The following is a 54,931-nucleotide window of genomic DNA, read 5'->3' as shown; positions in this document are numbered from 1 at the left end:
CGCCCCCGCGGCGCGCGTGAAAATTCCGCCGCAGGTCTGGGCCATCGGCATCCTCGGCCTGTTCGGCTATCACTTCTTCTACTTCACCGCGCTGCGCAACGCGCCGGCCGTCGAGGCGAGCCTGATCGCCTATCTGTGGCCGCTGCTGATCGTGCTGGGCTCGGCGCTGATGCCGGGCGAGCGGCTGGCCTGGTACCATGTCGCCGGCGCCCTGCTCGGCCTTGCCGGCACCTTCCTGATCGTCACGCGCGGCGGCGCGCTGGCCTTCGACCCGCGCTACGGCTTCGGCTACGCCATGGCAGCCGTCTGCGCCGTGCTGTGGTCGTCCTATTCGCTGCTGTCGCGGCGCTTTCCGTCCGTGCCGACCACGGTGGTGACATGGTTCTGCGCCGCCACCTCCGCGCTCTCGCTGGTCTGCCACCTGCTGCTCGAACACACCGTCTGGCCTGAAAACGCCGGCCAGTGGCTGGCGGTGCTCGGCCTCGGCCTGATGCCTGTGGGCGCGGCCTTCTATGCCTGGGACATCGGCGTGAAGCGCGGCAACATCCAGGTCCTGGGCGCGGCCAGCTATGCCGCGCCGCTGCTTTCGACGCTGGTGCTGATCGTCTTCGGCTTTGCCGAGCCCTCCTGGCGCATTCTCGCCGCCTGCGTGCTGATCACCGGCGGGGCGGTGCTGGCCGCCAAGTCGCTGCTGTTCGGCAGGCGCGCGCCGCTGCGCGACGGGGCCGGCGCATGATCCCGCTGCCCTTTGCCGGCGGCATCGAGGCGACGCCCAACGCCACCCTGCTGTTCTCGCTGGCGGCCGCGATCATCTATGCCTGCGCGCCGCCGACACCGCCGCGCCTGTCACGCACGGCGGCCAAGGCCGGTTCGGTCGCGTTGCTCGCCCTGCTGGCCTTCCTGCAGGGCGGCCCCTGGCTGCTGGTCGCCGCTCTGGCGCTCAGCGCCATCGGCGACGCCTTCCTGTCGCGCGAAGGCGAAGCCGCCTTTCTCGGCGGGCTCGCCAGCTTTCTTGCCGCGCACCTCGTCTATATCGCGCTGTTCCTGAAGACCGGCAGCGGGCTCGAAGCCTTCCGCGCCGCGCCCTGGCATCTGGCGCTGGCGCTCGCCATGGCGGGGTTCGCGCTTCTCATGCTCCGGCTGCTGTGGCCGCGGGTGGGCGCGTTGCGGATGCCGGTCGCGGCCTATGTCGCGGCGATCCTCGCCATGGGATTGGCGGCGTTGACCACCCCTGCGCTGGCGCTCATCGGCGGCGCGGTGCTGTTCATGGCCTCGGACGCCGTGCTGGCCACGGAAAAGTTCCTCATGGCGCAGGACTCGCCGCACCGCGCCTGGATGCACCGCGCGGTCTGGTTGCTCTATTATCCCGCGCAGGCCGTCATCACGCTGGGCTTGCTGCTCGCTTGACGCCGGCGTCAGAAAGTGTCCTTGCGGCGGCGGATCTCGGCAAACACCTCGGCGTCGGAGGCGTTCTCCATGCCGAGATTGCTGCGAATGGCCGGGTCGCCCCAGCGCAGGAACGGGTTGGTCGCCAGTTCCTCGCCGATCGTGGTCGGCAGCGTCGGCTTGTCCCGCGCCCTCAGCGCCTCGATCTTCTTCACCCGTGCCTGCAAGGCCGCGTTGCCCGGATCGATGGTCAGCGCGAAACGCGCATTGGCCAGCGTATATTCATGGCCGCAATAGACGACCGTTTCATGCGGCAGCGCCGCCAGCTTCTTGAGCGACGCATGCATCACCGGCGCCGGCTTCTCGAACAGGCGCCCGCAGCCCAGCGCGAACAGCGTGTCGGCGGTGAACACCACTTTCGATTTCGGGAAGTGATAGGAGACATGGCCGGCCGTGTGGCCGGGCGTCTCGATCACCTCGATCGCCTCGCCGCCCAGGCGCAGGGTCGAGCCTTCGCCGACACCATGGTCGATGCCGGGAATCTTCGCCCTTTCCGCCTCGGGCCCGACGATGCGCAGGCCGAAACGCTTCTTCAGCGCCTCGTTGGCGCCGACATGGTCGGCATGGTGATGCGTGGTGAGGATCAGGCCCGGCGTCCAGCCGGTGCGCTTTACGGCGGCCAGGATCGGTGCCTCCTCCGGCGCATCGACCAGCGCGACCTCGCCGCTCGCCGGATCGCGCAGCAGCACGCCGAAATTGTCGGTCAGGCACATGAACTGTTCGATCTCGATGGCCATATGTCCGTCTCCCGGTTGCATCCAAAACGCCGCGGTCCGGGACCAGAGATAGGGCTTGCCGTGGCCGCTGTCACCCGGCGGGGCGGCCCGCGCCGACATGGGAGGGTTTGTTGAATTCGTCGTCCATCGCAGATAGCGTCGCGCCCATGCATTCCGACATCGTCGATCTCCGCTCCTTCTATGCGAGTCCGCTGGGCAGGCTGGTCGAGCAGTCGATCACCATGGCGCTGTCCTCGATCTGGGCGACGATCCCCAACGAGCGGCTGGTCGGCCTCGGCTACACCCTGCCCTGGCTGGAACGCTTCGGCGCCGACGCCGAGCGCGTCTTCGCCTTCATGCCGGCCACGCAGGGCGCCGTGGTGTGGCCGGCGACCGGGCCCACCGCTACGGCCCTGGTGTTCGACGAGGAATTGCCGCTGGTCGATTCCTCTATAGACCGCATGCTCCTGGTCCACTCGCTCGAACATGCGGAAAACCCGCGCGAGACGCTGAACGAGATCTGGCGCGTGCTGTCGCCGGCCGGACGCGCCCTCATCGTGGTGCCGAACCGGCGCGGCGTCTGGGCGCGCTTCGAACACACGCCCTTCGGCACGGGCCGCCCCTATTCGCGCTCGCAGCTTGCCGAATTGCTGCGCGAAGCGAACTTCACCCCGGCCGCATGGTCGGACGCGCTCTATTTCCCTCCCTCGCAAAGCAGTTTCCTGATGCACTTCCACAACATCCTCGAGCGCGGCGGCAGGCGGCTTTGGCCGATCTTTTCCGGCGCCATCGTGGTGGAAGCGCAGAAGCGGCTCTACCAGGGCATACCGGCGGTGCAGCGCGCCTCGCGCCGCGTCTTCGTGCCGGTACTTACGCCGCAGGGAGCAACCGGCCTGCGCAGGCAGGCCGGCGGCGGCCGCATCGGAACGCCGCCATGAGCGACAGCCGCGACGCAGAGTACCAGTCCAGCAGCTTCAGGGACCAGTTGGCGACGATCCGCGAGGGTCTGAGCGGTTCGCCGGTGCGCCGGGCGTTGCTGTGGCTGGCCTTCGGCATCCTGGCCGTCGTCGTGGCGACCTCCTACGGGCAGATCCTGCTCAACCGCTGGAACCAGCCGTTCTATGACGCGCTGCAACGGCGCGACTTGCCGCAATTCCTGCAACAGCTCGTCGTCTTCGCCGCCATAGCCGGTGGCCTGCTCGCCCTCAACATCGGCCAGCAATGGCTGAACCAGCGCTTCCGGCTGCACCTGCGCGAGGCGCTGACGCTCGACCTGATCGACCAGTGGATGAAGCCCGGCCGCGCCTTCCGCGTGGCGCATGCCGGCGCCATCGGCGTCAATCCCGACCAGCGCATGCAGCAGGATGCGGGACATCTGTCGGACCTTTCGACGGACCTCGGCCAGGGATTGCTTCAATCGGTGATTCTGCTGGTCTCTTTCGTCGGCGTGCTGTGGGAGCTTTCGTCCGGCTTCGTGTTCCACATCGGTGGCCACGCCGTCGCCATACCCGGCTACATGGTGTGGGCGGCGTTCCTTTATGCCGGCACCGCCTCCTGGCTGAGCTGGCTGGTCGGACGGCCGCTGATCCGGCTGAACAGCGAACGCTATGCGCGCGAGGCGAATTTGCGCTCCTCCATGGTGCGCGTCAACGAACATGTCGACGCCGTCGCGCTCGCGCGAGGCGAGGCTGGAGAACGGCGCAGGCTGGAGACCGATCTGGGCTCGCTGCTTTCGGCCATGCTGCGCATCTATACCGCCCAGATCAACCTCGCCTGGGTTACCGACACCTATGGCTGGATCACCGTTGTGGCGCCGATCCTGGTGGCCGCGCCGGTCTATTTCGCCGGCGACATCTCCTTCGGCGGCCTGATGATGGCCGTCGGCGCCTTCAACCAGGTGCATTCCTCGCTGCGCTGGTTCGTCAACAATATCGGCTCCATCGCCGACTGGCGCGCCACGCTGATGCGCGTCGCCGATTTCCGGCTGGCGCTCGGCGAGGCCGAACAGCTCCACGGCCAGGAACGGCGCATCGAGTTCACCGAAAACGCCGACGGCCGCATGACCTTCGACAGCCTTGAGATCGTCTCGCCGGGCGGCTGCACCCGCCTGCGCGACGAGCACGCCGCGATCAGGCCGGGAGAGCATGTGCTGGTCACCGGCGACCCCAGCGCCGGAAAGACCCTGTTCTTCCGCGCGGTGGCCGGGTTGTGGCCCTGGGGCACGGGGCGCATCGGCATGCCGGCGGGGCAGTCGCCGGTCTTCGTGCCGCGTACTCCCTATTTCGCGCCCGGTACGCTGCGCGAAGTGCTGGACGGTTCCGACGGCGACAAGCCGCCACGCGACGACGACCTCAAGGCGCTGCTGGCGGAAGTCGGGCTGGAGCGCCTTTCAGGCTCGCTCGACCGCACCGCGCGCTGGGACCATGAGCTGAGCGAGGACGAGCAGCGGATCCTGGCCTTCGTCTCGGTCGCGCTCCGGCAGCCGGACTGGGTCGTCATAGACGAGGCTCTCGACACCTTCGACGGCGCCACGGCCAAGCGCGTGCTCGCCATGTTCGCCAAGCATCTGCCGAAGGCGGCGATCCTCAACATCGGCCGGGGCCAGCACAATTACGAATTCTTCCCGCGCACGCTGGACATCGTCAAGGACACCTCCGGCAAGGCGCTGGGACCGGCGCGCATCCGCGCCGGCGCCGTCGAGCCGCCTCCGCCGCAGGAACGGCGCCGGGCCTGAGCGACGACTTTCTGCCCTGGCTATGAGGCGGGCTGCGCGCTCCTGCCGACGGCTTCCAGGTCGTAGGACGTGGTTTGGTAGACCTGGTTGATCCAGTTGCCGAACAGCAGATGGGCGTGCGAGCGCCAGCGGTTGAGCGGTTTGCGCGTCGGATCGTCGTCGGGATAATATTCGTGCGGAACCTCAATGCGGACGCCGGCCGCCACGTCGCGGTCGTACTCTTCCTTCAGCGAGGTGGAATCATATTCGATGTGGTTGAACATGTAGAGCCGGTTGCCGGTCGCCTCCGCCAGCAGGCAGGGGCCGGTCACGTCCGATTCCATCAGCATGTCCAGTCCCGTGCCTGAGGAAATGTCGGCGCTGCGCACCTCGGTCCAGCGCGAGACGGGAATGGCGAAATCGTCCGAGAAGCCGGCGAGATAGGGCGATGCCGGCGCGTGGTTGCGGTGGCGGAACACGCCGAAGGCCTTCTTCTCCAGCGTGTATTTCGGCACGCGATGGAAATGCCAGGCGGCCGCCATCGCCCCCCAGCAGATGAAGAAGGAGGAATGGACGTGGCTGGTCGTCCAGTCGAGGATTTGCTTCAACTCGTCCCAATAGGTCACGTCCTCGAAGGGCAGCAGCTCGATCGGCGCGCCGGTGATGATGAAACCGTCGAACTTGCGCTCCTTCACCTCGTCCCATGTCTGGTAGAACGAGATCAGGTGCTCCTCGGGCGTGTTCTTGGCCTTGTGGTTGCCGATGCGCACCAGCGTCAGCTCCACCTGCAACGGCGAGGCGCCGATCAGCCGCGCGAACTGGGTCTCGGTGCGGATCTTGTTCGGCATCAGGTTCAGGAGCCCGATCTGCAGCGGACGGATGTCCTGCCGCAGCGCCGTGCCTTCGTCCATCACGGACACGCCCTCGCGCACCAGCACTTCGCGGGCGGGGAGTTGATCGGGGATCTTGATCGGCATGGCACAAGCTCCAAAAAAGGGCCGGCTCAAAACAAAAAGCCGGCGGCGAAATCGCGACCGGCCCGTACGGACTTGTTGTCTGCGGCCCTTTTTAGCGACTTCTTTTACGTGGCTGCAAGCCGACCGGCAAATCACCACGAACGCCGCCCGTATCTATGCCCGCCGGCGGTCTCCGTCAATGGCAATGCGGCACGCCGCGCCTAAGCGGACCGCGTCTCCCCTCGACAGAACCCGCCATGGCCTGTATTTCCCCAGCGGCCCCGCACTTCAGGCTTTGCGACGGATCCTTCGGCATGGAAAAGACAGCAGATCAGGCACGTCCCCGCCCCCGCGCGGGCATCATGGACATCGAGGCCTACGTGCCGGGCAAGAGCGCCGCTCCCGCGGGCGTGAAGCTGCATAAACTGTCCTCCAACGAGAACCCGCTGGGCGCCTCGCCCAAGGCGATCGAGGCAGCGCGCGAGGTCGCCGCTCGGCTGGAATTCTATCCCGACGGCACCGCCATGCGCCTGCGGCAGGCCATCGCCGAGGCGCATGGGCTGAACGCCGCCAACATCGTCTGCTTCAACGGCTCCGACGAGGCGCTCGCGCTCTTGTCGCGCATCTATCTGGAGCCGGGCGGCGAGGCCATCCACACCGAGCACGGCTTCCTCGCCTATCCGATCTACACGAAGGCGGCCGGCGCCACGCCCGTGGTGGCCGGGGAGAAGGACGAGCGCGTCGATGTCGACGCCATCCTCGCCGCCGTCACGCCGCGCACCAGGATGGTGTTCCTGGCCAACCCGAACAACCCGACCGGCACCTATATCCCGTTCGAGGAGGTGCGACGCCTGCACGCCGCCCTGCCCAGGCACGTGCTGCTGGTCCTCGACGCGGCCTATGCCGAATTCGTGCGGCGCAACGACTACGAGGCCGGCGTCGAGTTGGTCGCCGGCAACCAGAACGTCGTCATGACCCGCACTTTCTCCAAGGTGCACGGCCTCGGCGGCGCGCGCATCGGCTGGTGCTATGCGCCGGCCCATGTCGTGGAGGCGCTGGAGCGCGTGCGCGACCCCTTCAACGTCACCGCCACGGCCATCGAGGCCGGCGTGGCCGCGATCCGCGACCGTGCCCATGTCGACAAGAGCCTTGCCCACAACGACACCTGGCTGCCCTGGCTGACCGAGCGGCTGACCGCGCTCGGCCTGCGCGTCACGCCAAGCGTGTGCAACTTCATCCTTGTCCATTTCCCCGGCGACGGGAAGCATTCGGCATCTGCGGCCGACGACTATCTCACCGCGCGCGGCTATATCCTGCGGCGCGTTGCAGGCTACGGTTTTCCCAACGCGCTGCGGATGACGGTCGGAACCGAAGAAGCCAATCGCGGCGTAGTCGCCGCACTCACGGATTTCCTGAAAAGCTAGAACAATGTCCGAACCCATGTTTGAGAAAATCGCGCTGATCGGCATCGGCCTGATCGGCTCGTCGCTGGCGCGCGTCATTCGCCGCGAGAACCTTGCCCGCCACGTCGCCATCGCCACGCGCAGCACCTCAACGCTGAAGCGCGCCGAGGAGCTTGGCCTTGGCGACAGCTACACCACCGACCTGAAGCAGGCCGTGCGCGCCGCCGACCTCGTCATCGTTTCGGTGCCGGTCGGGGCTTCCGGCGAGGTCGCCGAGGAGATCGCGCCGGCGCTGAAGCAGGGCGCCATCCTCACCGATGTCGGCTCGACCAAGGCCTCCGTCATCGCGCAGATGTCGCCGCACGTGCCGCAGGGCGTGCACTTCATCCCTGGCCATCCGTTGGCCGGCACGGAGAAATCCGGCCCGGACGCCGGCTTCGCCGAGCTGTTCGAGAACCGCTGGTGCATCTTCACGCCGCTGGAGGGCACCGACCCGGCGGCGCTGGAGAAGCTGTCCGAATTCTGGCGGCGCTGCGGCGCCAACATCGACACGATGGACCCGGCCCATCACGACATGACGCTGGCGATCGTGTCGCACCTGCCGCACATCATCGCCTACAACATCGTCGGCACCGCCGACGATCTCGAGACGGTGACCAAGTCGGAGGTCATCAAATACTCGGCTTCCGGCTTCCGCGACTTCACCCGCCTCGCCGCCTCCGACCCCACCATGTGGCGCGACGTGTGCCTGCACAACAAGGACGCGATCCTGGAGATGCTGGCGCGGTTCTCGGAAGACCTCGCTTCCCTGCAAAGGGCGATCCGCTGGGGCGACGGCGAGAAGCTGTTCGACCTGTTCACCCGCACCCGCGCCGTGCGCCGCTCGATCATCGAGGCGGGACAGGACATCGACGCGCCCGACTTCGGCCGCCAGGCGGTGGAACACCCGCACAAGCCGAACTGAGGGCGGCCTGCGCCTTTTGAGCGGTCGGCGGCGCAGAGCCCGGCCGGCCGCTAGTCCCGGCTGCTCATGTCTTGGCGAAGCGGCGCAGCAGCTGGCGTTGCAGCTGTTCCAACGGCATCAGCATCGCTCCGCCATACCGATCGACGATCCACAGCGACAGCATCGCCACAGGAACCGCGATGATTGCGGCGCCGACCATGTCGAGCGGATAGTGGACCCCGAGATAGATGCGCGACCAGGCCACCAGGACGCCGAGCGCCGTTGCCAGCCAGGCCGCCGCCCAGCGCCGTGTCATGAACAGGACCGCCGCCCAGACGGCGAAAGCCAGGCCGTGATCGCTGGGAAAGGAGGCGTCGGGGCTGTGGCTGATCAGCAAGTGCCCCAGCCCGATCATGAATGGGCGCGGCCGGAAAGCGACTGCCCCGATCACGTAGCCGACGGCGCCGGCAAGGATCAGCGCGAGCACCAGCGCCAAGGCCGTCAATCGATTTCGCTGCCCGCCTGCGATCCACAGTTTGGCGAGGTAGAGCGGAATGGCGAGGATGACGAACTTGGCGGCGAAGATCGCCAGCCATTCGACGCCTGCATTGGGATTGACTCCGGCATTCAGAAGCAGGAACAGTTTGGTGTCGAACTGGAACATGAAAAGCCTGTCAGGGTCTGCGATGCTGCCGCGTGCACCACAATGATGGCGGTATCATGCCCGATAGTTCGATGGCCGGCTGCGGCAGTCACAGTCGACGGCATCGATGCGTCAATGCATGGGCGGTTGCCCGTGACGGGCAGGACGACGTAGCAGGGCAGGCAGGTCATGGACGTTGTTTCGTGGAGCGTCGCCGCACCGGCGCTCGGTTCGGCCTTCGCGGCTTCCCTGGTCGAGATGGTGGAAGCCTTCACCATCGTTCTGGCGGTCGCGACGTTGCGCGGCTGGAAGCCGGCCGTTCTCGGCGCTGCGGCCGGACTGGCTGTGCTCGGGCTTTTGACGCTCCTGCTCGGCCCGCTGCTCAACCGCGTTCCCCTTCATCTTCTGCAGCTGGTCATCGGCGTTCTCCTCCTGCTGTTCGGCATGGGATGGCTGCGCAAGGCCATATTGCGGTCCGCCGGCATCATCGCCCTGCATGACGAGGAAGCGATCTTCCAGTCCGAGCAGGCGCAGTTGCGGCAGGCCGGCGGCGGGGCCGCGCTCGGCTGGGTGGCCGGCCTGGCGGCGTTCAAGGCCGTGCTTCTGGAAGGGCTGGAAGTCGTCTTCATCGTCATCGCGGTGGGGGCTGGACGCGGCCTGCTCTGGCCTGCGTCCCTTGGCGCGCTGGCCGCCTTCGCGAGCGTCGGCGTAATCGGCATTCTCGTGCGCAAGCCGCTCGCGAGCGTGCCCGAGAACACGCTGAAGTTCGGCGTCGGCGTCATGCTCTCGAGCTTCGGCGTGTTCTGGACCGGTGAAGGCCTCGGCATCGACTGGCCGGGGCAGGACCTGGCCCTGTTGCTGTTCGCGGCCCTGTTCCTGATGGTCGGCCTCGGCGCCGCTTCGCAGTTGCGGCAGCCGCGGCGGGAGGCGTTGCATTGAGCGTCCTTGCCGAAGTCGTCCGGGAACTCCTCGGCATGTTTGTGGCCGACGCCAGGCTGACCCTCGCCACGCTCGCGCTGGTCGCGGTCGTGGCCGCGCTGCTGCTTGCCGTGCATGTCGCTCCGATGCTCGCCGGCGCGATCCTGCTGGTCGGCTGCTTCGCCGTTCTCATCGAGGCGACCGTCCGGGAAGCGCGGCGCCGACGCAGGTGAACCTTGCATGCGCGCGCGGCCTCGGGCAGTCGCTGCCGATCGTTGCGAAGGCGCACAGGACAAGCTGAACACCGGTCCGCCGAGAGCGCGGCGGGCTGCATTTTCGTCCTGGCGCGCCTCCGGATATCGTGTATCAACGACGCGCAACTGCGCTGATGGGATTGGCCTGCCAAGGGAGTTGCCTGACTGGTTGGCTGGCGTCCGGGCGGATGCAGCGAGCCGCGCCAGGCAGCCAGATTTCGGGAAGTGGTTTCGAGGTCGTCAATGGAAAAGGTTGACAGCGCGCCGGCCGCCGAGGCTCAGCCTGCGAAGACGCTCCCGCACGGTTCCGCCCTTTGGAAGCGTCTCGACGATTCCTGGCGGACGGCGAAATGGGCGGCCTTGCGGTGGCTGAACCGGCGCGAGATCGCGGCCGTCAAATCCGCCTTCGCCGAGCAGCCGCTCGCACGCATCCTTGCGAAATATCCCGACATTCCGCTCAAGCCGGTACGGCCCTACCTTCTGAGCGGCCTCAAGCGGCGCGACCGCCCGGCGGCCGTCATCAGGCATTATGCGGCGGCGGCCCGCATCCTCACCGCCGAGGCATTGGTGGAAAGCCACACGACCGGCGTGAGGCTCCTGTCGCTGCCTACGCAGGCAGGCGAGATCACCGTGGACCTGGCCGGACAGGGACCGTTGTATCGCGAGGCGGAATGGCGGCTGGTGCTGAATGTGGACAGGCGGCCGGTGGTCGAAATGGGCTTGGCCATCGTCGAACCGAGGCTTGTGCAATTTGGCGGAAGCGGCGAGGTTTTCTGGATCGGCGTGCTGAAGACGGTGCTTGCCGGGAAGCACGGGCTTGAGGATTCACGGGCGCTGACCAAGGCCCTGGAAGGCTTGAGACCAAAAGCCCTGCTGCTTCTGGTCGCCCAGGCGCTGGCCGGCGCGTTCAATCTCTCCGGAATATTCGCGGCATCGAACAAGGGCCACGTCTTCGCGGGCGACTACAGCCTGCGCCGACGCATCAAGGCGGATTACGACAGCTTCTGGACCGAATCCGGCGGCAACCGGGTCAGCCCGGCCGTGTTCGCGCTGCCGCTCGTCAAGACGCAGCGCGATCCGTGCGAATACAAGCCCAACAAGCGGGCCCAGATCCGTCGTCGCCAGATGCTGGAACAGGAGATCGAGAAGCAGGTCCGCGAAGCGGTCGCGCCGCTGCTGGCTTAAAGGGCCCTCGGCTCTAGAAGTCTCTTTCAGCCGCCGGCTTGACCAGGCGAGGCGCTCTTCGATTGCTGCCCGGAGTTTACCGCGCATACGGATATGCGCCCGGTTGGATCTCGTGGTTGCTCCGCCAACGGTACAGACTTTGTTGATCATGAAACGGCAGGGTTAACAAATTGCACTGCGAAACACCTTGCTAACCCTTCCCCTTAAAGAAAAGGTCCATTTTTAAACGCCTTTTAACCTTTACAATTGATTATCCCCCCGACAACGGGTGAAGTCCGGCTCACGAGCATCGAGGCCGGCCCCGCCACACAAGGGGTGACGCATGTTCAGTTTTGCAAGCAAAGCCGCCCTCGCCGGGCTGTTGGTCGGGATCGCATCGCCTGTGCTGGCGGCGGACCTGATCGAACCGCCGGTCGAGGCGGCGCCGGCCCAGCCCGTCTATCAGGAAGCGGACTACGGCGGCTGGTACATCCGCGGCGATCTCGACTACCACAAGTCGCAATGGCGCGGCGCCCGCTACACCGTCTACGGCACGCCCGGCGGCTTCAACGAATTCGATTCCGGCAAGCTGCGCGGCGCCTTCTCGCTGGGCGGCGGCGTCGGCTATCAGGTGACCCGGCATTTCCGCGCCGACCTGACCGGCGACTACTGGTTCAAGTCGGGCTTCGACGGCTCGACCGTCGGCACCTGCGGCGGCACCGGCCTGCCCTGCGTGTCGAGCGACACCAGCCGCATGTCGGCCTTCCTGCTCCTGGCCAACGCCTATGTCGATCTCGGCACCTGGAACGGCTTCACCCCCTATGTCGGCGCCGGTATCGGCGGTGCCCACATCAAGTGGGACACGCTGGTCAACACGGATGACGACGGCACCTTCCAGCACCAGGGCGGCAAGGGCTGGCGCTTCGCCTATGCGCTGATGGCAGGCACCTCCTACTGCCTGACCGATCGCGCCAAGCTCGACGTCGGCTACCGCTTCACCCACATCGACGGCGGCCGCATGTTCGACTACGCCAACGGCGCCGGCCCCGGCTTCGACAAGGGCTTCAACACCCATGAGGTGCGCGCCGGCCTGCGCTACCAGTTCGGCAATTCGGACTGCGCCCCGCCCCCGCCGGTGGTCGCCTACGAGCCCGAGCCGCTCTACACCAAATAGGCCGCGCCCGATCCAGTTAACCAGACGAACCGCCCGGTCAGCAGCCGGGCGGTTTTTCCTTGGCACCGCACCTGCAGCCCGCGCGCGGCGGGATCACGCCGCCGGTCATGACGTTCGCGGCTGCGGCGAACCGGAGCCGCCGGCAGCGGCCTGTCACCAATGAATCGCCGCCAACGGCGGCTCTGCGGGAATTGCCCGGCCGGATCGCCTTATTCCGCCGCGCCCTTGAAGGCGTCGGCGCCGGTCTCGAATTGCAGCCGCGCCAGTTCGGCATAGACGCCGCCTCTGGCGACGAGGCTCTGGTGGGTGCCTTCCTCGACGATGCGGCCTTCCTCCATCACCAGGATGCGGTCGGCCTTCAGCACCGTCGCCAGCCGGTGGGCGATGACCAGCGTGGTGCGGCCGCGCATCAGGTGCTCCAGCCCCTCCTGCACCAGCGTCTCGCTGGCGGCGTCGAGCGCCGAGGTCGCCTCGTCGAGCAGCAGGATCGGGGCGTCGCGCAATATGGCGCGGGCGATGGCCATGCGCTGGCGCTGGCCGCCCGACAGCATGACGCCGCGTTCGCCCACCTGCGTGTCGTAGCCCTTCTCCAGCTTGGTGATGAACTCGTCGGCCAGCGCCGCCTTCGCCGCGGCCTCAATATCGGCGTCGGAAGCGCCCGGCCGCCCGAAGGCGATGTTTTCCCGCGCGCTGGCGGCGAAGATCGTCACGTCCTGCGGCACGATGGCCATGCGTTCGCGGATCGCGACGGGATCGGCCTCGCGCACGTCGACGCCGTCGACGGTCACCGCGCCGGTCTCCGGATCGTAGAAGCGCAGGATCAGCGAGAACACGGTGCTCTTGCCCGCGCCCGAGGGCCCGACGATGGCCACCGTCTCGCCCGGCTTCACCGAAAAGGTCAGGCCGTGCACCGCCGCGCGATCCGGCCGCGCCGGATAGGAGAACGACACGTCCGAGAAGGTGATCGAGCCGCGCGCCGAGACTGGCAGGGGCTTCGGATGGGCAGGTGCGACGATGTCCGGCTTCTCGGCCAGGATCTCGGTCAGCCGCTCGGCCGCGCCGGCGGCCTGGGAAAGATCGCCCCACACTTCCGAAAGCGCGCCGAGCGCCCCGGCCGCGAACACGGCATAGAGCAGGAACTGGCCGAGCGTGCCGGGCGACAGCGCGCCCGACAGAACGTCGCGCGAGCCGAACCACAGCACCGCCACCACCGAGGAGAAGATCATGAAGATGGCGAAGAAGGTCAGCAGGGCGCGCGCGAAGATCGAGCTGCGCGCCGCCTCGAACGCCGCCTCGACCGCCGCGCCGAAGCGGCCGGTCACCAGCTTCTCGTTGGTGAAGGCCTGCAGGGTGCGCATGGCGCCGATCTGCTCGCTGGCATAGGCGGTGGCGTCCGCCAGCGTGTCCTGCGCCTGCCGGGATTTGCGCCGCACCGAGCGGCCGAAGGCGACCAGCGGCAGCACGATGATCGGGATCGCCGCGATCACCAGCCCCGACAGTTTCGGGCTGGTCACCACCATCATCGCCAGCGCGCCGAAGCCGAGGATGACGTTGCGCAGCGCCACCGAGGCCGTGGCCCCCACCGCCGACTTCACCTGCGTGGTGTCGGCGGCCAGCCGCGACACGATCTCGCCCGACTGGGCGGTGTCGAAGAAGGCGGGCGAAAGCTTCGTCACATGCGAGAACACGTCGCGGCGGATGTCGGAGACGACGCGCTCGCCCAGCGTGATGACGAAATAGTAGCGGCCGGCCGATGCCAGCGCCAGAAGCGCCGCCATCAGCACCAGCATGCCGAAATAATTGGCGATGAAGCCGGAATCGGAGGTGGAGAAGCCGTGGTCGATCATGCGCCGCACCGCGACCGGCAGCGCCAGGGTGGTCACCGCCGCCAGCGTCAGCGACACCAGCGCGCCGGCGACCAGCCTGCGGTAGCGGCCGATATAGGGAAACAGCCGGCCAAGCGGCCTTATGGAGCGCCTGCGCGCCTCCGTGCTGCTGGTTTCGGCCATGATCTGCCTTCCTGTCCGAATGGCTCCGGCGCGGCTCTTATTCCAACTTGTGATTCCAAATCGGCTGATGTATAGGCACGCCGACCGTTTCTGAAGCCGCGGCTCCTCATAGCTGCGGCTTCGAGTTTTAAAAAGGGGCGCATCGCCGCAGGGCCGTCCCCCAAGCCAGGACAAGAGCGATGAAGGCTGACATCCATCCCGACTACCACACCATCAAGATCGTCATGACCGACGGCACCGAGTACCTTACCCGTTCCACCTGGGGCAAGGAAGGCGACACGATGAACCTCGACATCGACCCGACCACGCACCCGGCCTGGACCGGCGGCCAGCAGACCCTGCTCGACCGCGGCGGCCGCCTGTCGAAGTTCAAGAACAAGTTCGCCAATCTCGGCATCTGAGCCGACACGGCCCGAACACGAAAACCCGCCTCACGGCGGGTTTTTTGTTGCCCCGCAGCGCGCAAGCGGACAGTACCGGATCTGCGAAGCTGTCGTTTCCCCCGCCAACTGCGGGTTGCAGCATGGGGCGAACTGGTCGATCCTGCGCCGCGCGGGGACGGGAGGACCAGTGACACACGGCCACATCGATTTGAACGACGCCCGCCGCCGGATAAAGGCGATCTTCATCGGCTCGATCGGCAATCTGGTCGAGTGGTACGATTTCTACGCCTACACCGCCTTCGCCCTCTATTTCGCCCATGCCTTCTTCCCCTCGGAAGATCCCGTGGCGCAGCAGCTCAACGCCGCGACCCTGTTCGCGGCGGGCTTCATCGTGCGCCCCGTGGGCGGCTGGCTGTTCGGCCACCTGGCCGACCGCTACGGCCGGCGCCTGTCGCTGACCGTCTCGGTGCTGATGATGTGCTTCGGCTCGCTCATCATCGCGCTGACGCCCACCTACGCGACCATCGGTTTCGCCGCGCCGGCCCTGCTGGCGCTGGCGCGCATCATCGAGGGGCTGAGCCTCGGCGGCGAATACGGCGCCAGCGCCACCTATCTCAGCGAGGTGGCCGATCCCGAGCATCGCGGCTTCTATTCCAGCTTCCAGTATGTGACGCTGATCGGCGGCCAGCTCACCGCGATCCTGGTGCTCCTGCTGTTGCAGAACGTGTTCCTGACGCATGAGCAGCTCGTGGCCTGGGGCTGGCGCATCCCCTTCGTCATCGGTGCCATGCTGGCCATCGTTTCGGCGATCATGCGCCGCCACCTGCACGAGACGGAAGCCTTCGTCGAGGAGGCGGCCGGCACCGAAAAGCGCGACAGCGCGCTGCGCGGCCTGATGAAATATCCGCGCGAGGTGGCCATCGTGGTCGGGCTGACGGCCGGCGGCACGGCTGCCTTCTACACCTTCACCACCTATATGCAGACCTTCGTGAAGCAGACGGTGGGGCTGCCGGACCTGACGACGACCTATGTCATCGCCGGCTCGCTGATCTTCGCCGCCATATTGCAACCAATATACGGGCTGATCTCCGACCGCATCGGCCGCAAGCCGCTGCTGGTGTTCTTCGGCGTTGCCGGCACGCTGCTGACGGTGCCGATCCTCACCGCGCTGTCGCACACGCAGTCGGCCTTCGCCGCCTTCCTGCTGATCTGCGCGGCCTGGATCTTCACGGCGGGCTACACCTCCATCAACGCCGTGGTGAAGGCCGAACTGTTCCCGGCGGCGGTCCGGGCGACCGGGGTCGCGGTGCCCTACGCGCTTACCGTCTCGATCTTCGGCGGCACGGCGCCGGTCATCGCGCTGTGGTTCAAGACGCAGGGCCACGAGCAATGGTTCTACTACTACCTCGCGGGCGTCATCTTCATCTCGCTGCTGGTCTATGTGACGATGCGCGACACCAAGCACGCCTCGGAGATGGACAGGACCGCCGGTGTCGCTGAAAGGGCCTAGCGACAGGCACGGCGCTGGCCGGCTTCAGCCGGCCAGTTCCCTCAGCGCCATCCTCTTGTAGGCCGCAACGAGGCGGTCGCCCTCTTCGCGCGGGACGGAGATCGCCAGCCGCATGGTCGCCTCGCCCATCTGCCACAAAAGCAGCGCCGAAGCCTCGAGCGCGGCCATGTCCGCCCGCGGTTTCACCCGCTTCAGCGCCGCGACCAGCATGTCCGCATTGGCGCGGCTGTCGGCCAGTTCCAGCGCCCGCAGGGCCTTGTCGGCCTGCGTGCCCGACCAGATGTCGCGCATCACCGGTTCGGCCAGGAACAGGCCGTAATAGGTGTCGACCAGCTCCGAAAAGGCGCGGCACAGGCCGTCCGTGTCGGAGACTTCGGCAAGCGCCGCCGCGATGCAGGCGCGGCTCTCCTGCGTGTAGCGCTCGGCCAGCGCCCGGATGAGCGCGCTCTTGTCCGGGAAGAACTGGTAGAGCGAGCCGATCGGCACGCCGGCGCGCTCGGCCACCTCGCTCATGCGCAGGGCGTCGCTGCCGTTCCCGGCGATCAGCGCCGAAGCCGCCGCCAGCATGCGCTCCACGCGCTCGCGGCTGCGCTCCTGGCTCGGAACGCGCCGCTGCGCCGATGCCTGCCGTCCTGCCGATCCGACGCCTTGCGCCATCGCCTCGCCGCCCTTTCCCAATCCCGCCCGCAAATCCAGCCCGCAAATCCAGCCCGCAAATCCAGCCCGGCGATTCCACTTGACTTCAAGAATATGAGGATTTATCACATTTATCAAACATGAGGATTATTCATATTTGTTGACGGGAGGATATTCGGCGATGACCCTTCTCTTTTCCCTTCTGGCCTTCCTTGCCCTGCTCGGCAGCGGCCTCATGGCCGGCCTGTTCTTCGCCTTCTCCAATTCCGTCATGGCCTCGCTGGCGCGCCTGCCCGCGCCGCAGGGCGCGGTGGCCATGAACACGATCAACGTCGTGATCCAGAACCCGCTGTTCCTGCTCGTCTTCATGGGCACGGCGCTCCTTTGCGCGGTGCTGGCCGCGAAGGCGGTGCTCGGCTGGGGCGAAAGCGGCGCGTTCTGGCTGCTGGCCGGCAGCCTGCTTTACCTGGTCGGCATCTTCGCGGCGACGATTATCTTCAACGTGCCGCTGAACGACGCGCTCGCGGCCGTCGATGCGTCAGGCGTCGAGGGCACGGCGATGTGGAGCCGCTATCTCGCCGAATGGCTGCCGTGGAACCATGTGCGCACGCTTGCCGGCACCGCCGCGCTGGCCTGTTTCGCCCTGGCGCTGCGCTGATCGACATGCGCGGCCGGCACGAAAAACCCCGCCTCAGGCGGGGTTCTTTTTCGCGTGGCGGTCGGAATGGCCGAGGTCGCGCTCCGGATCGATGCGGTCGCGCACGAGCTGCTTGAGACGCGCGGCGTCGGGAAAGCCGCCGTCGCGCTTGCGCTCCCACACCGGGTCGCCGTCGCAGGTGATGGTGAACACGCCGCCGGTGCCCGGCACCAGAACGACCTCGCCGAGGTCCGTGCCGAAGGTGGACAGAAGCTCCTGCGCCATCCAGCCGGCCCGCAGCAACCATTGGCACTGCGTGCAATAGGTGATGACGATGCGGGGTTTGCTCTCGGACATGGCCGCCATCGATAGCGCTCGGGCGCACTGCGCCGGCATGCGGCCGGCGCCGTGAAAGATCTCTGCGTTACGCCGCGCTGAGCTTGGCCAGGGTGGCGTCGTCCACCTCGAAATTGGCGTAGACGTTCTGCACGTCGTCGTCGTCCTCGAGCGTGGCGACCAGCCGCATCAGCGACTGCGCGCGCTCCTCGTCCACCGGCACGTTGTTCTGCGGCTTCCAGATCGCCTTGACGGATTCGGCTTCGCCGAGCGCGCTTTCCAGCGCCTTGGACACCTCGCCGATGTCCTCGAAGCCGCAATAGATGGTGTGGCCGTCCTCGTCGCTTTCGACGTCCTCGGCCCCGGCCTCGATCGCGGCTTCCATGACCTTGTCGGCGCTGCCGGCCGAAGCGGGATAGACGATCTCGCCGGCCCGGTCCCACATGAAGGCGACCGAACCGGTCTCGCCGAGCGCCCCGCCGGCCTTGGTGAAGGCGGCGCGCACGTTCGAGGCGGAGCGGTTGCGGTTGTCGGTCAGCACTTCCACGATGAGCGCCACGCCGCCGGGGCCATAGCCCTCGTAGCGGACCTCTTCGTAATTGTCGCCTTCGCCGCCGGACGCCTTGTTGATGGCGCGCTGGATGTTGTCCTTGGGCATCGACTCGGCCTTGGCGTTCTGGATCGCCAGCCGCAGCCGCGGGTTCATCGCCGGATCGGGGATGCCCTGCTTGGCCGCCACGGTGATCTCGCGCGCAAGCTTGGAAAACATCTTCGACCGGGCCGCATCCTGGCGGCCCTTGCGATGCATGATGTTCTTGAATTGTGAATGGCCGGCCATGGGACCCCTTGTCGTCTCTCGCGGCTGTTTGAATGGCCGGCTTATAGATAAATCGGCCCGAAACGTCCAGATAGTGCCGCAAACGCGGAAGACGAAACCGTCCTCATTCTTCCATGTCGGCTTTCAGCCGGTCGAGGATCGACACGGCGTGGCCGGCATACTCGCTGATCCAGCGGTCGTGGATACGCTTGATCGGCAGCGCGTCGAGATGGTTCCAGCGCTCGCGCCCCTCGCGCCGGGCCACCACCAGCCCGGCCGTCTCCAGCACCTTCAGATGCTGCATGACCGTGCAGCGGTCCATGTCGGCGAACGCCTCGCACAAGGACCCGGTGGTCTTCGGCCCCTCCTTCAGCGCGTCCAGCATTTGCCGCCGGCGCGGATGCGCCAAGGCCTTGAAAACATGGTCGTCCTGCGCTTCGCTTGACATGTTATATTTTTATAACTTATCCTTCCCATATTCAAGGAAGGAGCTGTGGATATGTCTCTGGGATTTCGCGTTTCGGGGCGCATCGGCAAGCCGGTGGCCGAGGTGTTCGACGCCGTGGCCAACCCGAACAAGCTGTCCGGCTATTTCACCACCCTAGGCGGCGCCTCCGCGCCCTTGGTTGCCGGCACGACGGTGACATGGTGGAAGACGGTGCCGGTCGAGGTCGACGAGGTGGTGGCGAACGAGCGCATCGTGCTGCGCTGGGACGCCGCCGGCGCCGACGGCAAGCCGGCCTACAAGACCCGTATCGAGATGAATTTCGAGCCGCTGGACGACGGCGGCACCTTCGTGACCATCGCCGAATCCGGCTGGACCGAGGACGAGCAGGGCCAAAAGGCCTCCTACAACAACTGCGAGGGCTGGTCGCAGATGCTGTCCTGCATGAAGGCCTATGTCGAATACGGCATCAATCTGCGCGAAGGCTTCTATCCGAGCGAGATGCGCGGCCAGCTGCCGACCGACGCCGACCGCAAATAGGGCGCGCCTCAGCGCCCTTCGCGCCGCGCCCGCCTGTTGCGGGCCAGCATGTTGAGCCCTTCGACCAGGGCCGAAAAGCCCATGGCGGCGTAGATGTAGCCCTTGGGCACGTGATAGCCCATGCCGTCGGCGATCAGCGTCATGCCGATCATCAGCAGGAAGCCCAGCGCCAGCATCACGATGGAGGGGTTGCGGGCGATGAAGTCGGCCAGCGGCGTGGCCGCCAGCATCATCACCGACACCGCCACGATGACGGCAATGTACATGATGGCGATCTCGTCGGTCATGCCGACCGCGGTGATGATGGAATCGATCGAGAAGATCAGGTCGAGCAGCAGGATCTGGAAGATCGCCCCGCCGAGCGACATTTGCAGCACCCGGCTGGCGCTCGCGTCCTCATGGTCGATCGGATCGACCGTGTGGTGGATTTCCTTGGTCGCCTTCCACACCAGGAACAGGCCGCCGGCGATCAGGATGATGTCGCGCCAGGAAAAATCCTGCCCGAACACCGAGAACACCGGCTGGGTCAGCCCCACGATGAAGGAGATGGTGGCCAGCAGCACCAGCCGCATGACCAGCGCCGCCGAGATGCCCAGCCGGCGCGCCGGCTTGCGCTGCGCCTCGGGCAGCTTGTTGGTGAGGATGGAGATGAAGATCAGATTGTCGATGCCGAGCACGATCTCCAGCACCACCAAGGTGAGCAGGGCGACCCATGCGGTCGGATCGGTGACGAAGCCGAAATGGGGGCTGAGAAACTCGACAAGCTGCAAAGGCGTCTTCCCCCGATGGCGCTTCGTAAGGCGGGTTTCGACGGCAGTTAGGTATGCGGCGCGCCAAGATCAATGTCGGCGCGCGAGAAAGTTGTGAAAGCCCTCAGCGCCAGAAGAACGGCACGGTTTCCTCCAGCCGCGGCCCGCGCCGGAACGGCGCCACGGCCTCGGCGAGCCCGGTGCGGTCGGAGATGTCCACCCCGACGCCGCACAGCGTCGCCGGCCCGCTGGCCGCCTCGAAACGGCCCTTCGGCACCTTGGAGAGGAAGCGGTTGAGCGGCTCCTCCTTGTCCATGCCGAGCGAGGAATCGTAGTCGCCGCACATGCCGGCGTCGGTCAGGTACGCGGTGCCCCCGTTGAGGATCTGGTGGTCGCCGGTCGGCTGGTGCGTGTGCGTGCCGACCACCAGCGAGGCGCGTCCGTCGACGAAATGGGCGAAGCACATCTTTTCCGACGTCGCCTCGGCATGGAAGTCGATCATCACCGCATCCGCCTGCTCGCCGAGCGGACAGGCGGCGAGCTCGCGCTCGGCGGCCTGGAACGGATCGTCCAGTTCCGGATGCATGAACACCCGGCCCATGATGTTGGCCACCAGCACGCGCGCGCCGTTGCGGGCGATGTAGACGCCCGAGCCGCGCCCCGGCGTGCCCTTCGGGAAATTGGCGGGCCTGAGGAAGCGCTCCTCGCGCGGGGCGAAGGTCAGCGCCTCGCGCTGGTCCCAGACATGGTTGCCGGTGGTCACCACGTCGGCGCCGGCATCCAGCGTGGCGCGGAAGATCTCCTCGGTGATGCCGAAGCCGCCGGCGGCGTTCTCGCCGTTGACGACGACGAAATCGAGCCGGAAATCCGAGATCAGGCCGGGAAGCTGTTCCCACACGGCCGTGCGCCCGGTCTTGCCCACCATGTCGCCGAGGAAGAGGAGTCTCATGCTCTTCCTTTAGCCAGCGCCGTTGAAGCGATGCAAGCCGCTCTCGGTCAGTATCTCGTGGAGCACGATGTCGTGGTCTTCTTCCGGCACGCGTTCCACCTGCTGGCAGTCGAAGGCGACGCCGACGAGGCGCGGCTCCAGCCCCTTGGCGTGCAGCCTGGCGATGGCGCGGTCGTAATAGCCCGCGCCGTAGCCGATGCGGTGGCCGCGGTCGTCGAATGCGGCGAGCGGCACCAGCATGATCGTCGGATCGAGCACCTCGGCCTCCTCGTGCGGGCCGACCGTGCCGAAGGCCATCTCCACCATCGGCGCGCCGCGCACCAGTTCGCGGAAGTCGATGGTGGTCTTGTCGAGGATCGCCGGCAGGCAGAGCCGCGCCCCGTGCTCGCGCAGCGCGAACATCATCGGCCGCACGTCCACCTCGGTGCGCAGCGGCCAGAACCCCGCCACGATGCTGTCGGGACCGACCTCGATGCTGTCGCGCGCCGTCTCGGCCATCTCCAGCGAGGCCTCGACGCGCCAGAAGGCGTCGAGCGCGTCGCGCCGTCCCAGCGCTTCCGCACGCAGGTGCTTCTTCAGGGTCTTCAGTGAAGTCATGCCGGCGCCTCCCTTGGCGGGCCGGACAAAACCGCAACTTGGCTGACAGGTCAAGGGAAAGCGGCGATCCACACGACCGGTGGAGAAGTTGATCCCGGGAACCTACAAAGTAGGTGGGCGCCATATGTCCGAGCCCACGGGCCCGGTCAGGGACAGCTCCCTTCGAGATCAATAAGGCCCCGGGGAAATGTCTCTCCTGCCGGGAAGCGCAGACCGCCGCCGACGAATATAGAGCCGCCTGCGCGGTTGCGCCAGTGGAATGCTTGCCCCTTGGCCGCCGCGCCCCTACTGTCCGCCGAAAACGACCCGGAGACCGGAATGCGCTTCGAAGGCACGGCCGACTATGTCGCCGACAAGGATCTGATGGTGGCTGTCAACGCGGCGATCGCGCTGGAGCGGCCGCTGCTGGTGAAGGGCGAGCCCGGCACCGGCAAGACCGAGCTGGCGCGGCAGGTGGCGGCCGCGCTCGGCCTCGACCTGATCGAGTGGAACGTCAAGTCCACCACCAGGGCGCAGCAGGGCCTCTACGAATATGACGCCGTCTCGCGCCTGCGCGACAGCCAGCTCGGCGACGAGCGCTTCAACGACATCGGGAACTACATCCGCCGCGGCAAATTGTGGGACGCCTTCGCCGCCGACAGGAAGGTGGTGCTTCTGATCGACGAGATCGACAAGGCCGACATCGAGTTCCCCAACGACCTGTTGCAGGAGCTCGACCGCATGGAGTTCTTCGTCTACGAGACCGGCGAGACGATCCGCGCGGCGCAACGCCCCATCGTCATCATCACGTCGAACAACGAAAAGGAACTGCCCGACGCCTTCCTGCGCCGCTGCTTCTTCCATTACATCCGCTTCCCGGACCTCGACACGCTGGCCCGCATCGTCGAGGTGCACTATCCCGGCATCAAGCAGCGTCTGGTGCAGGCGGCGCTTTCCCGCTTCTTCGAGATCCGCGAGGTGCCGGGCCTGAAGAAGAAGCCCTCGACCTCGGAGGCGCTGGACTGGATCAGGCTGCTGGTCGCCGACGACGTCGAGCCGGAAGACCTGCGCGCCGACGCCAGGAACGCCCTGCCCAAGCTGCACGGCGCGCTGCTGAAGAACGAGCAGGACGTGCACCTGTTCGAGCGGCTGGCCTTCATGGCGCGAAGGTAGAACGCCCGCAGGCATTGCGGGGTAAGCTACCCTCGCCCCGCCTTCGCTGCGCTCGGGCGGGTGAGGGGGATTGCCGGCGCAGGCGCCAGCCCGTAACCCGTTGAAACGGCGCGGCGTTTGCAAAAACAGCGCGCGTTTCCATCCACGCCTTCCGCCCTCCCCCCATACTCCGTCGCAGTTTCTCCTGCGGGAACGCGGTGTCGCGACGGCGGGACGTGGGGAGGAACCGGTGCTCCGGGGAAGCGGCTAACGTGGCCGACGAAGCGGAGGGCAGCCCGGAGTCTCCAGACTTCCGTTTCGGCGGAAGCGAGCATCCGTATGTCGCTGGTGCGGGCCTGGGTGACGATCTGGTCATCCCGCCGGGAGACGGGTGAGCCGAAAAACGCCGGCGGGCGCCTGGCAAGGCGCCATACAATTACCAATCAGAGGCACCGAACCAGGCGCCCGCTTCCTACTTCTCCCGGCCCTGCCTTTCGGCCAGGGAGAAGCGCTCTTTGAAACAACGGCCAGACCGGAAACGGGGCGTGGCAACGAAAAGCCGCGTCTGCCCCATCGCCGGAGCCGCCTGCCGAGCCTAGAACGGAACGGCTCTCAACAGGATCGCAACCGAGATGACATCGATCACCATCCGCCCCCTCGAACAGTCCGACCATGAAGACTGGCGCCGGCTCTGGACCGCCTATCTGGAATTCTACAAGACCACCGTGCCGGAGGAGGTCTACGCCACCACCTGGAGGCGGCTGTTCGCGCCCGGCGAGTTCGAGCCGCGCGGCTTCATCGCGCTGAAGGACGGCAGGGCGGTGGGGCTGACCCACTATCTCTACCACCGCTCCTGCTGGTCGGTGGTGAACAATTGCTATCTTCAGGACCTGTTCACGGCAGCCGAGGCGCGCGGCAGCGGCGTGGGTGCTGCGCTGATCGAGGCGGTGCGGCAGGAGGCGGGCAGGATCGGCGTCACCAACGTCTACTGGATGACGCACGAGACCAACGCCACCGCCCGCAAGCTCTACGACCGCGTGGCGCGGCTCACCGGCTTCGTCGAATACGATCTGCTGTAGGGCGATCGCACAACGACAAGGATCGGCGCACGATTTTCCCGCGCGCCGCTCAGCTCTGTGCGCCGGAAACCCAGTCGTGCCACTCGTCCTCGCTGCCGTGGAACACGTTGAGGTCGATCTTGCCGCTGACGCCATGCGACAGGCCGGAGCCGGAATATTGCCAGAACATCCATCTGCGGCCCGGATAGATCTTGGACGGGTGGGCGGCGACCGAACGCAGCCAGAAATGGTGGTTCGGGAAGGCGCCTTCGAGATTGTCGCGGTAGAAGTCCGGCGCGGTGTAGATGACCGGCCGCTGGCCGTAATGGCGCTCCAGCTTGTCCATGAAGACCTGCATCTTCTCCAGCACCGTCTCGCGCGACGGCCGCCGCCGGCAGCTCGACTCGCCGTTCCACTCCACATCGATGACCGGCGGCAGGGCGCCGGCCACCCGCGGCACGTTGCGGATGAACCAGTCGGCCTGCTCCCCGGCGGTGCGGCACCAGTAGAAGAAGTGGTAGGCGCCGCGCTTTAGCCCGGCATCGGCCGCGCCGCGCCAGTTCTTGCGGAACATCGGGTCGAGATGGTCGCCGCCGTCGGTCGCCTTGATATAGGCGAAGTTGGCGCCCTGGCTGCGCAGTTTCAGCCAGTCGATCTCGCCCTGCCAGCGCGAGACGTCGACGCCGTGCACGGCCAGCTTGCGCGGCGAGCGCGAGCCGAAATTGATTGGCTTGGCGTCGCGGAAGCGGCGGCTGTAGATCTGGTAGGGCATCACGGCCTTCACGGCCGGCTTGCCGGGCGCGAGCATGGCGACCGGCCGCGCCTGCGGCACCGGCAGCTCCGCAATCGGCATGGGCACGGTTTCGGCCTGCTCGGAGACGAGGGCCGCCATCGGGACGGGCGCCGGCGGCTCGATGGCCGGCGAGGCCTCGGCAATCGCGGCCGGCGGCACCGGGGCGCGGGCCTGCCTCACCGGCGCGTCGGGCCGGCTGATGGAGCTCGTCGTCTCGAGCGATGGCGTCGACAGGATCTCTTCCATGCGCGAGCTGGACGTGCAGCCGGCGACGCCCAGGCAAACCAGAACGATGGAAGGCACGCTGAAAAAACGCATGGCTACCCGCACGCAAAACACTCTTCGGTGGCCCCCGGGAACACTCGCCCGGGCGCGCTTCGCAAATCCCTAACGACAAATTACCAAGAAAGACTGAATCCTAAGTTTCCGTTGACGCTTTTCTGCCCCGGCCGCGATTCGGGATCGCGCTTGCCTCGCGGCGAGGCGCGGCGCAAAGTGCCGGCCATGTACCTGCCCTTCTTCCTCGAACTGAAAGCCGCCAAGGTTCCCGTCTCGCTGCGGGAATATCTGTCGCTGCTGGAGGGCATGGAGGCGGGGCTCGCCGACTACGACGTGGAGAACTTCTACTATCTCGCCCGCTCCTCGCTGGTGAAGGACGAGCGCCATATCGACCGCTTCGACCAGGTCTTCTCGCATTATTTCAAGGGGCTGGCGGCGATCTCCGGCGAAACCGGCGTCGATGTCGCCGGCCTGCCGCAGGATTGGCTGCGCAGGCTCGCCGAAAAACACCTGACCGAGGAGGAAAAGAAGCTGGTCGAGGCACTGGGCGGCTTCGACAGGCTGATGGAAACCCTGAGGCAGCGGCTGGAGGAGCAGAAGGGCCGCCACCAGGGCGGCTCGAAATGGATCGGCACCGCCGGCACCTCGCCCTTCGGCGCCTATGGCTACAATCCCGAAGGCGTGCGCATCGGCCAGCATGAAAGCCGCAACCGTCGCGCGGTGAAGGTGTGGGACAGGCGCGAATTCCGGAATTTCGACGATTCCGTCGAGCTCGGCACCCGCAACATCAAGGTCGCCCTGAAACGGCTTCGCCGCTGGGTGCGCGAGGGCGCGGACGAGGAATTCGACCTGCCCGGCACCATCCATGCCACCGCCGAGCACGGCTATCTCGACGTGAGGACGCGGCCGGAACGGCGCAACGCCGTGAAGCTTTTGATGTTCTTCGACGTCGGCGGCTCGATGGACGACCACATCAGGGCGGTCGAGGAGCTGTTTTCCGCCGCCCGCGCCGAATTCCGGCACATGGAATATTTCTACTTCCACAATTGCCTCTACGAAGGCATGTGGAAGGACAACCGCCGCCGGCATTCGGAAAGGATCGCCACCGTCGACGTGCTGCACAAATACGGCCACGACTACAAGGCGGTCTTCGTCGGCGACGCCTCGATGAGCCCCTATGAGATCGCCCATCCCGGCGGCTCGGTGGAGCACTGGAACGAGGAGGCCGGGGCGGTCTGGCTGCAACGCGTGCTCGCGCAATGGCCGAACGCGGTATGGCTGAACCCCACCCGCGAGCAGCATTGGGGCTACACCCATTCGATCGGCATGATCCGCGACATCTTCGCGGGCCGCATGTTCCCGCTGACGCTGACCGGGCTGGGACAGGCGACGAAGGAACTGTCGCGCAGGCATTGAACACGCTTCAAGCGGCCTGCCGGCGCCCCTATATATGCGCCGGAGCCGCCGAGGCACGCCACAGGGAGAAAGAAAGATGGACGAACATCGCTATCCCGTCACCCGCACCGACGCCGAATGGCGCGCGCTGCTGACGCCAGAGCAATACGCCGTCATGCGCGGCCACGGCACCGAGCGGCCGGGAAGCTGCGCGCTGCTGCACGAGCACCGCTCCGGCGCCTTCGCCTGTGTCGGCTGCGGCAGCAGGTTGTTCGAATCGTCGCTGAAATTCGAGAGCGGCACCGGCTGGCCGAGCTTCAACGACCCCGTGCCCGGCTCGGTCGAAACCACCGAGGACCGCAGCTACGGCATGCTGCGCACGGAGGTGCACTGCGCCACCTGCGGCAGCCATCTCGGCCATGTCTTCCCCGACGGCCCGCCGCCCACCGGCCTGCGCTACTGCATCAACGGCGTGGCGCTGAAATTCGAGCCGGCGAACTGATCCGGCCCATCTAGTCCGGTGCGCGCAGTCGGTAGCCGATGCCGGTTTCGGTCAGCACATATTGCGGCCGCTCGGGGTCGCGCTCGATCTTCTGCCTGAGCTGGCGCACGTAGACGCGCAGATATTGCGCGTCGGTCAGCTCGTCCCAGAGCTGGCCCAGCAGGAAGCGGTGGGTCAGCACCTTGCCGGCATGCTGCACCAGCACGCGCAGCAGTTCGTATTCCTTCGGCGACAGCTTCACCTCCTCCTCGCCGACCTTGACGATGCGCCGCACCAGATCGACCGAGAGCCCGCCGGTGCGGAAGACCGGGCGCTCGCCCTGGATCTGGAGCTGGTGGCGCAGCGCCGCCCGCATGCGCGCGAGCAGTTCGTCCATGCCGAACGGCTTGGTGATGTAGTCGTCCGCGCCGCCGTCCAGCGCCTCCACCTTGCCGGCCTCGTCGCCGCGGCTGGACAGGACGACGATCGGGACGTTTTCCTTGCGCGCGCGGATCGTCCTGAGCAGGTCGTGGCCCTGCATGTCGGGCAGGCCGAGGTCGAGGATCACCAGGTCCGGCTCCTGGTCCAGCAGTTCCAGCGCCGTCCGCCCGTTCGGCGCCTCGAGGATGTGATAGCCCTGCGTCGCCAGCCCCATCCGCAGCAGCTTTCGGATGGGCGGTTCGTCGTCGATGACCAGGACCTTGAGCGGTGCGTTCATGCTGCGGTGTCCAATGCTTCCAGCCCCACGGGCACGGGCAGGCGGATGGTGAAGACCGCGCCGTTGCGGTCCGGGCGGTTGGCCGCGACCACCGTGCCGCCCATGGCCTCCACGAAGCCGCGGGCGATGGCCAACCCAAGCCCGGTCCCGGCCCGGACCCGGTCGGCCTTCCTGGCGCGGTAGAATTTGTCGAAGACATGTTCGAGGTCGTCCGGCGGGATGCCGTCGCCCTCGTCCGCCACCTGCAGATAGACGCTTTCGCCGTCGCGCCAGCCATGGAGCCGCACGGTCGTGCCGGCCGGCGCGTATTTCGCGGCGTTGTCGAGCAGGTTGAAAAGGGCCTGTTCGAAGAGAACCGGATCGAGCGCGACCATCGGCAGGTCCGCGGAAAGCTGCAGGTCGATCTCATGTCCGGCCAGTATCTTGCCCGCCCGCCGCAGGGCGGTGTCGACGATCTCGCCGAGATCGTGCGGCGTCAGCTTCGGGCCGATCGCGCCGGACTCGATCCGGGTCATGTCGAGCAAATTGGCGATGAAGCGGTTGAGCCGCTCGGCCTCGTCGATGATGGTTCCCAGAAGTTCCGCCTTCTCGGCCTCGCTCAAATTCCCGGCCAGGTCCCGCAGCGTGCCGGCCGAGCCGAGCACGGCCGCGAGCGGCGTCTTCAGGTCGTGCGAGATCGAGGTCAGCAGCGCCGAGCGCAGGCGGTCGGTCTCGACAGTGCGCTTCACCCGGTCCATGTCCTCGACCAGATGGACGCGCTCGATGGCCAGCGCGCTCTGATCGATCAGCGCGTCGAGCAGGCGGCGCTGGTCCGGCGTCAGCAGCGGGCCCTGCCTGTCGGCGTCGATGCCGACCACGCCGATGGCGCCGCGCCCGGTGCGCATGGGCAGGAACAGGCGTTTGGCGCCGGGCAGCGTGTCGGAGCCGCGCCCCGCGGGCCGGTCGTTCTGCCAGGCCCAGTTGGCGGCAGCGAGGTCGGCTTCGTCCAGCATGTCCTCCGGCGGATAGCCTGCCTTGATGGCGATGGCGCCTTCCTCCGGCAGCAGCAGCACGACGCGCACCTTCAGCATCAGCGCGGTCTGGTAGGCTGTGGCCCACAGCACGTCGTCGAGCGTGCCGACGCCGGCCAGCTTGCGGCTGAACGTATAGAGGGATTCGGTGGTGCGGGCGCGGGCCGCCGCCACCACCGCCTGCGCGCGGACGCGGCCGGCGAGGTTGGAAACCACGCCGGCCACCACGATGAAGAAGGCGAAGGCGGCGATGTTCTTCGGGTCGGAGATCGAGAAGGTGAAGATCGGCTGCATGAAGAAGAAATTGTAGCACAGCGAAGCCGCCACGCTGGCGAGCAGCGAAGGCCACAGGCCGAAGCGCACCGCCACGGCCACGATGGCCGTCATGAAGATCAGGTCCACTGTCTCCACCCCGACCAGCGGCAGCATCAGCCTGCTGAAGCCCAGCGCACCCGCGACCGCCGCGAGCGCGACGGCATAGGGCCGCGGGTTGGCGAGGCCGGCACGAGCGCCCTGCCGCGCCTGTTCCCGGGCGGAAGCCTTTTCCAGCGTCTCCTCTCCGGCCACGACATGCACGCTGATGTTGCCGGAGCGCCGCACGAGATCGTGCACCACCGAGCCGTGCAGGATCTCGAACCAGCGCGAGCGCAGCGACTTTCCGACCACGATATGGGTGACGTTGTTGGTCTGCGCGTAATGGATCACGTCGTCGGCGATGCGCCTGTCGCCGCCGGGAATGGTGACCGCCTCGCCGCCGAGGCTCTGCGCCAGCCTCAGCGTGTCGGCGATCCGGTCGCGCTGCTGTTCGCTCAATTGCAGGCTGCGGCTGCCCTCCACCGCCAGCGCCGTGAACGGCCCGTGCAGGCGGTCCGCGAGCCGCTTGCCGTAGCGCACCAGCGCCGGTGCGCGCGGGTCCTCGCTGACGCAGATCAGCACGCGCTCTCCCGCCGCCCACGGACCCTGTATGGCACGGGACCGCATCTCGGTCAGGAGCTGCTCGTCCACCCGGTCGGCCGTGCGCCGCAGCGCCATTTCGCGCAGCGCCGTCAGGTTGGCGGACGAGAAGAAATGCTCCAGCGCCCGCCGCGCCTGTCCCGGCACATAGACCTTGCCTTCCTTGAGCCGCTGGATCAGGTCGTCGGGAGTGAGATCGACCAGCTCGACGGCGTCGGCGCGGTCGAAGATCGCGTCCGGCACGGTTTCGCGCACGCGCACATGCGTGATCTGCGCCACCACGTCGTTCAGGCTTTCGATGTGCTGGATGTTGACGGTGGTGTAGACGTCGATGCCGCGGTTCAGGATTTCCTGCACGTCGATATAGCGCTTGGGATGGCGGCTGCCGGGCGCGTTGGTGTGGGCAAGCTCGTCCACCAGCACGATCTGCGGGTGCCGCGCGACGATGGCGTCGAGGTCCATCTCCTCGAGCTGCTGGCCGCGATAGTCCAGCTTGCGGCGCGGCACGATCTCCAGCCCTTCCAGCAGGGCGGCGGTCTCCTTGCGGCCGTGCGTCTCCACCACGCCGACGACGATGTCGTAGCCGTCCTGCCTGCGGGCGCGGCCCTGTTGCAGCATGGCGTAGGTCTTGCCGACGCCGGGCGCGGCGCCGACGAAGATCTTCAGCTTGCCGAGGCGCGTTTCCTCGCGCCGCGCGGCCTCCAGAAGGGCCTCTGGCGATGGACGTTGTTCCGGATCTCGGCGCCGTTCAGCCATTTGCGGACATTTCTCCGGGCCGCACTATTCCTCCGTTGCTGCCATCTCGTCCAGCGCGAGATTGAGCTCCAGCACATTGACGTGCGGCTCGCCGAGGAAACCGAAAGCGCGCCCGTCGACATGCCGGCCGACGAGGTCGCGCACCTGCTGTTCCGGCAGGTTGCGCGCCCTGGCCACGCGCGGCACCTGGAACAGCGCCGCCTCCGGCGAGATGTCGGGGTCCAGCCCGCTGGCCGAGGTCGTGACCAGATCGATCGGCACCGGCTGCGAAGGGTTCTCGTTTCTGAGCGCGGCGAGATCGGTCTTCACGCGCCCGATCAGCGCCTTGTTCGTCGGCCCCAGGTTCGAGCCCATGGAGTTCGCCGCGTTGTAGGGCGCCGGCACCGTCTTCGACGGATCGGACGGGTCCGCACCGGTGGTGGCGGAAGGCCGGCCGTGGAAATAGCGGCCGCTGGCGAATTGCTGGCCGATCAGGGCCGAGCCGACGATTTTGCCGTCCTTCCCGATCAGGCTGCCCTGCGCCTGGCTCGGGAACAGCACTTCGGCAAGGCCGGTCACGGCGAGCGGATAGGCAAGGCCGGTGATGGCGACGAGCGCGACCAAAAGGACGAGGGCGGGACGAAGTTCCTTCAGCATCATAGTGCTCCTCAGGCCAGGTGCAGGGCCGTGACGGCGAGGTCGATGGCCTTGATGCCGACGAACGGGACGATCACGCCGCCCAGCCCGTAGACCAGCAGGTTGCGGGAAAGCAGCGCGCCGGCGCCGACGGCGCGGTAGGCGACGCCCTTCAGCGACAGCGGGATCAGCGCCACGATGATGAGCGCGTTGAAGATGATCGCCGACAGGATGGCGCTCTGCGGGCTCGACAGGTTCATGACGTTGAGCGTCTGCAATTGCGGGTAAAAGGCCACGAACATGGCCGGGATGATGGCGAAATATTTCGCCACGTCGTTGGCGATGGAGAAGGTGGTCAGCGCGCCGCGCGTCATCAGGAGCTGCTTGCCGATCTCCACCACCTCGATCAGCTTGGTCGGGTTGGAATCGAGGTCCACCATGTTGCCGGCCTCGCGCGCGGCCTGGGTGCCGGTGTTCATCGCCACCCCGACATCGGCCTGCGCCAGCGCCGGCGCGTCGTTGGTGCCGTCGCCGCACATGGCGACCAGCTTGCCCTTGGCCTGTTCGGCGCGGATCAGCTCCAGCTTGTCCTCGGGCGTCGCCTGCGCCAGGAAATCGTCCACGCCGGCCTCGGCCGCGATCGCCGCCGCGGTCATCGGATTGTCGCCGGTGATCATCACCGTGCGGATGCCCATGCGCCGCAACTCGGCGAAACGCTCGCGGATGCCGCCCTTCACCACGTCCTTGAGGTGGATGACGCCGAGCAGCCTGCCGTCGCGCGCAACCGCCAGCGGCGTGCCGCCGGAGGTGGCCACTTCCTCCGCGATGGCGTTGATTTCGCGCGCCGCCTCGGCGGTCACGCCCGGCCGCACCGCCCCCTCGCCTGCGCCGTCCGCGGGAAGGGATTCCAGGAAGCGCAGCACCGAATCCACCGCGCCCTTGCGGATCCACGAACCGTCGATCTCCATGCCGCTCATGCGGCTCTGCGCGGTGAAGGGAATGAACCTGCCGTGGCGTTCGCCGAGTTCGCGGCCGCGAATGCCGTATTTCTCCTTGGCCAGCACCACGATGGAGCGGCCCTCCGGCGTCTCGTCGGCCAGCGAGGCGAGCTGCGCGGCGTCGGCCAGTTCCTGTTCGGTGACGCCGCGCAGCGGCCTGAATTCCGCCGCCTGCCGGTTGCCCAGCGTGATCGTGCCCGTCTTGTCGAGGAGCAGCGTGTCGACGTCGCCGGCCGCCTCCACCGCGCGGCCGGACATGGCCAGCACGTTGAAGCGCACCAGCCGGTCCATGCCGGCGATGCCGATGGCCGATAGCAGCGCGCCGATGGTCGTGGGAATGAGGGTGACGAACAGCGCCACCAGCACCACCACGGAGATGCTGCCGCCGGCATAGGCGGCATAGCTCGGGATCGTCACGGTTGCGAAGGTGAAGATGATGGTGAGGCCGGCAAGCAGGATGTTCAGCGCGATCTCGTTCGGCGTCTTCTGCCGCGCGGCGCCTTCGACAAGCCCGATCATGCGGTCGAGGAAGGTCGAGCCGGGCGCGGCGGTGATCCTGACGCGGATTTCGTCCGACAGCACCTGCGTGCCGCCGGTGACCGCCGAGCGGTCGCCGCCGGATTCGCGGATGACCGGCGCGGATTCGCCGGTGATGGCGGCCTCGTTCACCGAGGCGACGCCTTCCACCACCTCGCCGTCGGAGGGGATGGTGTCGCCGGCCTCGACCAGTACCAGGTCGCCGACCTTCAGGCTGGTGCCGGGCACGAGCCGGTAGTCGCGCCCCTCGCCGGCCAGCAGCTTGGCCTGCGTCTGCGTGCGGGTCCTGCGCATCGCGTCCGCCTGCGCCTTGCCGCGCCCTTCGGCGACGGCCTCGGCGAAATTGGCGAACAGGATGGTGAACCACAGCCACAGCACCACCTGGAACTCGAACAAGATGTTCTGCCCGCCCGTTGCCAGGTCGCGCAGCAGCACGACCGTGGTGAGCGCGGTGACAACCTCCAGCACGAACATCACCGGGTTGCGGGCCATTTTGCGCGGGTCGAGCTTGGCGAAGGATGCGCCGATGGCCGGAACCACGATCTTGGCATCGAGCAGGGCCGTGACCGGCATGGACTTGCGGGTTGTGGCGGTTTCCATGGAAATGATTCCCGATCCTAAAACGAGGCGCCGGCGGACATCGACAGGTGCTCGGCGATCGGCCCCAGAGCCAGCGCGGGGAAGAAAGTGAGCCCACCGACGATCAGCACGACGCCGACCAGCAGCCCGACGAACAGGCCGCCGGTCGTGGGGAATGTGCCGGCCGAGGCCGGCACCGATTTCTTGGCCGCCAGCGAACCGGCGATGGCCATGGCCGGGACGATCATCCAGAACCGGCCGACCAGCATCGCGATGGCGCCCGCGATGTTGTAGAAGGCCGTGTTGCCGGAGAGGCCCGCGAAGGCCGAGCCGTTGTTGGCGGTCTGCGAGGTGAAGGCGTAGAGCACCTCCGAGAAGCCGTGCGGACCGGCATTGGCGATCGACGCCGCGGCGGCGGGATAGACAACCGCCATCGCCGTCCAGCCGAGATACATCAGCGGCAGCACCAGGATCGCCAGCATCGCCATCTTGACCTCCTTGGCCTCGATCTTCTTGCCGACATATTCGGGCGTGCGGCCCACCATCAGGCCGGCGACGAAGATGGCGATGACGACGAAGATCATCATGCCGTAGAGCCCCGCGCCGACGCCGCCGACGATGATCTCGCCGAGTTGCATGTTGATGAGCGGGATCATGCCGCCGAGCGCCGTGAAGGAATCGTGCATGGCGTTGACCGCGCCGCAGGAGGCGGCTGTGGTGACGACCGCGAACAGCGCCGAGGCGGCGATGCCGAAGCGGGTCTCCTTGCCCTCCATGTTGCCGCCGGCCAGGCCGAGCGCGTTGAGCGCGTCGTTGCCATGCGCCTCGGCCCAATAACACACGACGACGCCGGCCACGAACAGCACGCCCATGGCCGCCAGGATCGCCCAGCCCTGCCGGCGGTCGCCGACCATGCGGCCGAACACGCTGGTCAGCCCCGCGCCGATGGCGAAGATGGCGACCATCTGCACCAGGTTGGACAGGGCGGTGGGGTTCTCGAACGGATGCGCGGCATTGGCGTTGAAGAAGCCGCCGCCATTGGTGCCGAGCATCTTGATGGCCACCTGCGAGGCCACGGGGCCGAGCGCGATGGTCTGCCTCGCGCCTTCCAGCGTGGTCGCCTCGACATAGGGCGCCAGCGTCTGCGGCATGCCCTGCCAGACCAGGAACAGCGCCAGCGGCACGCAGATGGGGATGAGCACGTAGAGCGTGCAGCGCGTGACGTCGACCCAGAAATTGCCCACCGTCTGCGCCGAATGCCGCGCGAAACCGCGGATCAGCGCCACGGCCAACGCGATGCCGGTGGCCGCCGACAGGTAGTTCTGCGGCGTCAGGCCGAGCATCTGCGCGAGATAGGACAGGGTGCTTTCGCCGCCGTAGTTCTGCCAGTTGGTGTTGGTGACGAAGCTGACGGCGGTGTTGAACGAAAGATCGGACGCCACCGCACCCTGCCCGGCCGGATTGAGCGGCAGCAGGCCCTGGACGCGCAGCAGCGCATAGAGAAAGACGAAGCCGGCAACATTGAACAGAAGCATCGCGAACGTATAGGCAAGCCAGTGCTGTTCCCGCCGTTCATCGACGCCGGCGGCCCGGTACAGCACCCTTTCCACGGGCACCAGCAGCGGCGACAGGAATGTCCGCTCTCCCTTGAAGACGCGGGTCATGTAGGCGCCGAGCGGGGAAGCCAGCGCGACGACGATTGCGCAGAACAGGACGATCTGCATCCAGCCGGTCAGGGTCATGATGGCCTCTCAGAAGCGCTCGGGCTTGATCAGGGCATAGGTGAGATAGACGAGCAGCCCCGCGGCGACGGCGGCGGCCAGCACATAGTCGAAACCCATGGCAGCCTCCGTCACAGGCGCTCGCAGGCATAGGCGTAGGCGACGGACAGGGCGAAGAAGACGAGCCCGATCGCAAGCATGAGAACGTCCAGCATAAAGATCTCCAGTGCCGTCGTGCGGATCGAAAAATCCCGGGGGAGGGAAATCGAGCCGATCCGCCGTTCGAACGGCCCGGCCGGGGCCGCCGGATCCTTGCGGAAAAAGGCTGCCCGGCCAGGACCTTGGCGCGACGCCGGCCGGATTGGGACGGCGCTGCGCACGGCATGAGAAGTGCCACCGCAGGCATAGCTTTTCGAGATGAGCGCCCGGACTTCCTTATAGGAATTCCATAAAGACCGCCGTGTTGCGGACATAGTGAGGGGCCGCCCTCTCCGCCGGCGTCGATCCGACGGGCGGCATGATCGCAGGGTGCGGTGGCGATCCGGTTACGAGGCTGCCTGGACCAGGCTGTCAAATAGCGCGAGAGCGAAGCGACGATACCGAGCAGATTGCCCAAGGTAGGTGAGTTTGCTGACGTCCGCGACGCCGTCGTCAGGCGTCAGCATCCAGCACATACCGACCCGGTTCGTACCCGCCCGCCGACAGCGCCCGCAGCAGCCCGTACTTCCGGTAGTCGTTGATGTCCCCGACGTATTGATGCTTCACGTGCCCCGCCCTGCATGCTGCGAGAGCGGAGAACTGATTTCTTTCGCAGGTCAGCGCTGCCCGCCGAGTCTCACACTCGAAGGTAGAGTGTGTCGCTCGCAGCAACTTTCGGATCGAATCTACGCCATCATCGAAAGGCAAAGCATCTCACGCAAGACCAGCTTGCCGAAATGGTCGAGCTTTCCTCGGAGATGATAAGCAAGATCGAACGTGGAATCGCAGCACCGTCCTTTGCCACGGTGGAGAAGCTGTCCGAGATGCTTGAAGTGCCCGAGGTTGCATTCTTCGGCGTCGGCCTAGTGATGACCAGCGACAACGCGCGGACGCGTCAACTCTCAAAAATTCAGACGCAGCTATCCCGCATGAACGAGGATCAGTTGGCTCGCGCCAGCAAGCTGCTCAGCGCGTTGGTGGACTGATAAAGCATTGGATCCAAAATAAACAGCGCGTCAATCACATCGTATAGCCACGGACATGTTTGTGACAAAATCTGCTAAGTCTGGGGGCTCCAGTCGATTCTGAGCGGTCGCTCCGTCTGCAATTGCTACGCTGACACCATTCGCAAGGAGAAAAGATACCGCGGTAGAACTACGGATAGCGAAATTCACGTTTTGTACAATGTCGCCTGTAGCAACCATCGCGGCGAATGCGTTGAACTTCCCGGTCACGATACCGGCAACGTTGCCATAATAGTCAACCAACGGGCCGCCGCTGTTACCCGGCTGAACCGGTGCTGATGTCTGTAGATAACGGGAATCATCACGTAGGCCGCTTAAGGCAGTGACGCTTCCTAGGGTAAAGTTCCCTCCGCTGGAAAGAATTGAGGCGAGCGGATAGCCGAAAGCGGCGACCGGCTCACCCAATCTCACCTTCACATTGAAGTGCGCAAACTGGTCAACCTTCTTCTCGACCTTTAGCAGTGCGAGGTCATTCGTTTCATCCCGCGCTATGATAGCGCCAGGCACAGATGGCGATCGGCCATGAAGCACAAGCGGATTTTGGCATCCGTCGATGACGTGGAAGTTTGTAATGATTTCCCCGTCCGTGGTAACAAAGAAGCCAGTTCCAGAAGATGCCGCTTGCGATGTAGTATCACTTTTCTGCGATTTCGGGGATGCAGCCCTAGAATCGGACGTCTTAGCGGCAGCCACCGTGCGCTCTTGCGTAGTGCCCAGGAGATACCCTCGCTCCTGAAGATGGGCTCTCAGTGCCACAGGGAAGGTGGCGTTAATCTTGGCGCTATCGGGACAATCAGAGAAATTGATTGGTTGGCTGCACACCTGTAATTGCCAATCATTCGCGCGGTCGAATGAGGCCAACATCTTGGGCCAAGCATCGTCGAATTCCCCCACAAGAGCCTTAGTGGCCACCCACGCCGCCAAGAAGCCATTTGAATTCCACAATGACGCATTTTGCTGAGCGAGATGCTCCATCCCGGCAAGTTCTCGTCGGTAGTAGGTGGTGAAGCTGGAATTGTGACTCTGATTCGAAAGCACTCCATCACGCAGTTGCTCGATAATTTTCGGTGCCCAAGAATACGCATAGGGAGCGAAAGCGTAGTAAAAGCTATTGTCGTAGCTGACTAACTCCATACTCCCATCGTGATCAATGTCTTGGAAAGTGTAGCCCCCACCATCGAGGGTGGAGGCTTCTGTCCTAGTCCAATGGTTGTTCACCGAACTGTAAATTTCAGTTACGGTGCAACAGTGAGCGCCACCCCAGAACGCAGAAAAGACGATCTCAGGTGCGCTTGATGCTGGATCGAGTGGAACTGCCATTGCAGACGACTGACCGTTGTTGGTAGAGACGGCAGACATGACGGAGGAGAAGACGACCTGCCCGTTGCTTCTGCCTATTATCCGTGGTGAATACATCTCGGAGTCGGCGGGAACAGTGTCTACTGTCACTTGTAGACTGGAGGTCTCGAAGCGCGCTGCATCCGAAGAATCTGCCTGCCATTTAGGAAAGGTTGTTCGCTCTGGTTGCCAAATCGTCTCCTGGAATTCAGCGCCGTTGGACATAAACAAGTCCTTGGGTAGCCCTCCTTCGGCAAGAAGGTCTTTCTTGGCCGCCTTTATTCCATTAGGTACAGGGACAGGCCCACCCACGACGGCAAGCCAGCCATTTGATGACCTGACCACCCGGATATCGTTAAAACGCCATTGGTATACCGATGCGATGCCAATCGCGTCGTCGATACTTTTACTGCTGGCGAGGACCACCCAACGCGCAACGGCTCCGCTAGGTACTTCAGCAGAAGCACCCATACCGCCGAGACTAAAGCATACGATGGCCGATAGCAGTCGAAACCTGAACATCCAACGCTCCCCAAGTTCAAGATGATGGCCAGCCAGTCTATTAGCGTCAATGACATTGGTGAGTTGGTGCGAATTTTAAGATCGAAAAGTGTCCGTTCGGGCATTTCCGGGTGTCTTCGAATTCCGTTGAACCGCCGCGCACCCGCCAACGCCGCGATTTCACGCTCCGTCGATTCCGCGAATTGGTGACCCCGCTGTAACCGCGACCATTTTGGCGGCTTCGAACGACAGCGATTCCAACCATCCAGAAAACGAAAAAGCCGCGGAAGACCGCGGCTTTTCGATGCTTGATTCCCGAAGGAAAACTGGAGCGGGTGAAGCGATTCGAACGCTCGACCCCAACCTTGGCAAGGTTGTGCTCTACCCCTGAGCTACACCCGCTCACACGGCGTCTCGCCGCAAGCCGCGCCTATATGGCCGAAGAGCGCGGCGATTGCAACAGGGAAATCGCGCGTTTTTCGACGCTCTTTCGAAGATGCGAAAAACGCCGGCACGGCGGGGCCTTCATGGACGGCGGCGGCCGAAAAAGGTGGCTCCGGCGCGCGGACATCCCGGGCCGGCCGTCATGCGGCCATCGAGCGCCTTGTCTTCGCCGGCACATTGGCCCTAAACGGTTGCGGCAACATAGCGGAGAGGACGATGCCGAAAACCGAAGCCGAGCTTTTCGCCTTTCTCGACGGGCTCGGCATCCAAACCTCGACCCGGCGCCATGCGCCGCTGTTCACCGTCGCCGATTCGCAGTCCCTGCGCGGCGAGATCGCCGGCGGCCACACCAAGAACCTTTTCCTGAAGGACAAGAAGGACAATTTCTTCCTCGTCACGGTGGATGAGGAGGCGACCGTCGACCTGAAGCAGATCCACCACCTCATCGGGGCAACCAGCCGCGTCTCCTTCGGCAAGCCGGAGATGCTGATGGAACTGCTGGGCGTCGTCCCCGGCGCGGTCACCGTCTTCGGGCTGATCAACGACGTCGCGCACCGGGTAAAGGTGATTCTCGACGCGGCCTTGATGGAAAACGCGGTGATCAACGGCCACCCGCTGACCAACGAGGCGACGACCTCCATCGCCGCCGGCGACCTGCTCAGGTTCATCGAGGCGACCGGCCATCATCCGAACGTCTTGAAAGTCTCCGCATGATCGCCACATTGGGCGGGACGACCGGTTTCGCTTGCCGCGGCCAGCGAACCGGCACAAGAATTGGATCATGACCAAGCCCGCGACGGCCACGAAGGACAAAAGATGAGCGACGACAATCCGTTTGGCGGCCCCTTTTCCGGCCAAGGCGGCCAGTACGCCACGACGGTGCAATATGGCGGCGCGGTGCCGGATGCGCGCCCGGGCGGCGACACGCCCGCGGCGGATCTCGTCAAGGACACCACGACGGCGAAATTCGCGGCCGACGTCATCCAGGAATCGCGCCACCAGCCGGTGCTGGTCGATTTCTGGGCGCCCTGGTGCGGCCCGTGCAAGCAACTCGCACCGGCGCTGGAAAAGGCGGTCAAGGCCGCCGGCGGGCGCGTGAAGCTGGTCAAGATGAACATCGACGAGCATCCGGCCATCGCCGGCCAGCTCGGCATCCAGTCCATCCCCGCCGTCATCGCCTTCAAGGACGGGCAGCCCATCGACGGCTTCATGGGCGCGGTGCCTGAAAGCCAGATCAACGACTTCATCCGGAAGCTCGGCGCCGGTGACGACAAGCTGCAGATCGCCGAGGCGCTCGCCGCCGCAACCGAGGCGCGCGCGGCCGGCGACATGCAGTCGGCGGCCGGCATCTACGAGGCGGTCCTGCAGTACGCGCCCGACACCGTCGATGCCCTGGAAGGGCTGGCGGCGCTGCGCTTCGAGGCGGGCGACCGCAAGGGCGCCGAAGCCGTGCTCGCCCGCCTTCCCGAGGGGACAAAGGAAACCGCCGGACTGGCCGCGCTGCGCGCCCGGATGGCGCTTGCCGACCAGGCCGCCTCGCTCGGCGACATGGCCGATCTGGAGCGCCGCGTGGCCGAGAACCCGAAGGACCATCAGGCGCGCTTCGACCTGGCCATGGCGCAGAACGCGGCCGGCGAGCGCGAAAAGGCGGCCGAAAACCTGCTGGCGATCGTCAGGGCGGACCGTAACTGGAAGGACGATGCCGCGCGTTCGCAATTGCTGCAGCTGTTCGAAGCCTGGGGCATGACCGACGAGGTCACGCTTTCGGCGCGGCGCAGGCTCTCGTCCCTGCTGTTTTCGTGAGCCCCTCGCCGGGCGCGCGGGAAGAACGGAAAGGAACGCATGCAGGCGGGTAACGCACATTATCGGCAGGGGGCCGACCTTCCCGCGACGATACCGGTGTTTCCGCTTGCCGCCGCGCTGCTGCTTCCGGGCGGCCGCATGCCGCTCAACATATTCGAGCCGCGCTATCTGCAGATGCTCGACCAGACCATCGCCGGCGACCGCCTGATCGGCATGGTCCAGCCTGCGTTCGACGGCGAGATGCGGGCCGACGACGAGCCGGAACTTTGCAATGTCGGCTGCGTGGGGCGCGTCACGTCGCTCTCCGAAACCGGCGACGGACGCTACCTGATTTCGTTGCAGGGCGTGTGCCGGTTCCGCATCGTGCAGGAGCTCGCCGTCAAGACGCCGTTCCGGCAATGCCGGATCGCGCCCTTCCTGGCCGATCTGGCCGAGGATCCGTCCGCCGCGGAGATCGACCGGCCTGCCCTGCTCAGGACGTTCCGCGCCTATCTCGAGGCGAACGAGCTGGAGGCCGACTGGGAAAGCGTCAGCCGTGCCGACAACACCATGCTCGTCAACGCGCTGTCGATGATGTCGCCCTACGGCGCCGCGGAGAAACAGGCATTGCTGGAAGCTCCCGACCTCAAGGCCCGCGCGGAAACGCTGATCGCGATCACCGAGATGGCGCTGGCCCGCGCCAACGAGGATTTCGGTTCGAGCCTGCAATAAGGCACTCGGCACCGGTGCGGAAACTTTTCCCGGACTGCGTGAAGGCGACGAGTTCATCGCCGCGTTCCGCGAAAAGCAGCTATGCATTGACGCAGGCAAGCCGGGGATGCAGGCAAGCGGGGCGCAGACAAATGGGCCTGGGCAGGTGAACCCAGACAGGGGAACCCAGGCAGGCGGGATGGCCGATGACCGGAAGACGCGATCAAGACAAGGGCTCGGTGGATCCGAAGCTTCTGGAGCTTCTGGCCTGCCCTTTGACCAAGGGCCCTCTGGCATGGGACTCGCAGCGCAACGAGCTCGTCTCTCGCCTGGCCAAACTCGCCTATCCCATACGCGACGGCATTCCGATCATGCTGCCTTCCGAGGCGCGGCCCATCGCCGAGGACGCGGAAGACTGACCCGAGACAGTTTGCCTGCCGCAAGATGGCGGCTGCCGGGCTCGTCACAGGCAGCCGGCCGCAGCGAAAACGTTCCGCTACTGGAAATTGCGCCCCTTCGGCATGACCCCTTGCGCCGTGCGGGCGAGCGTTTCCCGGTCGCTGTCGGAACCTGGGTTGCCAAGCCGGCGCATCCTGCCATGCACTCCCGCTCCGCGCGCGCCGCCTGCCCCCCGATCCGCACGGTTTGCTGTCGACCTCGCATCCAGGTCCGCCGCCGCGGGCGCAGCCTCTTCCAGCAGGGTGGCCAGCCATGGCGAAAGGTCCTCGATCCTCTCGGCGACGATATGGATCACGTCCGATTCCGATTGCAGCCTGCCGGTGACGCGCACGAAACGCGCACCCATCACGACCGCGCGGTAACGGTCGAACACCCGCGGCCAGAAGATGACATTGGCGATGGTTTCCTCGTCCTCCAGGGTGAGGAAGATGGCGTTGCCCTTTCCCGGCCGCTGCCGCACCAGGACGAGGCCGGCAACGGCGACGCGCGTGCCGTCGGCAAGCGCAGCCAGGCGCGCGTTCGCCACGATGCCGTCGCGGTCCAGTTGCGCGCGCAGGAAGCTGACCGGATGCGCCTTCAGCGAGAGGCCGAGCGCGCGATAATCGTGCACGATATGTTCGCCGGGCCGCATGGCCGGCAGGCGGGTGGTGGGCTCGAGATCCGGCAGGCGAAGGTCTGGCCGGTCGAACAGGGGCAGCATGCCGACGGTGCTCTTGCGATCGAGCGCGCGGACTGCCCACAGCGCCGCGCGGCGGTCGAGGCCGATCGAACGGAAGGCGTCGGCATCGGCCAGTTTCTCGATCTCGTCCATGTCGAGGCCGGAGCGCAGCCAGACGTCGCGCACCGATTCGTAGCCTTCGCCGCGACGCTGCACGAAGGTCTCCATGCGCTTCTCCGGCAGCCCCTTCACCTCGCGGAAGCCGAGGCGCACGGCATGCATGGTCCGGATCACGCGGCGCATCTCGACATGGCGTGCCGAAATCCGGGCCGGGTCGAAGGAAGCCTTTTCGAGGCCGCAATCCCAAACGGAATGGTTGATGTCGACGGGCCTGATCTCGACGCCATGCTCGGCCGCGTCGCGCACGAGCTGGGCCGGCTTGTAGAATCCCATGGGCTGGGAGTTCAGGATCGCCGCGCAGAAGACGTCCGGATAGAAGGTCTTGAACCAGCACGAGGCATAGACCAGCAGCGCGAAGGAAGCGGCATGGCTTTCGGGAAAGCCATATTCGCCGAAACCCTCGATCTGCTTGAAGCAGCGCTCGGCGAACTCCCTTGGATAGTCTCTTTTGACCATGCCGTCGATCATGCGGTCGCGATAATTCCCGATCGTTCCGTTTCGTCTGAAAGTAGCCATTGCGCGCCGCAGCTGATCCGCCTCGCCGGGCGTGAAGCCTCCGGCTTCGATCGCGATGCTCATCGCCTGCTCCTGGAACAGCGGCACGCCAAGCGTGCGAACCAGTATCCGTTCCAGCTCGGGCTTATGGTATTCTATTTTTTCTTTACCCATCCTGCGGCGCAGATAGGGATGCACCATGTCGCCCTGGATCGGGCCGGGCCGCACGATCGCCACCTCGATGACGAGATCGTAGAACTTGCGTGGCCGAAGGCGCGGCAGCATCGACATCTGCGCGCGCGATTCGATCTGGAAGACGCCCAGCGTGTCGGCGCGGCAGATCATGTCGTAGACGCGGGAATCCTCGGAAGGAATGGTCGCCAGGGCGAGACGCCTGCCATGATCGTCCCGCACCCGGTAATGATCCTCCAGCAGATCGAAGGCGCGTTTCAGACAGGTCAGCATGCCGAGCGCCAGAACGTCGACCTTGAGGATGCTGACGGCGTCGAGATCGTCCTTGTCCCATTCCACCATCTTGCGCTCGTCCATCGCCGTCTTGACGATGGGGACGATCTCGTCCAGCCGGTCCTTGGTGATGACGAAGCCGCCGACATGCTGCGACAGATGGCGGGGACATTCGGTCGCGACCAGTTCGTTGGCGCGTGCCAGCACCTGCCTGGTCAGCAGGTCCGTCTTGTCGAGGCCGCCGGCCTTGGCTTCCTTCGCTCCGAGCTCCGAAGACGACCAGCCCCATATGGAACCGGACAGCGCACCCCGCACGTCGTCCGACAACCCCATGGCCTTGGCCACTTCGCGCAGGGCCGATCGGGCGCGATAGCTTATGACCGCGCAGGCAAGCGCCGTCCGCTTTTCGCTGTATTTCTCGTAGATATAGGCGATGATCTCGTCGCGCCGCTCATGCTCGAAATCCACGTCGATGTCGGGCGGCTCGTCCCGCTCGGTGGAAACGAAGCGCTCGAAAAGCACTTCCGAGCGGCTGGGATCGACCTCCGTGATGCGAAGGCAGTAGCAGATGACCGAATTGGCCGCCGAACCCCGCCCCTGACACAGGATTTTCCTGTCGCGGGCGAAGCGGACGATATCGTGGACGGTCAGGAAATAGCGCGCATATTTCTTGCCGGCTATGATGCCAAGCTCATGCCGGATCAGGCCCTGCACCTTTTCAGGTATGCCGTCCGGAAAGCGGGTCTTGGCCCCCTCCCAGGTCAGCCGCTCCAGTTCCGTCTGCGGGTCCACCCCCGCCTCGGTCGTCTCTTCCGGATAGTTGTGCTTCAGTTCGTCAAGCGAGAAGGAAAGCGTTTCGGCAAAGCGCTCCGTCTCGGCCAGCGCATCGGGATGATGCTTGAAAAGCCGGGCCATCTCCTGCCCCGGCTTCAGGTGCCGCTCTGCGTTGGCGGCGAGCTCCAGCCCCGCTTCGGCAACCGTCACGTTGAGCCGGATCGCGGTCAGCACGTCCTGCAAAGGGCGCCGCCCGGCTGTGTGATAGAGCACGTCGTTGGTGGCCATCAGCGGCATACCTGTCGCCTCGGCAAGCGCTGCCGCCTGCGCGATGCGGAAACGGTCGTTGCCGCGATAGTCCGGCGCGACGGCCAGCCAGAGCGCCTTGCCGAAACGGTCTTTAAGCCGGCCGAGCAGGTCGAGCGTTTGCCGCGCGGGCGCAGCGAGGTCGGGCAGCACCGCCAGGGACATGCCGTCCCCCCACTCCAGCAGGTCGGCGAGATAGAGCAGCGGGGCGCCCTTTTCGCTTTCCTCGCGCATATTGGCCTGGGTGAGCAGCCGGCACAGATGTCCCCAGCCCGCGCGGTCGCGCGGATAGGCCAGAACGTCCGGAGTGCCGTCGGCGAAGACCAACCGGCAGCCGGGATGGTAGGGCAAATGAAAGGGTCCAATCGACTTTTTCGGCTCGTCCTTGTTCTCGATATAAATGTATTTCGACCGGCTCCAGGCCCGCACCACGCCGGCCACCGTGTTGCGATCGGCGAGCCCCATGCCGGCATGGCCGAGCAGGCATGCCGAAACCACCAGTTCCTCCGGCCCCGAGGCGCCGCGCAGGAACGAGAAATTCGACTGCACGCCGAATTCGACATAGGCCGGCGTTATGACCGGCGCAGGCGGGAGAATGGGCGCGCTCATGGGAAAATCCCGTGCAGGAACCATCGCGGCGACGGCTGGTCCGCCTCATCGTAAAGGCCCTGGCGGTAGAGCCAGTAGCGTCGCCCTTCCACGTCCTCGACGCGATAATAGTCGCGCGTCGGTTCCGCTTCGGCGCTGCGCCACCATTCCGGCGCGATGCGTTCCGGTCCTTCGGCGCGCGCGACGCGGTGGAGCGCGCGGCGCCAGCGGAACTGGAGCGGCGGCCCTTCCGGGATTTCGCTGGCCGGCACGTCCACCGGCTCCGGCTGCCGCAGAAGCCGGATAGGCCGTTCCGGCAGGCGATGCGGCACCGGCCGCGGATTGCGGATGCGGTCCCGCCGCTCCGCCGGCAGGGGTTTTTGCGCGACCCCATCCGCGGAGGGCCTGAGGGCGATGGCGCGTTCGGGCAGATGGCTTTCCACCGCGAGGGGCCGCAGCACCGCCCCCTCGCCGAGCCGGGCCCGCACGCGGTCCGTGAACAGGGCGAGGTCGTCCTCGTCCCGGTCCGCTTTGTCGGCCAGGTCGTTCTGGCGGATATGGAAGGGCGCGGCCGAGAGCACCGACAGGCGCACGAGGTCGAAACCGTAGCCGGCATCGAAATCCTGTTCGACCGCGACCAGCCTTTCATGGAACAGCCTGCGGATCAGCTCTGGCTCGCGCAGGGGCCGTGACGTCGCCACGGCGATGCGGCTGACGACGCCGTCGACCCTGAACAGGGCGAGCGCCAGCCTTCGCGCGCCCTCGCCGCGCCGCTCCAGATCGCGTTTCAGCGTCGCGGCCAGCATTCCCGTCAAGGCTTCGACATCGTCGGTCAGCACGATGGGCTCCGCGAGTTGCCGCTCGACCGAAAGGGACGGCACGGGCAGGCGCGGCGAGATGGATTCCTCGAGGCGGCCGAGCGCCTGGTCGAGGCGCATGAGCAACTCCCTGCCGAAGCGGCGCGTGAGCGGCGCGCGCGGCGCCGACATGACGGCGCCGGCCGTGCGCAAACCCACGCTCTCCAGGCTGCCGCGGACATCCGCCCCGATGCGCAGCGCCGCCAGCGGCAGCGGCGAAAGCAGGGCCTCTTCCTCACCCCGTTCCACCAGCCGCTCGCCGCAGAAGCGCGCCGCCGCCCAGGCCGCCCCCGCGGTCGAGGCGATGCCGGCGCGCACGTCGAAGCCCTGGTGGAAGAAGCGCGCCAGCATATCGTCCAGCATCGCCCGCTCGCCGCCGAAAAGGGCCGCGCAGCCGGTGATGTCGAGGAACAGCCCGTCCTCGCCGTCCAGCGCCACCAGCGGCGTGTAGCGGTCGCACCAGTCGGCGAGCCCCTCCAGCAGGCGGCGGTCGGCGGCCGCATCCGCCTCGACGAAGTCGATGCCGGGGTGCATGGCGCGGGCGTCGGCCATGCCCATGCCGCGCTTCAGGCCGAGCGCCTCGGCCTTCTCATCCAGCGCGGCGACGCGGCGGGCGTTGGCCTCCTGCCGGCTGACCAGAAGCGGCTTGTGCCGTTGCGGCCCTGAACGCCACGACCGCCCCAGGCGCTGCCGCAGCACCCGTTCCGTCGCCAGATAGGGGAACCATAGCGACAGGATCCGTTGTCCTTCTTTCCGTGAATTCGTGCTCATCGGGGTTCCATTCCAGGGTGAATCGGCCGCTCATGGCGGCGGCGCATTTGTCAACGGCGACGGTGAAGGCGGGACGGCCGAGCGAACCCGCGAGCGGCCCCGCGACGGTCGAACGCGTCGCCGCCGGCGCCGGCGACACGCAAAGCCGCACGGGCGCGGCGGTGGATTCGGCCTGCGCCGCCTGCCGCAGCAGGAAGACCGGACGCCCGGCCGCCTGGGCCCGCCGGTGCAGGCGCCGCGTGGCGGTCAAGTCGAGCCGCTCGGAATTGCCGCGCACCTCCAGCACCACGGCCGAAAGCGCCGTCAGCGCCGCGGCCTCCTCCGCCACCCACAACACATCGGCAAGTTTCGGCGCCTCGGAAAACAGAAGCTTTTCCGGTTCGATGCCGTAAAGCTCGCGCAGGCCGGCGGCATAGGGAACGCCCGCCTCGCGGAAGACCTCCGCCGTTCCGATCCACAGGACCGGTGCTTCCACCGACCCGGGCTGCTTCAACAGGGCACCGGCCAGGGCCAGCGCAAGTCCGGCGACCGCGCCGGCATCACGCGTCTCCGCGCCATGGAACTCGGTCAAGGCGGCGCGCGCCAGTCCTCCGCCCAGCATCCTGTCCAGCCGATCGATCCCGAAGCGCAGCCGGGCGGCGTCGCCGGCAACCATGCCACAGGCGTCCTCGGGCCGCGCAAGCCGTTCCGGCAGCGTTCCTTCGATCCTCGCGATTTCCCGGCGCAGGGCAAAAAGGGTTCCCCGCGCCGCGGCGTTCCTCGCCATGGCGTTCCGGCTTCCATATGTTCCTGTTATGTTCTTATGGATTCCAGAGCCGGCCAGCAGAGTCAAGCTGAGTCGTAAAAAGAATTTATTCCTCTTTTGGCTGCGGCAGGCAGGCCAAAGCCTGCCTCATTTGCCGAGCGGCTCGCAAAAGCCTATATGCCCCGCAACCGAAGGACGCAGCATGGCCCGCATTTACAAGACCCGCACCTGGCACGGCGAACTCTCGCCCTCCCTGGAGGAGATGGAGTTCCTGGCGCTGGAGGCCTATGCGCATCTGCCGGAGGACTTCCGCAAGCTGACCGGCGAGATCGTCATCCAGGTGGCCGAATTCCCCACCGACGAGATCATGGACGACCTGTCGCTGGAAACGCCCTTCGACCTGCTCGGCCTGTTCGAGGGGCGCGGCATCGCCGAGCGCTGGAACCCCGCGACCGGGGAAGGACCGAACCGCATCACGCTCTACCGCCGCGCCATTCTCGACTACTGGGCCGAGAACGAGGAGACGCTGGGCGACATCGTCACCCACGTCCTGATCCACGAGATCGGTCATCATTTCGGCCTGTCGGACGACGACATGGAGCGCATCGAGGCGGCGGTAGAATAGCTCCCAGCCGCACGCCTACACGCCCAGCCGGGCCTGGTGCTCGTTTACGCCCTCACCAGTCGCTCAGCTTGGTCTCGCCGGCCACATATTCCTGCCCGTCCACGTCCTTCACCACGGCCTGGCCGCAGCGCATGACCTTTTCCTTTTTGTCGTAGGCATAGGTCGGCGAACCGTAGAGATGCCAGCCCTTGTTCAGCGCCGCCGTGACCTTATGGCAGAACGCGGCATCGTCGACGGCGGTGAGGAAACGATAAAGTCGCATGGAGGAGCTCCGGTGGGATCGCGGCCGATCATGCCCCGAGGCCTGCCGCCTTCGCCAGCAGTTTTTCGGCCTGCGCCGGATGCGCAAGCGAGCGCCCTGTCGTCGGCAGGCGGCGCCGAGCGATCCGGACGGCACGGTTTTCCATCTGGTCTTCCCGCTCGGCAAGGCTGGCCCTTGCAAGAGCCCGCGCCGCGATGGCTCAAGCGGTCAGGCAGCTTGCCTCGCGCCGCGTGGGATTCTACCACTGCGGACAATCGGAAGTGCGGACAATGGCAAAATACGACATCGTCATCATCGGCGGAGCCATTATGGGCTCTTCGGCCGCCTATTATTTGCGCAAGGAAGGATTTTCCGGCTCGATCGCCCTGATCGAGCGCGACCCGCAATTCACCCATTCGGCGACGACGCTTTCGGCCGCCTCGATCCGCCAGCAATTCTCGATTCCCCAGAACATCCGCCTGTCGCAATTCACGCTTGGCCTGTTCCGGCGGCTGAAGGAAGAATTCGGCCCCGATGCCGATATCGGCTTCCGCGAGGGCGGCTATCTTATTCTCGCCACCGACGAAGGCCTGCCGGTCCTGAAGGCCAATCACGACACGCAGCGCGCCGAGGGCGCCGACATCGTGCTGGAGGATGCGGCGGCGCTGGCGAAGCGGTTCTCCTGGCTGTCGACCGAGGGCATCACGGCCGGAGCCTACGGCGTCAGCGGCGAAGGCTGGTTCGACGCCCACGCCTACCTCCACCTGTTCCGCAAGGCGCTGCGCACGATGAATGTGGACCTGATCGCCGCCTCGGTCACCGGCATCGAGCGGCAAGGCGCGCGCGTCAGCGCCGTCACGCTGGACAATGGCGAGAAACTGGAGGCCGGCATCGTCGTCAACGCCGCCGGGCCGAATGCCGGCAAGGTGGCCGCCATGGCCGGGCTCGGCCTGCCGGTGGAACCGCGCAAGCGCAACGTCTTCGTGTTCGAGGCGCGCGACCGCTACGAGGACATGCCGCTGACCGTCGACCCGAGCGGGGTCTGGTGGCGGCCGGAAGGCTCGGTCTACATCGCCGGCGGCGCCGAGGTCGAGGAGGGCGAGCAGGCCGCCGATCCCGCCGATTTCGAGCCCGACTGGCCGCTGTTCGAGAACGAGATCTGGCCGGTTCTGGCCAATCGAGTCCCGAGCTTCGAGGCGATCAAGATGACGCGCGCCTGGGCCGGCCACTACGATTACAACGTGCTCGACCACAACGCCGTTATCGGCCCGCATCCCGAGGTGCAGAACTTCCTCTTCGCCAACGGCTTTTCCGGCCATGGCCTGCAGCAGGCGCCCGCGGTCGGCAAGGCGCTCGCCGAACTGATCGTCCATGGCGGCTATCGCAGCATCGACTGCTCCGCCTTCGGCTACGAGCGCGTCGCCGAGGGCCGCCCCTTCCGCGAGTTGAACGTGATCTGATCCGGCTGCGGGGCCCCGCGCTTCGCAGCGGCCGCGCCGCCGTCTACGGCCGCATCGACATGCAGCGCGTTCTGAAGCGCATGGCCTTCGGCCGTGTTGTCGAAGATGCACCATGTCTCGGCCCCTGCCGCGCGGCTTCGCTCCAGCCTCGCTGCGATGGCGGCCAACGCCCGGTCGTCATAGGCCGAATAATAGATGCGCGGCGAACCGTGCAGGCGAAAATAGGCCAGATGCGGCGATCCGCCCGGCTCGGAGGCCGTCGGGTGCGGCGGCGGATCGGCCGCGACCCGCGCCACACGGAACCGACGCAGCAGAGCCTCGATCTCGACCCCGAACCAGCTTGCATGGCGCGGCTCCAGCGCGAGACCTGCTTCCGTGCGTTGTCGCAGTTCGCCGAGGAAGCTCTCGGCGGCCGGCGCTTCGAAGCGCAGGCTGGGCGGCAGTTGCACCAGCACCACGCCGAGCTTTTCGCCCAGGCCGCCGGCCTGTTCGAAGAACCCGTCCAGCAACGCGCGGCAATCCTTCAACCGATGTTCATGGGTGATCGTCTTGGGCAGCTTCGCCGAAAAGCGGAAGCCCGCCGGCACCGCATCCGCCCAGCGCGCATAGGTCTCGCGCCGGTGCGGCCGGTAGAAACTGGAATTGATCTCGACCGCGCGCAGCCTGCCGCCATAGCGTTGCAGATGCGTTCCGGCTTCCGGAAAGTCCTGCCGATAGCGGGAAGCGATGCTCCAGCCGGCGGTGCCGATGAAAAAGTCCCGTCCTGCCATGCGGCCGATGTGGAGGAGAAACCCGCAGGATCAAGCCCGCAGTATATGCCGAATCCGGTTTCGCCTGCGGTTCGGACTTTGATTCGAGGTCTGCTTTGTGTAAACCGGGCGCAGCGAAATTCCCGAAACTGTAAGACGGGCCCAAGCCATGGACAAGTTCACCAAGCTCACCGGCGTTGCCGCGCCCCTGCCGATCGTCAATGTCGACACCGACATGATCATCCCGAAGGACTATCTGAAGACGATCAAGCGCACCGGGCTCGGCAAGGGTCTGTTCGCGGAAATGCGCTACAACGAGGACGGCTCGGAGAACCCGGACTTCGTGCTCAACAAGCCGGCCTACCGCAACGCCCAGATCCTGGTGGCGGGCGACAATTTCGGTTGCGGCTCCAGCCGCGAGCACGCCCCCTGGGCGCTGCTCGACTTCGGCATCCGCTGCGTGATCTCGACGTCCTTCGCCGACATCTTCTACAACAACTGCTTCAAGAACGGCATCCTGCCGATCACGGTCAGCCACGAGGATCTCGAAAAGCTTCTGGACGACGCCTCGCGCGGTTCCAACGCCACGCTCTCGATCGATCTGGAAACCAAGGAGATCCATGGTCCGGACGGCGGCACGATCAAGTTCGACCTCGACGACTTCAAGCGCCACTGCCTGCTGAACGGCCTGGACGACATCGGCCTGACCATGGAGAAGGCCGGCGCCATCGCCAGCTTCGAGAAGAAGAACGCCGAAAGCCGGCCCTGGGCCTGACCGAGGCGCCGGACGGCACGGCCTCCAGACCGCTCCACTGACAGGGGAGGATTCCTTGGCGCGCTCGTCTCTTTTTGCCTGCACCGGCCTGCTGGCCGCTCTTCTCCTGCCGGTCCCGGCAAACGCCCAACAGGACACGGCGGCACAGCCGGCGGCGGAGCAGCCCGCCGCCCCGGCCGACGGCGCCGCGCCCGACGCAGATGCCTCCGACGACAAGCAGGCGCCCATACCCTTCGCCGGCGGCCAACTGACCGTCACGCAGAAGGAGGAATATGGCGAGAAGACGCTGTCCTTCGACGGCAAGGAACTCGCGCACAATTACGTCGTCTATTTCGACCAGATCGCGAAGGTGGCGGGCGTCGATGTCGCGCTTTTCGATGTCGGCGACGGCGGCAACGCCTGCGGACCGGCCAAGGTGATGGTCTGGAAGCCCGAGGGCGGCCAGGTCGAAAGCGCCAGCATCGGCGGGGACGACTGCGGCGCGCCGCCGGCCGCCATCAACCAGGATGCCATCTATTTCGTGCCGTGGCTGATGCCGGGCGGCTCGGCACAGGTGAAGAAATGGGCGCCGACGACGGGCTTCACGCTGGCGGGCAACCTGACCTACATGCCCGAGCCCGGCACCGGCTGGAAGGACATCGACGCCTCGAAATACTCCAACATCATCGACGCCTTCCACAACGAAGCCGTCTACAAGGCCGCGACCAGGCTGCTCGGCGACAAGCTGGACGAGGTGACGACCAGCCTGCTGGTCGGCGGCGGCACCGACAGGACGGCGTCCGGCATCATCTATGCCTCGGGCTGCGTGCCGCACGATTGCGGCGGCAATGACGGCTTCATGGCGATCGACGCGAAGGAAAAGAAGCTTTACTTCGCCCGCCAGAACGACAAGCCGGAGCCCGATGCCTGGCCGGCGCTGAAGACCTGGCCGGCGGACCTGCGCGCCGCCGTGCAGAAGGCCTTCGCCCCGCCGCAATAAGCCCGGAGAAGAACCATGCGCAGGCTGATCTCCACCGGTTCGCCCTTCGAGAAGACGGCCGGCTATTCGCGCGCCGTGGTGCAGGGCGACTGGTGCTTCGTGTCCGGCACCACCGGTTACGACTACGCCACCATGGCCATGCCCGAAACGGTCGAGGCGCAGGCGCGCAACTGCCTCGCCACCATCGCCCGCGCGCTGGAGGAAGGCGGCTTCGCCCTCGCCGACGTGGTGCGCGCGCATTACTACATCACCGACGCGGCCTATGTGGACCTCGCCTTCCCCATTCTCGGCGAAGCCTTCGGCGACATCCGTCCGGCGGCGACGATGATCGTCTGCGGCCTCAACAAGCCGGAAATGAAGATCGAGATCGAGGTGACGGCATTGCGGCGCGGCAGCGAGGGTCGGCCATGAAGGTCAAGCGCATCGTCGCCAACATCGCGACCGCCGACATCGCCGCCGCGAGGCGCTTCTATGGCGACGTGCTCGGCCTCGAGCTTTTGATGGATCACGGCTGGATCGCCACCTACGGCTCGCATGAGAAGATGACCGTGCAGGTCTCCTTCGCCGAACAGGGCGGATCGGGCACGCCGGTGCCGGACCTTTCCATCGAGGTGGACGATGTCGACGCCGCCCTTGCGGCCATGGAGCAGGCCGGCTTCCCAATCGAATACGGCCCGGCGGACGAACCCTGGGGCGTGCGCCGTTTCTTTGTACGCGATCCCCTCGGCCGGCTGGTGAACATCCTCGCGCACGGTTGAGCCGCCGCTTCCCACGCCGGTCAAAGCCATGCCGTCTGTTTCGGCTTGCGCGGCGTGCATCCTGCGTTTAGCAAGGCCGCGGTTCTTCTAATCCTTGGGAAACGCCTCCATGACCACGAAAAAACTCTTCCTGCTCCCCGGCGACGGCATCGGCCCCGAGGCCATGGCCGAGGTGAAGAAGCTCATCGCGGTCATGAACGAGCGCCTTGGCGCCGGTTTCGAGACCGACGAAGGCCTCGTCGGCGGCTCGGCCTATGACGCGCACGGCCAGGCGATCTCGGAAGCCGACATGGAAAAGGCGCTTGCCGCCGACGCGGTGCTGTTCGGCGCCGTCGGCGGGCCGAAATGGGACGCCGTGCCCTACGAGGTGCGCCCCGAGGCCGGCCTGCTGCGCCTGCGCAAGGACCTGGCCCTGTTCGCCAATTTGCGGCCGGCCATCTGCTATCCGGCGCTCGCCGATTCCTCCTCGCTGAAGAAGGAAGTGGTCGAGGGCCTCGACATCCTGATCGTGCGCGAACTGACCGGCGGCGTCTATTTCGGCGAGCCGAAGGAAATCATAGACCTCGGCAACGGCCAGAAGCGCGGCATCGACACGCAGGTCTACGACACCTACGAGATCGAGCGCATCGCCGGCGTCGCCTTCGAGCTGGCGCGCACCCGCAAGAACCACGTCACCTCGATGGAAAAGCGCAACGTCATGAAGTCCGGCGTGCTTTGGAACGAGGTGGTGACGGCCACCCACAAGGCCAGATATGCCGACGTGAAGCTCGACCATATGCTGGCCGACGCCGGCGGCATGCAGTTGGTGCGCTGGCCCAAGCAGTTCGACGTCATCGTCTGCGACAATTTGTTCGGCGACATGCTGTCGGACGTGGCCGCCATGCTGACCGGCTCGCTCGGCATGCTGCCGTCGGCTTCGCTCGGCGCCCCGGACGCCAGGACCGGCAAGCGCAAGGCGCTCTACGAGCCGGTGCACGGCTCCGCGCCCGACATCGCCGGCAAGGGCCTGGCCAACCCGATCGCCATGATCGCCTCCTTCGCCATGTGCCTGCGCTATTCCTTCAACATGGTGGCCGAGGCCGACCGCGTCGAGGCCGCCATCGCCGCCGTTCTGGACGACGGCCTGCGCACCAAGGACATCATGTCCGCTGGCAAGAAAGAGGTCGGCACCACGGCGATGGGCGACGCCATCATCGCCAAATATGTGGCCCTCTCGGCCTGATATCATCCGCTTGCTGCCTGGCGCCGCTGTCGAAAGCGGCCCGGGCGAGGCGAACGGCGTGCCTCGAGCGATCAGTCTTCGATAGGGTCGACCAGGTCGTGAGCGCCCAGCCCTCCCAATCCGTAATGACCGGAATCGCCCTGATGGCCGGGGCGATGCTGCTCGTGCCCAATGTCGACGGCATCGCAAAGGCGCTGAGCGCAACGCATTCGCCGCTCTATATCAGCTGGGCGCGCTACGCCTTTTCCTGCATCTTCGTGCTGCCTTGGGCGATTTCGCGCCGCGGCCGGCATTTCCTGCCGCGCGAGCAGCTTCCCGCGCACGCCCTGCGCACCTTCTTCGCCGCGGCGTCGATGTGCTGCTTCTTCGCGGCGATCTCCTTCTCGCCGCTGGCCGACGTGACCAGCGCCTACTTCGTCGGCCCGATTGTCGCGGCGATCCTGTCGGTTGTCCTGCTGGGCGAGGCCATGACGGTGCGAAAGGTGGCGGCGCTGGCTTTCGGCTTCATCGGGGCGATCATCGTGGTCAATCCCGCAGGCGGCGTGAACACGGGCCTCCTGCTCGGAGTGGCCGCAGGTGTCTTCTTCGCCCTCTACATCGTCGCCACGCGCAAGGCCTCGCGCGCCAGCGACCCGGTGGGCACGCTGGCCTTCCAGTGCCTGTTCGGCTCGGCGATCCTGACGCCGCTTGCCGTCTGGAACTGGTCCTTGCCCGCGCCGGAGGAATGGGGCCTCCTGCTGCTGATGGGGGCTATTTCCGCGTCCTGCCACTTCATGACCATCAGCGCCTTCCGCCATGCGGAAGCGTCGATGCTCGCGCCGCTGTCCTATCTCGAACTGCTGGGCTCGGTGATCGTCGGCTA

General features: G+C 66.2%; 56 protein-coding genes, 1 tRNA gene, 1 other RNA gene and 1 riboswitch (2 of these 59 cut by a window edge). Of the genes, 31 read left to right on the top strand and 27 right to left on the bottom strand.

Going from position 1 to position 54,931, the window contains the following annotated elements:
• Positions 1-736, top strand: the 3' portion of a protein-coding gene (locus QU595_RS23395; protein WP_315926437.1) for a DMT family transporter. The gene continues 158 nt to the left of window position 1, outside the view; the window shows 736 of its 894 coding nt (coding positions 159-894); its start codon lies beyond the left edge, outside the window; it ends in the stop codon at positions 734-736.
• Positions 736-1,407, top strand: coding sequence for a lysoplasmalogenase (locus tag QU595_RS23390; RefSeq protein WP_315926507.1), 672 nt, complete (start codon positions 736-738; stop codon positions 1,405-1,407). Before QU595_RS23395 ends, QU595_RS23390 begins: the two co-directional genes overlap by 1 nt.
• An 8-nt stretch (positions 1,408-1,415) precedes the next feature.
• On the opposite strand, the gene gloB is transcribed toward QU595_RS23390, so the two are convergent.
• The gene (gene gloB / locus QU595_RS23385; protein WP_315926435.1) at positions 1,416-2,183 is read right to left on the bottom strand and encodes a hydroxyacylglutathione hydrolase; all 768 of its coding nucleotides are present in this window, start codon (positions 2,181-2,183) and stop codon (positions 1,416-1,418) included.
• A 146-nt stretch (positions 2,184-2,329) separates the two neighbouring features.
• Between gloB and QU595_RS23380 the strand changes: the two genes are divergently transcribed.
• Together QU595_RS23380 and QU595_RS23375 are read left to right on the top strand one after the other, a co-directional pair.
• Positions 2,330-3,100 (top strand): class I SAM-dependent methyltransferase, encoded by a 771-nt coding sequence (locus QU595_RS23380; protein WP_315926505.1) that lies wholly within the window; start codon positions 2,330-2,332, stop codon positions 3,098-3,100.
• Complete coding sequence (locus tag QU595_RS23375) at positions 3,097-4,896, top strand: ABC transporter ATP-binding protein/permease (RefSeq protein ID WP_315926434.1); 1,800 nt, start codon at positions 3,097-3,099, stop codon at positions 4,894-4,896. The genes QU595_RS23380 and QU595_RS23375 overlap by 4 nt, the downstream gene beginning before the upstream one ends.
• A gap of 20 nt (positions 4,897-4,916) precedes the next feature.
• Here QU595_RS23375 and metA read toward each other — a convergent pair whose 3' ends face one another.
• Positions 4,917-5,852 (bottom strand): homoserine O-succinyltransferase, encoded by a 936-nt coding sequence (metA, locus tag QU595_RS23370; RefSeq protein WP_315926432.1) that lies wholly within the window; start codon positions 5,850-5,852, stop codon positions 4,917-4,919.
• 69 nt (positions 5,853-5,921) lie between these two features.
• Positions 5,922-6,000: riboswitch (SAM riboswitch) on the bottom strand.
• Between the two features lie 145 nt (positions 6,001-6,145).
• Between metA and hisC the strand changes: the two genes are divergently transcribed.
• Both hisC and QU595_RS23360 read left to right on the top strand, forming a co-directional pair.
• The gene (hisC, locus tag QU595_RS23365) at positions 6,146-7,255 is read left to right on the top strand and encodes a histidinol-phosphate transaminase (protein WP_315926430.1); all 1,110 of its coding nucleotides are present in this window, start codon (positions 6,146-6,148) and stop codon (positions 7,253-7,255) included.
• Between the two features lie 4 nt (positions 7,256-7,259).
• A complete protein-coding gene (locus QU595_RS23360) occupies positions 7,260-8,198 on the top strand; it encodes a prephenate/arogenate dehydrogenase family protein (RefSeq protein WP_315926428.1) in 939 nt (312 codons plus the stop codon).
• Between the two features lie 64 nt (positions 8,199-8,262).
• Here QU595_RS23360 and QU595_RS23355 read toward each other — a convergent pair whose 3' ends face one another.
• Positions 8,263-8,841 carry an undecaprenyl-diphosphatase gene (locus tag QU595_RS23355; protein WP_315926426.1) on the bottom strand — a complete coding sequence of 193 codons (579 nt, stop codon included), beginning with the start codon at positions 8,839-8,841 and terminating at the stop codon, positions 8,263-8,265.
• A gap of 168 nt (positions 8,842-9,009) precedes the next feature.
• On the opposite strand from QU595_RS23355, the gene QU595_RS23350 reads away from it, so the two are divergent.
• From QU595_RS23350 to QU595_RS23335, 4 genes are all read left to right on the top strand, one after another.
• Positions 9,010-9,759, top strand: a complete 750-nt coding sequence (locus QU595_RS23350; RefSeq protein WP_315926424.1) for a hypothetical protein — start codon at positions 9,010-9,012, stop codon at positions 9,757-9,759.
• Complete coding sequence (locus QU595_RS23345; RefSeq protein WP_315926422.1) at positions 9,756-9,971, top strand: hypothetical protein; 216 nt, start codon at positions 9,756-9,758, stop codon at positions 9,969-9,971. The genes QU595_RS23350 and QU595_RS23345 overlap by 4 nt, the downstream gene beginning before the upstream one ends.
• Positions 9,972-10,235: 264 nt before the next feature.
• Positions 10,236-11,177, top strand: coding sequence for a DUF535 family protein (locus QU595_RS23340; protein WP_315926420.1), 942 nt, complete (start codon positions 10,236-10,238; stop codon positions 11,175-11,177).
• Between the two features lie 322 nt (positions 11,178-11,499).
• Entirely contained in the window at positions 11,500-12,330 is an 831-nt protein-coding gene (locus QU595_RS23335; protein ID WP_315926418.1) for a porin family protein, read from the top strand.
• A 209-nt stretch (positions 12,331-12,539) separates the two neighbouring features.
• On the opposite strand, the gene QU595_RS23330 is transcribed toward QU595_RS23335, so the two are convergent.
• Positions 12,540-14,339, bottom strand: coding sequence for an ABC transporter transmembrane domain-containing protein (locus QU595_RS23330; RefSeq protein WP_315926416.1), 1,800 nt, complete (start codon positions 14,337-14,339; stop codon positions 12,540-12,542).
• A 179-nt stretch (positions 14,340-14,518) separates the two neighbouring features.
• On the opposite strand from QU595_RS23330, the gene rpmE reads away from it, so the two are divergent.
• Together rpmE and QU595_RS23320 are read left to right on the top strand one after the other, a co-directional pair.
• Positions 14,519-14,740 (top strand): 50S ribosomal protein L31, encoded by a 222-nt coding sequence (gene rpmE, locus QU595_RS23325; protein WP_315926414.1) that lies wholly within the window; start codon positions 14,519-14,521, stop codon positions 14,738-14,740.
• 169 nt (positions 14,741-14,909) lie between these two features.
• Positions 14,910-16,232, top strand: coding sequence for an MFS transporter (locus tag QU595_RS23320; RefSeq protein ID WP_315926412.1), 1,323 nt, complete (start codon positions 14,910-14,912; stop codon positions 16,230-16,232).
• A 24-nt stretch (positions 16,233-16,256) separates the two neighbouring features.
• Here the strand turns inward: QU595_RS23320 and QU595_RS23315 are convergent, their stop codons facing one another.
• Positions 16,257-16,889, bottom strand: coding sequence for a TetR/AcrR family transcriptional regulator (locus tag QU595_RS23315; RefSeq protein ID WP_315926411.1), 633 nt, complete (start codon positions 16,887-16,889; stop codon positions 16,257-16,259).
• 160 nt (positions 16,890-17,049) lie between these two features.
• Between QU595_RS23315 and QU595_RS23310 the strand changes: the two genes are divergently transcribed.
• Entirely contained in the window at positions 17,050-17,526 is a 477-nt protein-coding gene (locus QU595_RS23310; RefSeq protein WP_315926408.1) for a DUF1772 domain-containing protein, read from the top strand.
• 33 nt (positions 17,527-17,559) lie between these two features.
• On the opposite strand, the gene QU595_RS23305 is transcribed toward QU595_RS23310, so the two are convergent.
• From QU595_RS23305 to QU595_RS23295, 3 genes are all read right to left on the bottom strand, one after another.
• Positions 17,560-17,862 (bottom strand): SelT/SelW/SelH family protein, encoded by a 303-nt coding sequence (locus tag QU595_RS23305; protein WP_315926406.1) that lies wholly within the window; start codon positions 17,860-17,862, stop codon positions 17,560-17,562.
• Between the two features lie 67 nt (positions 17,863-17,929).
• A complete protein-coding gene (locus tag QU595_RS23300; protein ID WP_315926404.1) occupies positions 17,930-18,679 on the bottom strand; it encodes a YebC/PmpR family DNA-binding transcriptional regulator in 750 nt (249 codons plus the stop codon).
• Positions 18,680-18,782: 103 nt separating this feature from the next.
• A complete protein-coding gene (locus QU595_RS23295) occupies positions 18,783-19,106 on the bottom strand; it encodes a metalloregulator ArsR/SmtB family transcription factor (protein WP_315926403.1) in 324 nt (107 codons plus the stop codon).
• Between the two features lie 51 nt (positions 19,107-19,157).
• Here QU595_RS23295 and QU595_RS23290 point away from each other — a divergent pair, with 51 nt between their 5' ends.
• Positions 19,158-19,643, top strand: coding sequence for an SRPBCC domain-containing protein (locus tag QU595_RS23290; protein ID WP_315926401.1), 486 nt, complete (start codon positions 19,158-19,160; stop codon positions 19,641-19,643).
• A gap of 8 nt (positions 19,644-19,651) precedes the next feature.
• On the opposite strand, the gene QU595_RS23285 is transcribed toward QU595_RS23290, so the two are convergent.
• The 4 genes from QU595_RS23285 to ssrS form a co-directional block, all read right to left on the bottom strand.
• Positions 19,652-20,413: a TerC family protein gene (locus tag QU595_RS23285; protein ID WP_315926399.1), complete on the bottom strand. Its 762-nt coding sequence runs from the start codon at positions 20,411-20,413 to the stop codon at positions 19,652-19,654.
• Positions 20,414-20,516: 103 nt separating this feature from the next.
• Positions 20,517-21,341 (bottom strand): YmdB family metallophosphoesterase, encoded by an 825-nt coding sequence (locus QU595_RS23280; protein WP_315926397.1) that lies wholly within the window; start codon positions 21,339-21,341, stop codon positions 20,517-20,519.
• A gap of 9 nt (positions 21,342-21,350) precedes the next feature.
• Entirely contained in the window at positions 21,351-21,938 is a 588-nt protein-coding gene (locus QU595_RS23275) for a 5-formyltetrahydrofolate cyclo-ligase (RefSeq protein ID WP_315926395.1), read from the bottom strand.
• 61 nt (positions 21,939-21,999) lie between these two features.
• A non-coding RNA gene (ssrS, locus tag QU595_RS23270) (6S RNA) lies at positions 22,000-22,156 on the bottom strand.
• 100 nt (positions 22,157-22,256) lie between these two features.
• Between ssrS and QU595_RS23265 the strand changes: the two genes are divergently transcribed.
• Together QU595_RS23265 and QU595_RS23260 are read left to right on the top strand one after the other, a co-directional pair.
• Complete coding sequence (locus QU595_RS23265; RefSeq protein ID WP_315926394.1) at positions 22,257-23,090, top strand: MoxR family ATPase; 834 nt, start codon at positions 22,257-22,259, stop codon at positions 23,088-23,090.
• A gap of 611 nt (positions 23,091-23,701) precedes the next feature.
• Positions 23,702-24,148, top strand: a complete 447-nt coding sequence (locus QU595_RS23260; protein WP_315926392.1) for a GNAT family N-acetyltransferase — start codon at positions 23,702-23,704, stop codon at positions 24,146-24,148.
• A gap of 49 nt (positions 24,149-24,197) precedes the next feature.
• Here QU595_RS23260 and QU595_RS23255 read toward each other — a convergent pair whose 3' ends face one another.
• Positions 24,198-25,238: a GH25 family lysozyme gene (locus QU595_RS23255; protein ID WP_315926390.1), complete on the bottom strand. Its 1,041-nt coding sequence runs from the start codon at positions 25,236-25,238 to the stop codon at positions 24,198-24,200.
• Positions 25,239-25,424: 186 nt separating this feature from the next.
• Here QU595_RS23255 and QU595_RS23250 point away from each other — a divergent pair, with 186 nt between their 5' ends.
• The gene (locus QU595_RS23250; RefSeq protein ID WP_315926503.1) at positions 25,425-26,615 is read left to right on the top strand and encodes a VWA domain-containing protein; all 1,191 of its coding nucleotides are present in this window, start codon (positions 25,425-25,427) and stop codon (positions 26,613-26,615) included.
• A 76-nt stretch (positions 26,616-26,691) separates the two neighbouring features.
• Positions 26,692-27,096, top strand: a complete 405-nt coding sequence (gene msrB, locus QU595_RS23245; protein ID WP_315926388.1) for a peptide-methionine (R)-S-oxide reductase MsrB — start codon at positions 26,692-26,694, stop codon at positions 27,094-27,096.
• 10 nt (positions 27,097-27,106) lie between these two features.
• Here the strand turns inward: msrB and QU595_RS23240 are convergent, their stop codons facing one another.
• The 7 genes from QU595_RS23240 to QU595_RS23210 are packed head-to-tail and all read right to left on the bottom strand — an operon-like array spanning position 27,107 to position 35,343.
• A complete protein-coding gene (locus tag QU595_RS23240; RefSeq protein WP_315926386.1) occupies positions 27,107-27,793 on the bottom strand; it encodes a response regulator transcription factor in 687 nt (228 codons plus the stop codon).
• Positions 27,790-30,513 carry a sensor histidine kinase KdpD gene (locus tag QU595_RS23235; protein ID WP_315926384.1) on the bottom strand — a complete coding sequence of 908 codons (2,724 nt, stop codon included), beginning with the start codon at positions 30,511-30,513 and terminating at the stop codon, positions 27,790-27,792. Before QU595_RS23235 ends, QU595_RS23240 begins: the two co-directional genes overlap by 4 nt.
• A gap of 24 nt (positions 30,514-30,537) precedes the next feature.
• Positions 30,538-31,149, bottom strand: coding sequence for a K(+)-transporting ATPase subunit C (locus QU595_RS23230; protein WP_315926382.1), 612 nt, complete (start codon positions 31,147-31,149; stop codon positions 30,538-30,540).
• 11 nt (positions 31,150-31,160) lie between these two features.
• Positions 31,161-33,263, bottom strand: coding sequence for a potassium-transporting ATPase subunit KdpB (gene kdpB / locus QU595_RS23225; protein WP_315926380.1), 2,103 nt, complete (start codon positions 33,261-33,263; stop codon positions 31,161-31,163).
• 17 nt (positions 33,264-33,280) lie between these two features.
• Complete coding sequence (gene kdpA, locus QU595_RS23220; protein WP_315926378.1) at positions 33,281-34,984, bottom strand: potassium-transporting ATPase subunit KdpA; 1,704 nt, start codon at positions 34,982-34,984, stop codon at positions 33,281-33,283.
• Positions 34,985-34,993: 9 nt separating this feature from the next.
• Positions 34,994-35,083, bottom strand: coding sequence for a K(+)-transporting ATPase subunit F (locus QU595_RS23215; protein ID WP_315926376.1), 90 nt, complete (start codon positions 35,081-35,083; stop codon positions 34,994-34,996).
• 11 nt (positions 35,084-35,094) lie between these two features.
• Positions 35,095-35,343 carry a hypothetical protein gene (locus QU595_RS23210; RefSeq protein WP_315926374.1) on the bottom strand — a complete coding sequence of 83 codons (249 nt, stop codon included), beginning with the start codon at positions 35,341-35,343 and terminating at the stop codon, positions 35,095-35,097.
• A gap of 474 nt (positions 35,344-35,817) precedes the next feature.
• On the opposite strand from QU595_RS23210, the gene QU595_RS23205 reads away from it, so the two are divergent.
• The gene (locus tag QU595_RS23205; protein WP_315926372.1) at positions 35,818-36,147 is read left to right on the top strand and encodes a helix-turn-helix transcriptional regulator; all 330 of its coding nucleotides are present in this window, start codon (positions 35,818-35,820) and stop codon (positions 36,145-36,147) included.
• Between the two features lie 30 nt (positions 36,148-36,177).
• Here QU595_RS23205 and QU595_RS23200 read toward each other — a convergent pair whose 3' ends face one another.
• Together QU595_RS23200 and QU595_RS23195 are read right to left on the bottom strand one after the other, a co-directional pair.
• Complete coding sequence (locus tag QU595_RS23200; protein WP_315926370.1) at positions 36,178-38,046, bottom strand: serine protease; 1,869 nt, start codon at positions 38,044-38,046, stop codon at positions 36,178-36,180.
• Between the two features lie 306 nt (positions 38,047-38,352).
• Positions 38,353-38,427: transfer RNA gene (locus QU595_RS23195), tRNA-Gly, on the bottom strand.
• A gap of 258 nt (positions 38,428-38,685) precedes the next feature.
• Between QU595_RS23195 and QU595_RS23190 the strand changes: the two genes are divergently transcribed.
• The 4 genes from QU595_RS23190 (at position 38,686) to QU595_RS23175 (ending at position 41,381) form a co-directional block, all read left to right on the top strand.
• Positions 38,686-39,183, top strand: coding sequence for a prolyl-tRNA synthetase associated domain-containing protein (locus QU595_RS23190; protein ID WP_315926368.1), 498 nt, complete (start codon positions 38,686-38,688; stop codon positions 39,181-39,183).
• 102 nt (positions 39,184-39,285) lie between these two features.
• The gene (trxA, locus tag QU595_RS23185) at positions 39,286-40,272 is read left to right on the top strand and encodes a thioredoxin (RefSeq protein ID WP_315926366.1); all 987 of its coding nucleotides are present in this window, start codon (positions 39,286-39,288) and stop codon (positions 40,270-40,272) included.
• A 39-nt stretch (positions 40,273-40,311) separates the two neighbouring features.
• The gene (locus QU595_RS23180; protein WP_315926364.1) at positions 40,312-40,983 is read left to right on the top strand and encodes an LON peptidase substrate-binding domain-containing protein; all 672 of its coding nucleotides are present in this window, start codon (positions 40,312-40,314) and stop codon (positions 40,981-40,983) included.
• A 185-nt stretch (positions 40,984-41,168) separates the two neighbouring features.
• A complete protein-coding gene (locus QU595_RS23175) occupies positions 41,169-41,381 on the top strand; it encodes a Trm112 family protein (RefSeq protein WP_315926362.1) in 213 nt (70 codons plus the stop codon).
• Between the two features lie 77 nt (positions 41,382-41,458).
• Here QU595_RS23175 and QU595_RS23170 read toward each other — a convergent pair whose 3' ends face one another.
• The 3 genes from QU595_RS23170 to QU595_RS23160 are packed head-to-tail and all read right to left on the bottom strand — an operon-like array spanning position 41,459 to position 47,281.
• A complete protein-coding gene (locus tag QU595_RS23170; protein WP_315926360.1) occupies positions 41,459-44,908 on the bottom strand; it encodes an error-prone DNA polymerase in 3,450 nt (1,149 codons plus the stop codon).
• Positions 44,905-46,383, bottom strand: coding sequence for a DNA polymerase Y family protein (locus tag QU595_RS23165; RefSeq protein ID WP_315926501.1), 1,479 nt, complete (start codon positions 46,381-46,383; stop codon positions 44,905-44,907). The genes QU595_RS23170 and QU595_RS23165 overlap by 4 nt, the downstream gene beginning before the upstream one ends.
• Entirely contained in the window at positions 46,334-47,281 is a 948-nt protein-coding gene (locus QU595_RS23160; RefSeq protein ID WP_315926358.1) for a hypothetical protein, read from the bottom strand. The genes QU595_RS23165 and QU595_RS23160 overlap by 50 nt, the downstream gene beginning before the upstream one ends.
• 181 nt (positions 47,282-47,462) lie before the next feature.
• Here QU595_RS23160 and QU595_RS23155 point away from each other — a divergent pair, with 181 nt between their 5' ends.
• On the top strand, positions 47,463-47,885 hold the full coding sequence (locus QU595_RS23155) for a metallopeptidase family protein (RefSeq protein WP_315926356.1): 423 nt from the start codon (positions 47,463-47,465) through the stop codon (positions 47,883-47,885).
• A gap of 52 nt (positions 47,886-47,937) precedes the next feature.
• On the opposite strand, the gene QU595_RS23150 is transcribed toward QU595_RS23155, so the two are convergent.
• Positions 47,938-48,147 (bottom strand): DUF1737 domain-containing protein, encoded by a 210-nt coding sequence (locus QU595_RS23150; protein ID WP_315926354.1) that lies wholly within the window; start codon positions 48,145-48,147, stop codon positions 47,938-47,940.
• Positions 48,148-48,416: 269 nt separating this feature from the next.
• Here QU595_RS23150 and QU595_RS23145 point away from each other — a divergent pair, with 269 nt between their 5' ends.
• Positions 48,417-49,586, top strand: a complete 1,170-nt coding sequence (locus tag QU595_RS23145) for an FAD-binding oxidoreductase (protein ID WP_315926352.1) — start codon at positions 48,417-48,419, stop codon at positions 49,584-49,586.
• Here QU595_RS23145 and QU595_RS23140 read toward each other — a convergent pair.
• On the bottom strand, positions 49,535-50,356 hold the full coding sequence (locus tag QU595_RS23140) for a DUF72 domain-containing protein (protein WP_315926350.1): 822 nt from the start codon (positions 50,354-50,356) through the stop codon (positions 49,535-49,537). The genes QU595_RS23145 and QU595_RS23140 overlap by 52 nt on opposite strands.
• A gap of 148 nt (positions 50,357-50,504) precedes the next feature.
• On the opposite strand from QU595_RS23140, the gene leuD reads away from it, so the two are divergent.
• The 6 genes from leuD to QU595_RS23110 form a co-directional block, all read left to right on the top strand.
• Positions 50,505-51,110, top strand: a complete 606-nt coding sequence (leuD, locus tag QU595_RS23135) for a 3-isopropylmalate dehydratase small subunit (RefSeq protein ID WP_315926348.1) — start codon at positions 50,505-50,507, stop codon at positions 51,108-51,110.
• Positions 51,111-51,165: 55 nt separating this feature from the next.
• Positions 51,166-52,089 (top strand): hypothetical protein, encoded by a 924-nt coding sequence (locus QU595_RS23130; RefSeq protein ID WP_315926346.1) that lies wholly within the window; start codon positions 51,166-51,168, stop codon positions 52,087-52,089.
• Positions 52,090-52,104: 15 nt separating this feature from the next.
• Positions 52,105-52,500 carry a RidA family protein gene (locus tag QU595_RS23125; RefSeq protein ID WP_315926344.1) on the top strand — a complete coding sequence of 132 codons (396 nt, stop codon included), beginning with the start codon at positions 52,105-52,107 and terminating at the stop codon, positions 52,498-52,500.
• Positions 52,497-52,847 carry a VOC family protein gene (locus QU595_RS23120; protein ID WP_315926342.1) on the top strand — a complete coding sequence of 117 codons (351 nt, stop codon included), beginning with the start codon at positions 52,497-52,499 and terminating at the stop codon, positions 52,845-52,847. Before QU595_RS23125 ends, QU595_RS23120 begins: the two co-directional genes overlap by 4 nt.
• 109 nt (positions 52,848-52,956) lie before the next feature.
• Positions 52,957-54,069 (top strand): 3-isopropylmalate dehydrogenase, encoded by a 1,113-nt coding sequence (gene leuB / locus QU595_RS23115; RefSeq protein WP_315926341.1) that lies wholly within the window; start codon positions 52,957-52,959, stop codon positions 54,067-54,069.
• A gap of 125 nt (positions 54,070-54,194) precedes the next feature.
• Positions 54,195-54,931: the 5' portion of a DMT family transporter gene (locus QU595_RS23110; RefSeq protein WP_315926339.1), read on the top strand. 121 nt of this gene lie beyond the right edge of the window; 737 of the gene's 858 nt are visible here — the first part of the coding sequence; its start codon is at positions 54,195-54,197; the stop codon falls past the right edge of the window.

Source organism: Mesorhizobium sp. SP-1A, assembly GCF_032460275.1.
GTDB lineage: Bacteria > Pseudomonadota > Alphaproteobacteria > Rhizobiales > Rhizobiaceae > Mesorhizobium.
This window is presented reverse-complemented; position numbering and strand designations above follow the sequence as displayed.

Bases quoted from the DNA above. Each gene is read 5' to 3' on its own strand.
- QU595_RS23335 (WP_315926418.1), top strand. From the start codon at position 11,500: ATGTTCAGTTTTGCAAGCAAAGCCGCCCTCGCCGGGCTGTTGGTCGGG.
- QU595_RS23170 (WP_315926360.1), bottom strand. From the start codon at position 44,908: ATGAGCGCGCCCATTCTCCCGCCTGCGCCGGTCATAACGCCGGCCTAT.
- QU595_RS23295 (WP_315926403.1), bottom strand. From the start codon at position 19,106: ATGTCAAGCGAAGCGCAGGACGACCATGTTTTCAAGGCCTTGGCGCAT.
- QU595_RS23315 (WP_315926411.1), bottom strand. From the start codon at position 16,889: ATGGCGCAAGGCGTCGGATCGGCAGGACGGCAGGCATCGGCGCAGCGG.
- QU595_RS23350 (WP_315926424.1), top strand. From the start codon at position 9,010: ATGGACGTTGTTTCGTGGAGCGTCGCCGCACCGGCGCTCGGTTCGGCC.
- QU595_RS23215 (WP_315926376.1), bottom strand. From the start codon at position 35,083: ATGGGTTTCGACTATGTGCTGGCCGCCGCCGTCGCCGCGGGGCTGCTC.
- QU595_RS23120 (WP_315926342.1), top strand. From the start codon at position 52,497: ATGAAGGTCAAGCGCATCGTCGCCAACATCGCGACCGCCGACATCGCC.
- QU595_RS23175 (WP_315926362.1), top strand. From the start codon at position 41,169: ATGACCGGAAGACGCGATCAAGACAAGGGCTCGGTGGATCCGAAGCTT.
- rpmE (WP_315926414.1), top strand. From the start codon at position 14,519: ATGAAGGCTGACATCCATCCCGACTACCACACCATCAAGATCGTCATG.
- QU595_RS23145 (WP_315926352.1), top strand. From the start codon at position 48,417: ATGGCAAAATACGACATCGTCATCATCGGCGGAGCCATTATGGGCTCT.
- QU595_RS23125 (WP_315926344.1), top strand. From the start codon at position 52,105: ATGCGCAGGCTGATCTCCACCGGTTCGCCCTTCGAGAAGACGGCCGGC.
- QU595_RS23265 (WP_315926394.1), top strand. From the start codon at position 22,257: ATGCGCTTCGAAGGCACGGCCGACTATGTCGCCGACAAGGATCTGATG.
- QU595_RS23250 (WP_315926503.1), top strand. From the start codon at position 25,425: ATGTACCTGCCCTTCTTCCTCGAACTGAAAGCCGCCAAGGTTCCCGTC.
- QU595_RS23180 (WP_315926364.1), top strand. From the start codon at position 40,312: ATGCAGGCGGGTAACGCACATTATCGGCAGGGGGCCGACCTTCCCGCG.
- QU595_RS23310 (WP_315926408.1), top strand. From the start codon at position 17,050: ATGACCCTTCTCTTTTCCCTTCTGGCCTTCCTTGCCCTGCTCGGCAGC.
- QU595_RS23240 (WP_315926386.1), bottom strand. From the start codon at position 27,793: ATGAACGCACCGCTCAAGGTCCTGGTCATCGACGACGAACCGCCCATC.
- metA (WP_315926432.1), bottom strand. From the start codon at position 5,852: ATGCCGATCAAGATCCCCGATCAACTCCCCGCCCGCGAAGTGCTGGTG.
- kdpB (WP_315926380.1), bottom strand. From the start codon at position 33,263: ATGGAAACCGCCACAACCCGCAAGTCCATGCCGGTCACGGCCCTGCTC.
- QU595_RS23260 (WP_315926392.1), top strand. From the start codon at position 23,702: ATGACATCGATCACCATCCGCCCCCTCGAACAGTCCGACCATGAAGAC.
- QU595_RS23150 (WP_315926354.1), bottom strand. From the start codon at position 48,147: ATGCGACTTTATCGTTTCCTCACCGCCGTCGACGATGCCGCGTTCTGC.
- leuD (WP_315926348.1), top strand. From the start codon at position 50,505: ATGGACAAGTTCACCAAGCTCACCGGCGTTGCCGCGCCCCTGCCGATC.
- QU595_RS23305 (WP_315926406.1), bottom strand. From the start codon at position 17,862: ATGTCCGAGAGCAAACCCCGCATCGTCATCACCTATTGCACGCAGTGC.
- hisC (WP_315926430.1), top strand. From the start codon at position 6,146: ATGGAAAAGACAGCAGATCAGGCACGTCCCCGCCCCCGCGCGGGCATC.
- QU595_RS23190 (WP_315926368.1), top strand. From the start codon at position 38,686: ATGCCGAAAACCGAAGCCGAGCTTTTCGCCTTTCTCGACGGGCTCGGC.
- trxA (WP_315926366.1), top strand. From the start codon at position 39,286: ATGAGCGACGACAATCCGTTTGGCGGCCCCTTTTCCGGCCAAGGCGGC.
- QU595_RS23340 (WP_315926420.1), top strand. From the start codon at position 10,236: ATGGAAAAGGTTGACAGCGCGCCGGCCGCCGAGGCTCAGCCTGCGAAG.
- gloB (WP_315926435.1), bottom strand. From the start codon at position 2,183: ATGGCCATCGAGATCGAACAGTTCATGTGCCTGACCGACAATTTCGGC.
- QU595_RS23230 (WP_315926382.1), bottom strand. From the start codon at position 31,149: ATGCTGAAGGAACTTCGTCCCGCCCTCGTCCTTTTGGTCGCGCTCGTC.
- QU595_RS23280 (WP_315926397.1), bottom strand. From the start codon at position 21,341: ATGAGACTCCTCTTCCTCGGCGACATGGTGGGCAAGACCGGGCGCACG.
- QU595_RS23300 (WP_315926404.1), bottom strand. From the start codon at position 18,679: ATGGCCGGCCATTCACAATTCAAGAACATCATGCATCGCAAGGGCCGC.
- leuB (WP_315926341.1), top strand. From the start codon at position 52,957: ATGACCACGAAAAAACTCTTCCTGCTCCCCGGCGACGGCATCGGCCCC.
- QU595_RS23375 (WP_315926434.1), top strand. From the start codon at position 3,097: ATGAGCGACAGCCGCGACGCAGAGTACCAGTCCAGCAGCTTCAGGGAC.
- QU595_RS23290 (WP_315926401.1), top strand. From the start codon at position 19,158: ATGTCTCTGGGATTTCGCGTTTCGGGGCGCATCGGCAAGCCGGTGGCC.
- QU595_RS23275 (WP_315926395.1), bottom strand. From the start codon at position 21,938: ATGACTTCACTGAAGACCCTGAAGAAGCACCTGCGTGCGGAAGCGCTG.
- QU595_RS23330 (WP_315926416.1), bottom strand. From the start codon at position 14,339: ATGGCCGAAACCAGCAGCACGGAGGCGCGCAGGCGCTCCATAAGGCCG.
- kdpA (WP_315926378.1), bottom strand. From the start codon at position 34,984: ATGACCCTGACCGGCTGGATGCAGATCGTCCTGTTCTGCGCAATCGTC.
- msrB (WP_315926388.1), top strand. From the start codon at position 26,692: ATGGACGAACATCGCTATCCCGTCACCCGCACCGACGCCGAATGGCGC.
- QU595_RS23235 (WP_315926384.1), bottom strand. From the start codon at position 30,513: ATGGCTGAACGGCGCCGAGATCCGGAACAACGTCCATCGCCAGAGGCC.
- QU595_RS23160 (WP_315926358.1), bottom strand. From the start codon at position 47,281: ATGGCGAGGAACGCCGCGGCGCGGGGAACCCTTTTTGCCCTGCGCCGG.
- QU595_RS23355 (WP_315926426.1), bottom strand. From the start codon at position 8,841: ATGTTCCAGTTCGACACCAAACTGTTCCTGCTTCTGAATGCCGGAGTC.
- QU595_RS23140 (WP_315926350.1), bottom strand. From the start codon at position 50,356: ATGGCAGGACGGGACTTTTTCATCGGCACCGCCGGCTGGAGCATCGCT.
- QU595_RS23380 (WP_315926505.1), top strand. From the start codon at position 2,330: ATGCATTCCGACATCGTCGATCTCCGCTCCTTCTATGCGAGTCCGCTG.
- QU595_RS23155 (WP_315926356.1), top strand. From the start codon at position 47,463: ATGGCCCGCATTTACAAGACCCGCACCTGGCACGGCGAACTCTCGCCC.
- QU595_RS23200 (WP_315926370.1), bottom strand. From the start codon at position 38,046: ATGTTCAGGTTTCGACTGCTATCGGCCATCGTATGCTTTAGTCTCGGC.
- QU595_RS23255 (WP_315926390.1), bottom strand. From the start codon at position 25,238: ATGCGTTTTTTCAGCGTGCCTTCCATCGTTCTGGTTTGCCTGGGCGTC.
- QU595_RS23360 (WP_315926428.1), top strand. From the start codon at position 7,260: ATGTCCGAACCCATGTTTGAGAAAATCGCGCTGATCGGCATCGGCCTG.